This window comes from Paenibacillus sp. P36 (assembly GCF_045866505.1).
In the GTDB taxonomy this organism is placed as follows: domain Bacteria; phylum Bacillota; class Bacilli; order Paenibacillales; family NBRC-103111; genus Paenibacillus_E; species Paenibacillus_E chondroitinus.
On sequence record NZ_AP038372.1, the window covers coordinates 850,001 to 907,671 of the forward strand.

The 57,671-nt window shown below is 48.9% G+C and carries 50 protein-coding genes, 12 tRNA genes, 2 rRNA genes and 1 riboswitch (1 of these 65 cut by a window edge); of the genes, 52 read left to right on the plus strand and 12 right to left on the minus strand.

Annotation, left to right across the window (positions count from 1 at the left end; genetic code table 11):
• From ACKTT9_RS03900 to ACKTT9_RS04005, 22 genes are all read left to right on the plus strand, one after another.
• A 23S ribosomal RNA gene (locus tag ACKTT9_RS03900) occupies positions 1-2,466 on the plus strand (it extends 448 nt beyond the left edge of the window).
• Positions 2,467-2,570: 104 nt separating this feature from the next.
• Positions 2,571-2,687 (plus strand): 5S ribosomal RNA (rrf, locus tag ACKTT9_RS03905).
• Between the two features lie 5 nt (positions 2,688-2,692).
• Positions 2,693-2,768 (plus strand) — tRNA-Asn (locus ACKTT9_RS03910).
• Positions 2,769-2,796: 28 nt separating this feature from the next.
• Positions 2,797-2,888, plus strand: a tRNA-Ser gene (locus ACKTT9_RS03915).
• Between the two features lie 39 nt (positions 2,889-2,927).
• A tRNA-Glu gene (locus ACKTT9_RS03920) sits at positions 2,928-3,002 on the plus strand.
• 15 nt (positions 3,003-3,017) lie between these two features.
• Positions 3,018-3,090: transfer RNA gene (locus ACKTT9_RS03925), tRNA-Val, on the plus strand.
• Positions 3,091-3,106: 16 nt separating this feature from the next.
• Positions 3,107-3,183 (plus strand) — tRNA-Met (locus tag ACKTT9_RS03930).
• Positions 3,184-3,213: 30 nt separating this feature from the next.
• A tRNA-Asp gene (locus ACKTT9_RS03935) sits at positions 3,214-3,290 on the plus strand.
• 15 nt (positions 3,291-3,305) lie between these two features.
• Positions 3,306-3,378: transfer RNA gene (locus ACKTT9_RS03940), tRNA-Lys, on the plus strand.
• Positions 3,379-3,395: 17 nt separating this feature from the next.
• Positions 3,396-3,480, plus strand: a tRNA-Leu gene (locus ACKTT9_RS03945).
• Positions 3,481-3,627: 147 nt separating this feature from the next.
• Positions 3,628-3,879: a DUF1450 domain-containing protein gene (locus ACKTT9_RS03950; RefSeq protein WP_407870547.1), complete on the plus strand. Its 252-nt coding sequence runs from the start codon at positions 3,628-3,630 to the stop codon at positions 3,877-3,879.
• A 118-nt stretch (positions 3,880-3,997) separates the two neighbouring features.
• A complete protein-coding gene (locus ACKTT9_RS03955) occupies positions 3,998-4,507 on the plus strand; it encodes a ferritin (RefSeq protein WP_127458788.1) in 510 nt (169 codons plus the stop codon).
• Positions 4,508-4,640: 133 nt separating this feature from the next.
• The gene (locus ACKTT9_RS03960) at positions 4,641-5,267 is read left to right on the plus strand and encodes a GyrI-like domain-containing protein (RefSeq protein WP_407870548.1); all 627 of its coding nucleotides are present in this window, start codon (positions 4,641-4,643) and stop codon (positions 5,265-5,267) included.
• A 49-nt stretch (positions 5,268-5,316) separates the two neighbouring features.
• A complete protein-coding gene (locus tag ACKTT9_RS03965) occupies positions 5,317-5,772 on the plus strand; it encodes a hypothetical protein (RefSeq protein ID WP_407870549.1) in 456 nt (151 codons plus the stop codon).
• Positions 5,773-5,786: 14 nt separating this feature from the next.
• Positions 5,787-6,485, plus strand: a complete 699-nt coding sequence (locus ACKTT9_RS03970) for an AIM24 family protein (protein ID WP_407870550.1) — start codon at positions 5,787-5,789, stop codon at positions 6,483-6,485.
• 101 nt (positions 6,486-6,586) lie between these two features.
• A tRNA-Gly gene (locus ACKTT9_RS03975) sits at positions 6,587-6,661 on the plus strand.
• Positions 6,662-6,669: 8 nt separating this feature from the next.
• Positions 6,670-6,746 (plus strand) — tRNA-Arg (locus ACKTT9_RS03980).
• A gap of 23 nt (positions 6,747-6,769) precedes the next feature.
• Positions 6,770-6,843, plus strand: a tRNA-Pro gene (locus ACKTT9_RS03985).
• Positions 6,844-6,850: 7 nt separating this feature from the next.
• Positions 6,851-6,921: transfer RNA gene (locus tag ACKTT9_RS03990), tRNA-Gly, on the plus strand.
• 516 nt (positions 6,922-7,437) lie between these two features.
• Positions 7,438-8,370: an aldo/keto reductase gene (locus ACKTT9_RS03995; protein WP_407870551.1), complete on the plus strand. Its 933-nt coding sequence runs from the start codon at positions 7,438-7,440 to the stop codon at positions 8,368-8,370.
• Between the two features lie 143 nt (positions 8,371-8,513).
• Positions 8,514-8,663, plus strand: a riboswitch (cyclic di-AMP (ydaO/yuaA leader).
• Position 8,664: 1 nt separating this feature from the next.
• Entirely contained in the window at positions 8,665-9,579 is a 915-nt protein-coding gene (locus ACKTT9_RS04000) for an NlpC/P60 family protein (RefSeq protein ID WP_407870552.1), read from the plus strand.
• Positions 9,580-9,747: 168 nt separating this feature from the next.
• Entirely contained in the window at positions 9,748-10,407 is a 660-nt protein-coding gene (locus ACKTT9_RS04005; protein ID WP_407870553.1) for a hypothetical protein, read from the plus strand.
• A gap of 85 nt (positions 10,408-10,492) precedes the next feature.
• On the opposite strand, the gene ACKTT9_RS04010 is transcribed toward ACKTT9_RS04005, so the two are convergent.
• Positions 10,493-11,674, minus strand: coding sequence for a glycosyltransferase (locus ACKTT9_RS04010; RefSeq protein WP_407870554.1), 1,182 nt, complete (start codon positions 11,672-11,674; stop codon positions 10,493-10,495).
• Positions 11,675-11,776: 102 nt separating this feature from the next.
• Between ACKTT9_RS04010 and yyaC the strand changes: the two genes are divergently transcribed.
• From yyaC to ACKTT9_RS04105, 19 genes are all read left to right on the plus strand, one after another.
• Complete coding sequence (gene yyaC, locus ACKTT9_RS04015) at positions 11,777-12,310, plus strand: spore protease YyaC (RefSeq protein ID WP_407870555.1); 534 nt, start codon at positions 11,777-11,779, stop codon at positions 12,308-12,310.
• Positions 12,311-12,341: 31 nt separating this feature from the next.
• The gene (locus ACKTT9_RS04020) at positions 12,342-14,144 is read left to right on the plus strand and encodes an ABC transporter ATP-binding protein (RefSeq protein WP_407870556.1); all 1,803 of its coding nucleotides are present in this window, start codon (positions 12,342-12,344) and stop codon (positions 14,142-14,144) included.
• Between the two features lie 371 nt (positions 14,145-14,515).
• Positions 14,516-15,496 (plus strand): phosphotransferase enzyme family protein, encoded by a 981-nt coding sequence (locus tag ACKTT9_RS04025; RefSeq protein ID WP_407870557.1) that lies wholly within the window; start codon positions 14,516-14,518, stop codon positions 15,494-15,496.
• Between the two features lie 59 nt (positions 15,497-15,555).
• The gene (locus ACKTT9_RS04030) at positions 15,556-16,005 is read left to right on the plus strand and encodes a hypothetical protein (RefSeq protein WP_407870558.1); all 450 of its coding nucleotides are present in this window, start codon (positions 15,556-15,558) and stop codon (positions 16,003-16,005) included.
• Positions 16,006-16,061: 56 nt separating this feature from the next.
• Entirely contained in the window at positions 16,062-16,325 is a 264-nt protein-coding gene (locus ACKTT9_RS04035) for a hypothetical protein (protein WP_407870559.1), read from the plus strand.
• Positions 16,326-16,428: 103 nt separating this feature from the next.
• Entirely contained in the window at positions 16,429-17,319 is an 891-nt protein-coding gene (locus tag ACKTT9_RS04040; protein ID WP_407870560.1) for a LysR family transcriptional regulator, read from the plus strand.
• Positions 17,320-17,424: 105 nt separating this feature from the next.
• A complete protein-coding gene (locus ACKTT9_RS04045) occupies positions 17,425-17,862 on the plus strand; it encodes a rhodanese-like domain-containing protein (protein WP_407870561.1) in 438 nt (145 codons plus the stop codon).
• Between the two features lie 190 nt (positions 17,863-18,052).
• A complete protein-coding gene (locus ACKTT9_RS04050) occupies positions 18,053-20,059 on the plus strand; it encodes a helix-turn-helix domain-containing protein (protein WP_407870562.1) in 2,007 nt (668 codons plus the stop codon).
• 48 nt (positions 20,060-20,107) lie between these two features.
• Positions 20,108-20,572 (plus strand): helix-turn-helix transcriptional regulator, encoded by a 465-nt coding sequence (locus ACKTT9_RS04055; RefSeq protein ID WP_407870563.1) that lies wholly within the window; start codon positions 20,108-20,110, stop codon positions 20,570-20,572.
• 129 nt (positions 20,573-20,701) lie between these two features.
• Positions 20,702-22,069, plus strand: a complete 1,368-nt coding sequence (locus ACKTT9_RS04060) for an aspartate aminotransferase family protein (protein WP_407870564.1) — start codon at positions 20,702-20,704, stop codon at positions 22,067-22,069.
• Positions 22,070-22,103: 34 nt separating this feature from the next.
• Positions 22,104-23,867, plus strand: coding sequence for an IucA/IucC family protein (locus tag ACKTT9_RS04065; RefSeq protein ID WP_407870565.1), 1,764 nt, complete (start codon positions 22,104-22,106; stop codon positions 23,865-23,867).
• Positions 23,868-23,869: 2 nt separating this feature from the next.
• The gene (locus tag ACKTT9_RS04070; RefSeq protein WP_407870566.1) at positions 23,870-25,108 is read left to right on the plus strand and encodes an MFS transporter; all 1,239 of its coding nucleotides are present in this window, start codon (positions 23,870-23,872) and stop codon (positions 25,106-25,108) included.
• A 10-nt stretch (positions 25,109-25,118) separates the two neighbouring features.
• Positions 25,119-26,939 (plus strand): IucA/IucC family protein, encoded by a 1,821-nt coding sequence (locus ACKTT9_RS04075; RefSeq protein WP_407870567.1) that lies wholly within the window; start codon positions 25,119-25,121, stop codon positions 26,937-26,939.
• The gene (locus ACKTT9_RS04080) at positions 26,939-28,888 is read left to right on the plus strand and encodes an IucA/IucC family protein (protein ID WP_407870568.1); all 1,950 of its coding nucleotides are present in this window, start codon (positions 26,939-26,941) and stop codon (positions 28,886-28,888) included. Before ACKTT9_RS04075 ends, ACKTT9_RS04080 begins: the two co-directional genes overlap by 1 nt.
• A 31-nt stretch (positions 28,889-28,919) precedes the next feature.
• A complete protein-coding gene (locus tag ACKTT9_RS04085; protein ID WP_407870569.1) occupies positions 28,920-29,534 on the plus strand; it encodes an RraA family protein in 615 nt (204 codons plus the stop codon).
• A 28-nt stretch (positions 29,535-29,562) separates the two neighbouring features.
• Positions 29,563-30,897, plus strand: a complete 1,335-nt coding sequence (locus ACKTT9_RS04090) for an LLM class flavin-dependent oxidoreductase (RefSeq protein ID WP_407870570.1) — start codon at positions 29,563-29,565, stop codon at positions 30,895-30,897.
• A 140-nt stretch (positions 30,898-31,037) separates the two neighbouring features.
• Entirely contained in the window at positions 31,038-32,021 is a 984-nt protein-coding gene (locus ACKTT9_RS04095; RefSeq protein WP_407870571.1) for an ABC transporter substrate-binding protein, read from the plus strand.
• A gap of 79 nt (positions 32,022-32,100) precedes the next feature.
• A complete protein-coding gene (locus ACKTT9_RS04100; RefSeq protein WP_407870572.1) occupies positions 32,101-33,132 on the plus strand; it encodes a FecCD family ABC transporter permease in 1,032 nt (343 codons plus the stop codon).
• Positions 33,129-34,169 carry a FecCD family ABC transporter permease gene (locus ACKTT9_RS04105; RefSeq protein ID WP_407870573.1) on the plus strand — a complete coding sequence of 347 codons (1,041 nt, stop codon included), beginning with the start codon at positions 33,129-33,131 and terminating at the stop codon, positions 34,167-34,169. The genes ACKTT9_RS04100 and ACKTT9_RS04105 overlap by 4 nt, the downstream gene beginning before the upstream one ends.
• Before the next feature lie 68 nt (positions 34,170-34,237).
• On the opposite strand, the gene ACKTT9_RS04110 is transcribed toward ACKTT9_RS04105, so the two are convergent.
• The 9 genes from ACKTT9_RS04110 to ACKTT9_RS04150 all read right to left on the minus strand — a co-directional run bounded on the left by ACKTT9_RS04110 (position 34,238) and on the right by ACKTT9_RS04150 (position 43,782).
• Entirely contained in the window at positions 34,238-34,798 is a 561-nt protein-coding gene (locus ACKTT9_RS04110; RefSeq protein ID WP_407870574.1) for a PIN domain-containing protein, read from the minus strand.
• Positions 34,785-34,985 (minus strand): hypothetical protein, encoded by a 201-nt coding sequence (locus ACKTT9_RS04115; RefSeq protein WP_127457692.1) that lies wholly within the window; start codon positions 34,983-34,985, stop codon positions 34,785-34,787. Before ACKTT9_RS04115 ends, ACKTT9_RS04110 begins: the two co-directional genes overlap by 14 nt.
• Positions 34,986-35,268: 283 nt before the next feature.
• On the minus strand, positions 35,269-35,571 hold the full coding sequence (locus tag ACKTT9_RS04120; protein ID WP_407870575.1) for a hypothetical protein: 303 nt from the start codon (positions 35,569-35,571) through the stop codon (positions 35,269-35,271).
• Between the two features lie 126 nt (positions 35,572-35,697).
• Positions 35,698-37,119 (minus strand): sulfatase-like hydrolase/transferase, encoded by a 1,422-nt coding sequence (locus tag ACKTT9_RS04125; RefSeq protein ID WP_407870576.1) that lies wholly within the window; start codon positions 37,117-37,119, stop codon positions 35,698-35,700.
• Between the two features lie 23 nt (positions 37,120-37,142).
• Positions 37,143-38,681, minus strand: coding sequence for an extracellular solute-binding protein (locus ACKTT9_RS04130; RefSeq protein ID WP_407870577.1), 1,539 nt, complete (start codon positions 38,679-38,681; stop codon positions 37,143-37,145).
• A gap of 44 nt (positions 38,682-38,725) precedes the next feature.
• The gene (locus ACKTT9_RS04135) at positions 38,726-39,592 is read right to left on the minus strand and encodes a carbohydrate ABC transporter permease (RefSeq protein WP_407870578.1); all 867 of its coding nucleotides are present in this window, start codon (positions 39,590-39,592) and stop codon (positions 38,726-38,728) included.
• 11 nt (positions 39,593-39,603) lie between these two features.
• A complete protein-coding gene (locus tag ACKTT9_RS04140; RefSeq protein ID WP_407870579.1) occupies positions 39,604-40,554 on the minus strand; it encodes an ABC transporter permease in 951 nt (316 codons plus the stop codon).
• Between the two features lie 163 nt (positions 40,555-40,717).
• Positions 40,718-43,015 (minus strand): helix-turn-helix domain-containing protein, encoded by a 2,298-nt coding sequence (locus ACKTT9_RS04145; RefSeq protein WP_407870580.1) that lies wholly within the window; start codon positions 43,013-43,015, stop codon positions 40,718-40,720.
• A gap of 206 nt (positions 43,016-43,221) precedes the next feature.
• Entirely contained in the window at positions 43,222-43,782 is a 561-nt protein-coding gene (locus tag ACKTT9_RS04150; RefSeq protein WP_407870581.1) for a hypothetical protein, read from the minus strand.
• 164 nt (positions 43,783-43,946) lie between these two features.
• Here ACKTT9_RS04150 and ACKTT9_RS04155 point away from each other — a divergent pair, with 164 nt between their 5' ends.
• The 4 genes from ACKTT9_RS04155 (at position 43,947) to ACKTT9_RS04170 (ending at position 45,959) form a co-directional block, all read left to right on the plus strand.
• Positions 43,947-44,243 (plus strand): hypothetical protein, encoded by a 297-nt coding sequence (locus ACKTT9_RS04155; RefSeq protein ID WP_157323947.1) that lies wholly within the window; start codon positions 43,947-43,949, stop codon positions 44,241-44,243.
• The gene (locus ACKTT9_RS04160; protein ID WP_157323945.1) at positions 44,237-44,872 is read left to right on the plus strand and encodes an HAD hydrolase-like protein; all 636 of its coding nucleotides are present in this window, start codon (positions 44,237-44,239) and stop codon (positions 44,870-44,872) included. Before ACKTT9_RS04155 ends, ACKTT9_RS04160 begins: the two co-directional genes overlap by 7 nt.
• A gap of 188 nt (positions 44,873-45,060) precedes the next feature.
• Positions 45,061-45,531, plus strand: coding sequence for a signal peptidase II (gene lspA, locus ACKTT9_RS04165; RefSeq protein ID WP_157323943.1), 471 nt, complete (start codon positions 45,061-45,063; stop codon positions 45,529-45,531).
• 98 nt (positions 45,532-45,629) lie between these two features.
• Positions 45,630-45,959 (plus strand): hypothetical protein, encoded by a 330-nt coding sequence (locus ACKTT9_RS04170; RefSeq protein WP_407870582.1) that lies wholly within the window; start codon positions 45,630-45,632, stop codon positions 45,957-45,959.
• Between the two features lie 80 nt (positions 45,960-46,039).
• On the opposite strand, the gene ACKTT9_RS04175 is transcribed toward ACKTT9_RS04170, so the two are convergent.
• Positions 46,040-48,187: a DNA topoisomerase III gene (locus ACKTT9_RS04175; protein ID WP_407870583.1), complete on the minus strand. Its 2,148-nt coding sequence runs from the start codon at positions 48,185-48,187 to the stop codon at positions 46,040-46,042.
• A gap of 181 nt (positions 48,188-48,368) precedes the next feature.
• Between ACKTT9_RS04175 and ACKTT9_RS04180 the strand changes: the two genes are divergently transcribed.
• The 6 genes from ACKTT9_RS04180 to ACKTT9_RS04205 all read left to right on the plus strand — a co-directional run bounded on the left by ACKTT9_RS04180 (position 48,369) and on the right by ACKTT9_RS04205 (position 55,705).
• Positions 48,369-49,970 carry a diguanylate cyclase gene (locus tag ACKTT9_RS04180; protein WP_407870584.1) on the plus strand — a complete coding sequence of 534 codons (1,602 nt, stop codon included), beginning with the start codon at positions 48,369-48,371 and terminating at the stop codon, positions 49,968-49,970.
• Between the two features lie 609 nt (positions 49,971-50,579).
• Complete coding sequence (locus ACKTT9_RS04185) at positions 50,580-51,611, plus strand: hypothetical protein (protein ID WP_407870585.1); 1,032 nt, start codon at positions 50,580-50,582, stop codon at positions 51,609-51,611.
• Complete coding sequence (locus ACKTT9_RS04190; protein ID WP_407870586.1) at positions 51,601-52,254, plus strand: DUF4129 domain-containing protein; 654 nt, start codon at positions 51,601-51,603, stop codon at positions 52,252-52,254. The genes ACKTT9_RS04185 and ACKTT9_RS04190 overlap by 11 nt, the downstream gene beginning before the upstream one ends.
• The gene (locus tag ACKTT9_RS04195) at positions 52,235-53,443 is read left to right on the plus strand and encodes a DUF4350 domain-containing protein (RefSeq protein ID WP_407870587.1); all 1,209 of its coding nucleotides are present in this window, start codon (positions 52,235-52,237) and stop codon (positions 53,441-53,443) included. Before ACKTT9_RS04190 ends, ACKTT9_RS04195 begins: the two co-directional genes overlap by 20 nt.
• Before the next feature lie 5 nt (positions 53,444-53,448).
• Positions 53,449-54,369 carry an AAA family ATPase gene (locus ACKTT9_RS04200; RefSeq protein WP_407870588.1) on the plus strand — a complete coding sequence of 307 codons (921 nt, stop codon included), beginning with the start codon at positions 53,449-53,451 and terminating at the stop codon, positions 54,367-54,369.
• Positions 54,320-55,705 (plus strand): DUF58 domain-containing protein, encoded by a 1,386-nt coding sequence (locus tag ACKTT9_RS04205; protein WP_407870589.1) that lies wholly within the window; start codon positions 54,320-54,322, stop codon positions 55,703-55,705. Before ACKTT9_RS04200 ends, ACKTT9_RS04205 begins: the two co-directional genes overlap by 50 nt.
• Here the strand turns inward: ACKTT9_RS04205 and ACKTT9_RS04210 are convergent.
• The gene (locus tag ACKTT9_RS04210; RefSeq protein ID WP_407870590.1) at positions 55,700-56,674 is read right to left on the minus strand and encodes a stage II sporulation protein M; all 975 of its coding nucleotides are present in this window, start codon (positions 56,672-56,674) and stop codon (positions 55,700-55,702) included. The genes ACKTT9_RS04205 and ACKTT9_RS04210 overlap by 6 nt on opposite strands.
• Before the next feature lie 135 nt (positions 56,675-56,809).
• On the opposite strand from ACKTT9_RS04210, the gene ACKTT9_RS04215 reads away from it, so the two are divergent.
• On the plus strand, positions 56,810-57,610 hold the full coding sequence (locus tag ACKTT9_RS04215) for an RDD family protein (RefSeq protein ID WP_407870591.1): 801 nt from the start codon (positions 56,810-56,812) through the stop codon (positions 57,608-57,610).
• Positions 57,611-57,671 lie beyond the last annotated feature (61 nt).

The following is a 57,671-nucleotide window of genomic DNA, read 5'->3' on the forward strand; positions in this document are numbered from 1 at the left end:
AGGACCATCTGCCAAGGCTAAATACTCCCTAGTGACCGATAGTGAAGCAGTACCGTGAGGGAAAGGTGAAAAGCACCGCGGAAGCGGAGTGAAAAAGAACCTGAAACCGTGTGCTTACAAAAAGTCAGAGCCCTCTATATGGGTGATGGCGTGCCTTTTGTAGAATGAACCGGCGAGTTACGTTCCCGTGCGAGGTTAAGTCGAAAAGACGGAGCCGCAGCGAAAGCGAGTCTGAATAGGGCGCTTGAGTACGTGGACGTAGACCCGAAACCGTGTGATCTACCCCTGTCCAGGGTGAAGGTGAGGTAACACTCACTGGAGGCCCGAACCCACGAATGTTGAAAAATTCGGGGATGAGGTGGGGGTAGCGGAGAAATTCCAATCGAACTCGGAGATAGCTGGTTCTCCCCGAAATAGCTTTAGGGCTAGCCTCGGATGTGGAGTTGTGGAGGTAAAGCACTGATTGGGTGCGGGGCCCGCCAAGGGTTACCAAGTCCAGTCAAACTCTGAATGCCACAAACTTAAATCCGGGAGTCAGACAGTGAGTGCTAAGATCCATTGTCAAAAGGGAAACAGCCCAGACCATCAGCTAAGGTCCCCAAGTGTGTGTTAAGTGGGAAAGGATGTGGAGTTGCACAGACAACCAGGATGTTGGCTTAGAAGCAGCCACCATTGAAAGAGTGCGTAATAGCTCACTGGTCGAGTGACTCTGCGCCGAAAATGTAACGGGGCTAAACACGCCACCGAAGCTATGGCTTGCAGCAATGCATGGGTAGGGGAGCGTTGTATGTACGTTGAATTCTGACCGTAAGGACAGGTGGAGCGCATACAAGTGAGAATGCCGGTATAAGTAACGAAAAGATCAGTGAGAATCTGATCCGCCGAAAACCTAAGGGTTCCTGAGGAAGGCTCGTCCGCTCAGGGTAAGTCGGGACCTAAGGCGAGGCCGAAAGGCGTAGTCGATGGACAACAGGTGGAAATTCCTGTACCACCGTAGCCGTTATGAGCAATGGAGTGACGCAGAAGGATAGTGACGCGAGCTGATGGATGCTCGTCCAAGCAGTGAGGCTGGTTAGTAGGCAAATCCGCTAACCGTAAGGCTGGGCTGTGATGGGGAGGGAAATTTAAAGTACCGAAGGTCATGATTTCACACTGCCAAGAAAAGCTTCTAGCCAGGCGAAGGTGCCCGTACCGCAAACCGACACAGGTGGGTGAGAAGAGAATTCTAAGGCGCGCGGAAGAACTCTCGTTAAGGAACTCGGCAAAATGACCCCGTAACTTCGGGAGAAGGGGTGCCTCGGTAGGGTGAATAGCCCGAGGGGGCCGCAGTGAAAAGGCCCAAGCGACTGTTTAGCAAAAACACAGGTCTGTGCGAAGCCGCAAGGCGAAGTATACGGGCTGACGCCTGCCCGGTGCTGGAAGGTTAAGAGGAGTGGTTAGGAGCAATCCGAAGCTATGAATTGAAGCCCCAGTAAACGGCGGCCGTAACTATAACGGTCCTAAGGTAGCGAAATTCCTTGTCAGGTAAATTCTGACCCGCACGAATGGCGTAACGACTTGGGCGCTGTCTCAACGAGAGATCCGGTGAAATTTTAATACCTGTGAAGATGCAGGTTACCCGCGACAAGACGGAAAGACCCCATGGAGCTTTACTGCAGCTTGATATTGGACTTTGGTACGATCTGTACAGGATAGGTGGGAGCCTTTGAAGCCTGAGCGCCAGCTTGGGTGGAGGCGCCGTTGGGATACCACCCTGATCGTATCGGAGTTCTAACCTGGTACCGTGATCCGGTATGGGGACAGTGTCAGGTGGGCAGTTTGACTGGGGCGGTCGCCTCCTAAAATGTAACGGAGGCGTTTAAAGGTTCCCTCAGAATGGTTGGAAATCATTCGCAGAGTGCAAAGGCATAAGGGAGCTTGACTGCGAGACCTACAAGTCGAGCAGGGACGAAAGTCGGACTTAGTGATCCGGTGGTACCGAATGGAAGGGCCATCGCTCAACGGATAAAAGCTACCCTGGGGATAACAGGCTTATCTCCCCCAAGAGTCCACATCGACGGGGAGGTTTGGCACCTCGATGTCGGCTCATCGCATCCTGGGGCTGAAGTAGGTCCCAAGGGTTGGGCTGTTCGCCCATTAAAGCGGTACGCGAGCTGGGTTCAGAACGTCGTGAGACAGTTCGGTCCCTATCTGTCGCGGGCGTAGGAAATTTGAGAGGAGCTGTCCTTAGTACGAGAGGACCGGGATGGACGTACCGCTGGTGTACCAGTTGTCTCGCCAGAGGCACCGCTGGGTAGCTATGTACGGAGGGGATAAGCGCTGAAAGCATCTAAGCGCGAAGCCCCCCTCAAGATGAGATTTCCCAGTATGTAAGACCCCTTGTAGACGACGAGGTTGATAGGTTCGAGGTGGAAGTGCAGCAATGCATGCAGCTGACGAATACTAATCGGTCGAGGGCTTAACCAAAACCAGCTGACTAAGCAGTTAGTCGCTACGTCTAACGTAGATGACAAATATTCTTTACGCAAGTTTCGTATCTAGTTTTCAAGGCGCAAACCACGCTTTGACTGTTTGGTGATGATGGCGGAGGGGACCCACGCGTTCCCATCTCGAACACGACCGTTAAGCCCTCCAGCGTCGATGGTACTTGAACCGCAGGGTTCTGGGAGAGTAGAACGTTGCCAAGCAGTATTCCCTGATAGCTCAGTTGGTAGAGCACTCGACTGTTAATCGAGTTGTCACAGGTTCGAGTCCTGTTCGGGGAGCCACTTTTTTTATCCGATGCCAGGCTTTCATGGAGAGGTGTCCGAGCTGGCCGAAGGAGCACGATTGGAAATCGTGTAGGCGTCACAAGCGTCTCGAGGGTTCGAATCCCTCTCTCTCCGCCACCTTAAAGCACGATTTACTTAAGAAAAGCCTGTTTACGCGGCCCGTTGGTCAAGTGGTTAAGACACCTCCCTTTCACGGAGGTAACAGGGGTTCGAGTCCCCTACGGGTCACCATTATGTATTTCCCATGGAGGCTTAGCTCAGCTGGGAGAGCATCTGCCTTACAAGCAGAGGGTCGGCGGTTCGATCCCGTCAGCCTCCATTTTCCTTTTTAATGACGCGGGGTGGAGCAGCTCGGTAGCTCGTCGGGCTCATAACCCGAAGGCCGCAGGTTCAAATCCTGCCCCCGCAACCAACCTCTTGATGAGGTGTTATATTCTAGTGTGGAGCCGTGGTGTAGAGGCCTAACATGCCTGCCTGTCACGCAGGAGACCGCGGGTTCGAATCCCGTCGGCTCCGCCATTTTTTATGAAGTTTGAGTCATTAGCTCAGTTGGTAGAGCACCTGACTTTTAATCAGGGTGTCGTAGGTTCGAATCCTACATGACTCAGTTTTTTTTTATTTTATGCGGTCATGGCGGAATTGGCAGACGCGCACGGTTCAGGTCCGTGTGGGCTAACCCCCCGTGGAGGTTCGAGTCCTCTTGACCGCATCACCAAGAGCTTTCTTAATTCCTTTTATAGGAGCTAAGGAAGCTCTTTTTTTTGTACATCCATTTCTCAAATTTCTGTTGACATTGATTATTATTATCACTAATATCAGGGTATAGGCGGTAGATATGAGCGGTGGAGGTTATGACATGAAAACGATTAAATACTGCTGCAGAAATGAGAAATTCGGATCCAAACAAATATATAAGTCGTTGAAAAATGAATACCCCAAATTGAAGCAAAAGAAGAAGGATTGCCTGGGAAACTGTAAGCATTGCAAGAAAGAGTGCATCGCGATGATCGGCAAAAAGAACTTGGTTTGTGCGGCTTCGCCTGACTTACTATATGCTCAGCTCAAGCAGATTATTGCTGAATCAAGGGCTGAAACCGTAATGGCCTAAGTACATAACCTTTGTAAAATTTATGACTTCCGTTTGTATTTGTATATGAAGTTCTGGTAATCTTGTATGTATGGGGATTTGCAAAAAGTAACCATACAGAAAGGATGTGCAGCACATCATGTTAAAAGATGAACTAACGGAAGCGCTCAATGAGCAGATGAACTATGAATTTTACTCCGCGCACGTCTATTTGGCCATAGCCGGTTATTGTGCAGCAGAAAGCTTGGATGGGTTCTCGAACTTTTTTATCGTTCAAGCGGAAGAAGAGAAATTTCATGCAATGAAGATTTTCAAATTTATTAATGATCGCGGGAAAAAGGTTGCCTTCGCCGGTATGGATACGCCAGTGAATGAGTACGAATCGATCCTCGACGCTTTTGAGCATGCATACAAGCATGAGCAGGAAGTTACAAGACGTATTTACCATCTCTCTGATTTGGCTCTCAACGATCGTGAGCATGCGACGATGCAGTTCCTCAAATGGTTTATCGATGAGCAGGTAGAGGAAGAAGCGATGTTCGACAGCATTATTAACAAGTTGAAACGAATCGACAAAGACAGCAATGCCTTCTTCATGTTGGATGCGGAATTTGCACAGCGCACGTTCACTCCACCAACCGGGGAATAATTACATACGATACTAATGAAGACCGAAACTTACTTTTTCGCCGTTTACAGCGAAGGGTAGGTTTTTTCTATGTTTACTGACGTATAGCTGTCAGGGTTTATTTTATATACTGAAAGAAAAAAGGAAGTGCCGCATGGAAAAGTTAGATTTAGCCAAAGTCTACAAATCCTATTACACAGCTCCGACGAAACCACAGCTAATGGAATTTGGGCCTGTTTGGTATGTGACCATTGAAGGAACTGGGGACCCGAATGGAGACGTCTTCGCACAAGCGACTGAAGCGCTCTACACGCTTTCTTACAGCATTAAGGGCATTTATAAGATGGAGGAGAAAGACTTCACTGTGGCCAAGCTGGAGGGCTTGTGGTGGGTGGATGGAGATAGCCGGAACGCGCTCGAGGTGCCGAGGGAGCAGTGGCGTTGGAAACTTTTGATTAGGATGCCCGATTATGTTACAGCAGAGAAGGTAGAGGAAGCCCGAGTTAAAGCTTTAGGCAAGAAAAAGGAGCTGGATTTGCTTTCAGATATTGTATTTGAAACCTTGCATGAAGGAAGCTGTGTCCAGATGCTGCATATGGGTCCGTATGCTTCCGAGCCTGAAACGCTAACTCAAATGTACGAATTTATGGAGACAAGCCATTTAAGCATTAGCGGCCTCCATCATGAAATCTATTTATCTGACCCGAGGAAGATTGATCCTTTGAAAATGAGAACGATTTTGCGTTACCCTGTTAAGGCGGCAGAAGTGGTGAAGGGTTGATTTTTGCTGTAAAATAGAAGAAAATGTCGAGCTGTTGGGAGGGAAGGCGATGCGGACACGGCATATATCTGTTATTGGTCACGTGATCGGCGTGCTAGTCATTTGGATAGGGCTTATGTACCCTGCCTCTGCAGCCCAAGCCTCCTGGCTCGATAGGGTGAAAGATATCTATCAACTGCCTGAGAATGTGGAGCAAATTCAGAAAGATTACGAGGCAACGAAACAGCAATTAGAGGAGCAAAAGGACAAGCTCTCGGAAACGATCCGGCATTCGCAGGAAACCGAGGAAAAGCTCCTTCAACAAAACGAAGCGCTTCAGAAAGAAAATGAACGACTGCAAGAGCGCTTAAAGGCCATGGAGCAGGTTGCAATAGATAAAGAAAACCGGAGTCGGAAGATAACGAATATGGTTATCGCGGTGGTTGTGCTTGTAGTGTTGTATTTTGTACTTGGACGGGTGTTCCGGTATGTGGTCTGGCGGAGGCAGAAGCGTCAAATGAGATAGGAGGCCTGAGAGGCGTGGAAGTTACTTTCGAACATGCAAGCTCACACGCAAAAATGGCCACACTGCGCATCGAGAAGGACGAGTCGATTCATGTGCTGCATCCGAACCAAATCGTAGCTTTTCAAGGGAAGTCTGAGCAAAGAGAGGACTCTTTGATGAAGCTACCCAGTATGTACCGCAAAAAACGTCTGATTCAGTCGCGCGTGTATGGTCCTGCTCAGCTCATGCTAGGTTTGCCAGAAGGCTACAGCATGTCTGTGGTGCCTATTGGTGATGAGGATGATCTTTTGTATGAGTTCCGGCATGTTCTGTTTTATACCGGCGGTGTCAGCTTTACTTCTCACTTACAAAATGTTAAAAATACACTGATCACGCAAGATCTCGTGAAAATGCAGTTCAAAGGGCCGGGAACACTGGGGCTTTTGACCACTGGGCCCTTGTATCAGATGGCTTTGGATCCGAAGCAGCCTTTATATGTAGATATTCATTGTCTAATTGCGTATCCTCGGAATGCAGTATTGCGCCTTTGTGTTTATGGTAATACATTAGCGAGCCAGCATATGAATTATCATTGGGAGATGACAGGGCAAGGACATGTGCTGCTGCAGCCATGTAAGCCGGATCGCAAGTTGGATGAGCATATGAAAAACGATAGCTTATTGCGGCGAATTGCAAGGGAAGTGCTGCCTTTTGGCGGTATTTTTATAAAATAAGCGATTGGTAAGAAAAAACATTTGCATTTGTTCTGAAATCCTGATATATTATTCCTTGTCGCCTCTGAGAAAGAAATGAAGTGACAAGCAACACATACCGTGCGGAAGTGGCTCAGCGGTAGAGCATCGCCTTGCCAAGGCGAGGGTCGCGGGTTCGATCCCCGTCTTCCGCTCCATATTTTAAGCGCCCTTAGCTCAGCTGGATAGAGTATTTGACTACGAATCAAAAGGTCGGGAGTTCGAATCTCTCAGGGCGCGCCATTTTAATTAAGTTATAAGCGTTTCGGGATGTAGCTCAGCTTGGTAGAGCACCTGCTTTGGGAGCAGGGGGTCGCATGTTCAAATCGTGTCATCCCGATATTTACGCGGGTGTAGTTCAATGGTAGAACTTCAGCCTTCCAAGCTGGTAGCGTGGGTTCGATTCCCATCACCCGCTTCACAAGAAAAGAAAGAGCCACCTTCGGGTGGCTTTTTCTTTTGCACGGGTAAGGGAAGAGAACCCACAAAGGGTTCGACCGTCCGTGAAGGCAGCTTGAGTAAGCCCGAGTAGGACGCGCGTCCAAATCTACCGATGATTGCTTCCGAAGGAAGCATGTTCAATGAGGGCGGAAAGCGAAGGGAACTGGAGGTCGCTATTTCGAGTAAATCAGCCGAATTCCCCGGTTAGGGGAACTACAAGCCTTTATTTGCTGCCTAAAAGCGGCGTATCACCTGAAAACGGCAAAATAGAGGACCGTAGTTCCCTAGGAGGGGCGAATGCACCGTTTTCGAGCTAAATAGATGCCAGTAGTTCCGTTAACGTACAGAAAAGACATGGTACAGCTATGGAGACCATCCTCACCCGATACCCGAGCCCGCATATTTCTTGGCAAAAGTAAATGAAAGCGGTATACTTGTTTTGTTAACGTGTGCATTATCGTGGGACGATATCAATGAAATGAGGTCGGCGACTATGAAGGCGAAAAAGCTAGGACATGCAGGTTTTGACATCTCAAACATAACTTTTGGCTGTTGGGAGCTTGGAGGAGGTCCTTGGGAGTTCACGAACGACCAAAATAATATCGAGCTCATCCGTAAAGCGTTCGAGCTGGGCATCACAACGTTTGATACAGCTGAAGGCTACGGCAATGGACACTCGGAAGAGATCGTCGGCGCTGCTTTGGCGGATATACGTAAGCAATGCATCATTACGACGAAGGTGAGCCGAAGCAATCTAGCTCCTCAAGATGTAAGAAGATCGGCAGAAAACAGTTTGAACCGTTTGAAGACTGATTACATAGATGTTTATTACATTCACTGGCCAAGTTTTGAGATACCTGTGCAGGATACGCTTGGTGAATTTGTGAAGCTGAAAGAAGAAGGCTTGATTCGGGCTATCGGCGTTTCGAATTTTTCTTTGGAGCAGCTGAAAGAAGCCGTAAATTACGCGCAAATCGATGTGATTCAGCCGGAATACAGTTTGCTGCACAGAGCTATCGAGCCAGAGATTTTGCCATTCTGCCAGGAACACAACATTGGTGTGATGAGCTACAGCTCAATCGCCAAGGGGATTCTGACAGGCGCTTTCCACCTTCATGGAAAGGCATTGAAAGAGGGAGACTTCCGCAAGGAGAGAAGGCTGTTCCTACCGGAGCATCTGGAGGCGGAGAAGGAGCTTTTAGCTGTCATGAAAGAAATGGCGGATGCCAAGGACACTAACGTGACACAGATCGCAATTGCTTGGCTGCTGCACCAGGAAGCACTTACTTCGGCTATTATAGGGACACAGGATGAGCATCATCTTGAAAATAATATCAAAGCGGCCTCATTATCATTAACCGCCTCAGAGTTAGCAACTTTGAACACAGTCAGCGATCGTGCGCTATCCGTAATTGGCTACACCTAATCGCAGGAAAAACCACCCTCTAGGGTGGTTTTTTTTGCCCATTATCCCTAGTATTCCGTACGCAATATGCGACAAAATACATTGGTAAAACTTACCGTTTTGCAAAGGTTGTACCTACCAATTAAACTATGCTAGTCTAACATAGACAAAAAATGCCGAATCTTGGAGCATCGCAAGCTCTGGTACGGGGGACTTCTTTATTTGGGGTGAATGAGCGCTGCTAGCTGAGCGTACTAGGGAAAACCTCTTCCCGAACCCGTCAACTAACCTCGGAGGCGTCAAGGAGGCAAGGTTTTGAAATCTTTTTCTTCACGTCTTATTTGTTCATGCGCACTATTATGCGCCGCAGTACCGATGTTTACAGCACACTCCGCTCAGGCTGCATCCGCGCCTACGGACCGCCCTGTCAAGGTGCAAGTCAATGATGAGCTGCTGAAGTTTCCGGAAGTTCAGCCTTATATTGATGACAAGGGCATCATGCAAGTTCCACTCCGAGTGTTATCTGAGAAGCTGGGCTATCAGGTGAGCTGGGAGAAGCAAGAGGATCAAATCGAGGTCACACTGGTTAACAAGCAGCAATCCATCTTACTCATTACAGAGCAGCAACAAGCGCTTGTGAACAGTAAGAAGATCAGTTTGGAAAGCAGTCCAACCGTGTTCCAAGGGAATACATATGTCCCACTGCGTTTCATCACGGAAACCTTCGGTTCGCCAATTGAATGGAACGAAGCCAATCAGATCGCGATTGTGGATGTGGATGGAAAATCGCACAAGCCAGCCTGGATCGCGCCACCACCACCACCACCAGCTCCAGCACCTGCACCTAAGGTGGCAGCCGCTGCCGTTGTTCCGTCTGTGAGTGAGCAAATTATTCAGGCGGCGAACTCCTATATGGGCGTGCGTTATGTATGGGGTGGAACGACGCCGAGTGGTTTTGATTGCTCCGGTTTTGTGCGATTCCTGTATCAAGCGAAAGGGATCGATTTGCCCCGTACGTCAGCGGAGATGCACAGTGAAGCAGGTACGAAAGTTTCAGATTTGAAAGCCGGAGACTTGGTATTTTTTGCTTCGAAAACAGTGAATCACGTAGGCATTTATCTCGGCAATGATCAATTCATTTCAGCGACAACATCCAGAGGCGTGGCTGTGGATAGCCTTTCGAGCGCTTATTGGAGCGCAAGGTATGTCGGAGCGAGAAGAGTTCTGTAAGGATAGGACTATCGAACACTTGTTTCTATGATCTTTCGAATGAAAGGCATAGAAGGCAGGTGTTTTTTTTCGTTCGCAGAATCATGCGATTTTTATCGAAATTTTATGGTTTTTAGCCTATAATGAAGAAATGTTTGGAAGAAAGAAAGAGCAGGTGAACACGAGCGCATGCAATTAAGTGTCTGGAAGAGTTGGTTTCATAAAAAGAGACATTCGAGTGTAGCAGATAGCATGTATACCGTGGATAAGGGACCTGCAATGCCAGATGAGATCAGGGAAGTTATTCAGCAGTTTTTCCGTACATACAATCATTTCAAAGGGGCTAGAAGCCTGCAAACGGATACGTTTATCAAAGAAGTATTTTACGCAACGAAGCAGGATCCGAAAGATCAGCGAACAGTTGAAGAAATGGAAGCCTATATTCAGCATAAGAATGTTCTGAGATTGCGCTTGAAATCTTATGTAATCGATGAGTATCTGAGTCTTGGTGAAAAAATCTGTATGGTTGGTGTTACGAGGGAGTTTAGCAACAATCACAAGAATCGCGTCTTGTATTTTCTCATTAAGGAAAATGATTCCTGGAAGTTCCACCATATTGCAAGATCGCATCATGGCACCATTTTAGATAAATTTCAAATTAAAGAACAAACGGGTTTCGTCGTAGGGAACGATAAAGCCGCGCTCCTGTTCCTTACACACTCCAATTCGTTAGATGCCTCCACATTTATTACGGGAGATTATGTGCATGCAGAGGGGTATTTGGAAGTGGAACAAGAGCCGAGCAGCCATTTGTACTATAGAGTTGTACGGATGAATCGTGTTCACTAGAACGATAAGAGGATGCCACAAACCGTGAGGGTAAGCTTTGCTCTGTCGAGTAACGCTTATTTGGCGTTTGTCCAATTGTTCAAAGCTAACTTCTACTCTTTTTAAGTTCACGAAGCGAATAAAAAGTACCTCTCCAGTAAATGCCGCCTTGTTTCCAAGTAAGCCAAACGGAGCGAATCATAGTATAGACAAGCAGTGAAGCGCTGACGGGAAGCAGATAGGCGGAATCACCTCTGAGGCTCATTAATCGGGACACTAGCTTGCGATAGAGCCAGATTTGCAGGATAACAGCAACCGCATAGACGGCTCCGCGCCAATCCCAGAGGAAGAGGAGGCCAAGCCACGGGCATATAAAAAAGCCGATCTGTCCCAAACAAGCGAGCAATGCGACCATGTAGCTGTAACGAAAGCCGGAAAAAAGGTTTTTTTCCAGTCCAATTACCGCATCTTTGAGCGAACGGTACCATTCCACTTGAAGCAGGTGTTTGGCAGACAGCACTCTTTGGCGGTAACCTGCTCTTTTGAGGAAGATGCCTAACTGTAGATCATCGTCAGGTCGTAAAGCGATCGCTTTATGCATACCAATCGCTTCATAGGCGCTCCGGCTTACCATATTAAAGGCTCCGATCCCGATGCCTGTTCCTTTCGCGTTGTCGATATTTGCACGCCAAGGTCGAACGAACAAAGAAAATGAGAACAGAAAGAAATGAACGAATCCCTTGAGTAAAGCGCCTCGCGCAAACATATTGGGGGTCAGGGTGAGATGGTGCACATCCTGTTCCTTCATATAGGTGACCGCGTCGGTGATCGTACCGGGAGCAAACAGAATATCCGCATCTGTAAAAAGCAAATACTGCCCTCTGGCCTGAAGATACCCTTGGTATAGCGCATGGTTTTTGCCAAGCCAACCATCTGGAAGATGTGTGATGTGAATGATTTGCAGTTTGGTACGGATGTCCTGCTTACCTTCCGACCACTTGTGCAGCTCCTCCAACCGGACACCAGTAGCATCCCGGGATCGATCATTCACGGCAATGATCTCGAGGCGCGGGTAATTTTGGGAAAGGAGATGCTTGACGGTTTCGCGGATTGTCGATTCCTCTTCTTTGGCGGCGATGATGACGGATACGAGCGGTGGCTTGTCCGAGAAAGAAGTGAGCGGAGACTTAGGCAGCGTTCGCAGGTTGGGCAAACCTTTTAACACATCCACAGTGACGTATAACCAATACAGGAGGGTCAGAAGAGCGATGATGCCGAGAGTGGACACAGGATACCTCCTTATGGAAGAATAGAAGTTGATCGCATTATATCATTCATCCTTGGTAGGGGGAAATTTTTGCTGGAAGCTTGTAAGAGGAGGTAATGATCGATGGGGGAAACGGTAGACAAACGGGAGCAATTTTGGAAAAAAATGAATGGTGAGCAGTTGGCTTCCTTTCTTGCAACCATTGGAAAATCATCTGAGTTGGAGCCAAGCGCGCTCTTTTTTGTATGTATCGGGACGGATCGATCAAGCGGCGATGCTTTGGGGCCGTTAGTAGGCAGCAAGCTCGTTCAATTTGGATATCCCCATGTTATAGGGACGTTGGAAGCACCTTGCGATGCCAGTAATATCGCGGCTCGTCTGCAGGAAATCCCGCAGGGCCGTGTCGTTATTGCGATAGATGCTTGTTTGGGTCAAAAGCTGTCGGTGGGCATGTACCAAGTATCGAATCAGCCCTTGGCGCCAGGGAAGTCGGTTGGCAAAGATTTACCGCAGGTCGGCGATTATACAATTGCCGCTATTGTCAATGTGGATGGCCCTAGGCAGTATAACATTTTACAAACGACGTCGCTTTACAGGGTTATGAATATGGCGGATGAAGTCGTGGAAGCGATTCGGCATGCATTTCCCATTGCATAAACAGTTTAAGTAAAAGAATGGAGGGACGAAAATGGCACCAGGCGATATGAGGCGTCTATCCGATAGGGACCGGCCTAAAGCGAAATTGAAGGATGTGTCGGTTAAAAGAATTCTGACCTTGTTCCGAGGATACTGGGGACAACTGTTAGGCATTATCGGATTGGCGCTGCTTGCAGCTGTGGTCGGATTAATCCCGCCTTTGGTCATGAAGGAGATCATTGACCAGGCGATTCCGCAAGGAAGTATGAAGCTGCTGGCCGAGATGGCAATGCTCATGCTGCTGCTTCCAGTCGTGAGCGGTGTGCTGGGCGTATGGCAAAATCATCTCAATACCAAAGTAACGCAAGGGGTAATCCGGGATTTGGGGCTGTCTTTGTTTCAAAATTTGCAGCGCCAGTCCATGGCGTTCTACACGGATGCCAGATCGGGTGAAATCGTGCAGCGGATTACGGGGGATGTGCAGGCTGTTCAAGGGGTGGTGACCTCGCTTGTGGTGTCTTCCATCACCCAGCTTGTCATTGTTGCGACAACGATTGGGATTTTGTTTGCCCTGGACTGGAAATTGGCTATTATCGCTGTGCTGATTCTTCCTCTTTTCATGATGCCGGTTAAAAAGGTTTCCAAGCTGCGCAAGGCGCTTCGCATCGAAACGCAAAAGGTGAGGTCTGATATTACCTCGCAGCTGAGTGAAAACTTCGGCATCTCCGGTGCTTTGTTGACCCGTATTTTCGGCAGGGAGCGTCAGCAGGAGGCTGAATTCAAGGCGATGAACCAGAAGGTGATGGATCTGGAGCTGCGGCTCAATCTGGTCGGCCGATGGTTCGGGATGGCGACGAGTACGCTCGGGCCTCTTGGGACAGCCATTATTTACTTGTATGGCGGGTATTCGGTTATTTCCGGCACCATGTCACTTGGGGCCATTGTTGCTTTCTCGGCCTATCTCGGCCGATTGTATATGCCTGTAGGCACACTGTTGAACCTACAAGTGGAAGTTGGGACGGCGCTGGGCGTATTTCAGCGGATTTTTGAATACCAGGACATGGTACCCGATGTCATGGATGCTCCTGATGCGCGGCCGCTGAGCCAGGTGGCGGGGCGAGTGGCTTATAAGCAGGTTTCCTTCGCTTATAAGCCAGGGCAGTACGCGCTGCGCGACGTCACGTTCGAGGCGCAGCCGGGCGAGATGATCGCGCTCGTCGGGCCGAGCGGCGCCGGCAAATCGACGCTGATCGGCATGATCGCGCGGCTGTACGACCCGACGGAGGGGATCGTCGAGGTCGACGGCGTGAACGTCCGCGGCGTAGGGCTTGCCTCGCTGCGCGCGCAAATCGCGTACGTGACGCAGGAATCGTTTCTGTTCCACGCGACGATTGGCGACAACCTGCGCTTCGCGCGAGAGGACGCTACGCGTGAGGAGATGGAGGCCGCGTGCCGCCAGGCCTACATCCACGATTTCATCGTGTCGCTCCCCGAAGGGTACGACACGATGGTCGGAGAGCGCGGGCACCGGCTCTCCGGCGGCGAGCGCCAACGGATCGCGATTGCTCGCGCGATCCTGAAGCGCCCGCGCATCCTCATCCTCGATGAGGCGACGTCGCACCTGGACTCGGAATCCGAGTCCTATGTGCAGGCGGCGCTCGAGGAGCTGATGCAAGGGCGCACGACGCTCGTGATCGCGCACCGGCTCTCCACGGTGCTGGCCGCCGATCACATTCTGGTGATCGAAGCGGGCAGCGTCGTGGAGCGGGGCACGCACCGCGAGCTGTTGGCTCTTGACGGGCTGTACGCGCGGCTGTACAGCACGCAGTTCGCCAAGACGGAAGAAGAGGCGTAGGATAGCCCTGGAAGGTCTGGAAAGACCTTTCGGGGCTTTTTGTGCGTTCCGAAGGGAAGGGGAGCGCGAGGTAGGGGAACTACAGTCTTCTATTTTGGCAGAAACCAGCGATTTGGCTGTGGGGTGGGAACTACGGTCCCCTATTTTGTCGTTTTTGAGCTGGAAAGGCCTCCCTGGGCGAGAATAGGGTCCTGTAGTTCCGTTTATAGGGGAAGCATGCTGACTTTGCCCAAATAACGGCCTGTAGTTCCCACTCGCGATCCATCGACTGCTCAAAAGAGATACTTCTTGTGGAGATTGCAGGATTTGGTGCATAAACCGCCAACTATAGGATATTCCCACATGTCGGTGAGAGACAAGGAGTAGTTACGATGGTCGAGATCAACCAGGTGCTGGAAGAGATCGTTAGCGATATGCATGAGAAGTTTGGTAGGAGCGTTATGGATGCTTACCAGCTTAATAGAGGTTGGTTGAATGTGAAATGGCGGATGGTGACAGATCAGGGTCCTGTTTTCGTTAAGTTTTATCATCCGGATCGGTATAAGCTGCATGTACCGGAGAAAAGGAAAAAGATAGAGTTGACTCTATCTTTACAGCAGCGGCTGCATGAATCGGGTTTGGCTTGTCCAGAGGTATATGCCTCCACGGAGGGAGTGTTCATGCAAGAAACCCTGGCTGGCCACCACTATGTAGTCATGAGCTGGGTCGAGGGGAATGTTCCTGTTCCCGGCCGCATGAGCCATTCCCATATGGTTGATTTGGGCAAAACAACAGCTCATATGCATCAACTGCTTCAACAGGTTCCGCTAGCCAAACAAGCATGGAAACCGGATCAAGCAGCATGCCTGAAGGAGCTTCAGGCTAACCTTGAGCAAGCGATCCAGAGCAATAACCTGCGACTCACTGCTTTGCTGGAAAAGGCAATCAGGAACATCCTGACGCTGGATTTTAAACAGTTTTCAGAGTGCGCGGTCGGCTGGCTGCACTGGGATCTATGGGCGGATAATCTGCTGCTGGATGCGGAGGGGATAGCGGCGATTGTCGATTTTGACCGGATGGATGTGGCATATCCTGAAATTGATATCGCTCGAGCTGTGTTGTCTGGCGCATGGGAGCTGGGTGGGATTCGAGTGGATACGGTTCATGCATTTTTACAAGGGTATCGGGAGCATGCTGAAGCACCTAATGGAATGCTTCTGAGAGCTATTCAAATGCTGTATTTAATTGAATCCATTTGGTGGCTTCGTACGGAGATTTATGAGGAGACTGGCGTCCCGGCGCGGTTTTTGCAGGAAATGGAGTGGCTGACTGAGCATTGGGACAGGCTGCCGGAATTAATTGAGCACTTGTAGTAAACTTCCATGATCTGCACAAGCTAACTGCAAATAAGCAGCAAGGTGAGGTCATTATTTTGAAAATATTTATGTGCATTTGGACGGTTGTCCTCCTGTTGAGCGCCAGTTGCCTGCCAGTTTCAGCTGCTGACGGGGCAGAAGCGTTTGATATTCAAAAGGGTGAGGTCGTGAAGATTATTCCCCACTCGGCCCAACTGCAGAGCGAAGTAGAGAAGTGGCTGGCAGCAATTGAAGGTCCTATAGGCTCTATGAACATTGAACCAGATAGTGGAATAGCGATTAAAATTGAGCTTGCTCCCCCTTTGAAAATCAGCAATCCATGGCTGAAGGGAACGGTCACGCAAGTTGTTTTATTTGTAAGTCAGTCGGATACGTACACCCCAAAGCTTTTAGTTTTTACACAAGAAAATAATATGATCGCAATGACGCTTAAGTATGATTTACACACATTCTTCATTAGGAATAATCTTTACCACCCACAGCTAAACCTGTCCATGCCAAACTAGAACTCTTGCATACGATATATGGAATCGTATTTCTAGTAGGAAGCGGGTGAGGTTTCATGAAAAAGACACAGGCAGCTAGAATGGAAAATCAGGTGTATTCGAATCGGGTTGCGAGATCGGAGTTCGATAAAAACTGGCGGACGGTGATAGGCAGAGGCGGGTATATCATCTATATTGCGACGGCCAATCAGGCCAAGGTAACCGTTTTGCTGAATAACGGATCGAGCAAATTAATCACCTTCAATAAAGGCGGCAGGGTGTTGGTTGGTTCCGGGGGCGTTAGTCATTATAGTAAACCCCATTTTGCCAAAGACCTTTAAATAGAATCAGGAAGATGAAGGCTGCCGAGGTTCGGTGGCTTTTTTAGTGCCCAGTTATGGTACGATGTAGATAATATGTTTGCAGGAAGAGAGGTCATCCATAGTGGAATTAACGTATTTAAAAACCTTTCGAGAAGTAGCCAAATGGGGAAGCTACACACGCGCCGCGGAAGTGCTCGGGTATGCGCAGTCGAGTATTACGACTCAAATTCAAAAGCTGGAGGAAGCATACGGTGCCGTTCTTGTAGAGCGATTCGGAAGAAGTATGAAGCTGACGCTTGCCGGCGAGGCGCTACTTCAGTATGCCAACGACATTTACAGGCTCCATGAGGAGTCTAAAGAGGTCGTTTCCCGGCAGTCCAAAGGGATACTTTCCATTGGAACGATAGAAACGTTGGCCGCTTTTTTCCTTCCGCCGCATCTTCAGACGTACCGCCAGCATTTCCCGGAAATCAATGTGACGATTCAACCGGGTAACGAGCCTTTTATTATTGAAGCTGTCAAAGAGGGGACCCTTGATTTGGGCATCATTTTGGATCCGCCTTTTAGCGATCCTGAGCTGTATTGCCATATTTTAAGGGAGGAAGAGCTGGTGATCATCGCTAGTCCTTCGCACAAATTTGCCGACGGTATCGATGGTTTGCAGATCGGAGATTTGGAAAAAGAATCGTTAATTTTAACGGAAGAGGGCTGCACGTACAGGGCCATGCTGCTTAGGACGCTCAAAAGCAATCAAATTCCCTATTCCTTGTCTTACGAGTTCGGAAACCTGGAAGCAATCAAGCAGTGCGTCATGTACGGTCTTGGTATTGCGTTATTGCCGCGCATTGTTGTTGCAGAGGATATTCAAAAAGGTCGGCTGGCCGCGGTTCCGCTTGTTCATCCGGATTTTAAATTTTATACGCAGCTTATTTATTCGAAGAAAAAATGGCAGTCCAAAGCATTTACCGGCTTCTTAGATGTTCTCGGTGCATCCAATTATCAAAATGAATGAAGTATAGTATCGAATTCTATCGATAACTCCATGGTTTAGGAACGTGTTATAGTCAATTCAAGTCATTCAGCGATTGAAAATAACACTCAAATGGAGGTCTTCATTATGAACAATCAACCTGTAATTTCGCTAGTCCTGGAAACGCCTGCTGCTTCACCGGAGGCTGTGCATCGCCATTTTATGAATAAATTAGCGGTCGAAACGGATGTAGCGGATGTGCGCTATGACATGCAGCATGGGGTCAATGATTTCCTGCTGATTGATGTGAGGAGCAATAAGGCGTATACGGAATGTCATATCCCCGGTGCAATTAATGTGCCGTCCAACCAGATCAATGAAGAGACGACGGCTGCATTTTCCAAAGACCAAGTGATTGTTGTCTACTGCTGGGGCCCAGCATGCAATGGAGGTACGAAAGGCGCAGCCCGTTTATCTGGACTGGGATTTAGAGTGAAGGAAATGTTAGGCGGAATTGAGTATTGGCGCAAAGAAGGAAACGAGGTAGAGGGCACATTGGGGCAAGCAGCTCCGTTAATTGGATAGTATTATAGCTGAAAAAAGGCACTACTTCGGTCATTCGATGACTTGGGGGAGGTCTTTTTCTTTTTTGGATTGGAGAGGAATGGATATTAAGGGTTTTTTAGATAAAACAATTGATATTGATTATCAGTATCAATATAATAAAGCTAGTGAATAGGTAATCACCCAACAAATACCAGGAGGTGAACGAATATTGTCTTTTCAGGAGCAAATCTTGCTTTGGAATCATGCGGCGCTGAAAGTGTTGGACGTGCGTCGTACGATTTTGCAGCCAGGTGAAAGTATACATGGTTATCAGCTTCCAGCGAGTGTATTTCTGTATGCATCTCGGGGGAGAGCACAGTTGCTGCTTGATCATACGGTGTATTCAGCGGATAAATGTCATGTTTGTCATGCGGGCAAAGGCACTTTTCTTGATATTGTCAATGTTATGGAAACTTTTGAGTATTTTATGGTGTTCTATAAAGCCGTTCTGGCGCTTCCTGCCAGGAAAGATCTGCTGCGGCTGCAGGAGAAAAATAATCCATTTAAATGGCAGTTTGGATTTATGCCGCAACGTTCGCTCTCCTTGTTTCTGCAGATGGAAGAAATGCACCAACAATGGACACAGCTTGGCGCATTGGAAAAGTTCCACGTCAAAGCGTTATTCCATCAGTTTGTCTATGTGATGCTGCAGCAGTTGCAGGAGCAGGGCGGCGAAATGACAAGCCCAGAGCCTGTCGGCCAAGCAATTCGCTATATGCAGGAACGTTATGCGGAGCAAATTACACTGCAGGGATTGGCGGAGCTGCTAGACTGCAACGGACGACAACTGCAGCGGCTATTCAAAGCGAAGGTAAGCATGGGGCCGATGGAATATTTGATGCAGGTCCGGCTGGGGAAAGCGAAATCGCTTCTGCAACACACGGACGTACCGATTACCGAAATCGCAGAGGACGTTGGATATACGGACAGTTACTATTTTAGCCGAATATTTAAAAAGCATGTTGGCGTCTCACCAGGCCGATTTAGGGAGAAGTCGGGTCAGGCTGATTTCGGTCGTCAAAATCCATTGGTTTTGTCGCGATTGCCCATTGTTCCCAGTAAATTGCAAAAGTATAGTGGGTTAGGTGAGGATGAATATCATTATCAAGATTTGGGTAGAGGTATGGCAGCCTATGCCGACTCAAGTCCAAAGTCTTCTATTGCCGTTGGCTTCATGCTGACGCTTGCCTTGCTCCTTAGTGTATGTTCAGGACCAGCCGCTGTAAGTGCTCAGGCAGACGGGAGTTCAGCTTATACGAAAAGAGCTTTGGTACAATCTTCGGCAGTAGTCGGAGGGACGTCAGAGTCGACTGCTATAACTGCTGTACATACAACTCGAACGATCACACATCTTAAAGGCGAACTGCCTCTGGACAAAATACCTGAGAATATTGTTGTACTTGATGCACAATATATCGACCAGCTGTTGACGCTTGGTAAACAGCCCGTTGGCACGGTGATTGCTACATCGGATGTTTCGGAATTTCCTGCCTATCTCTCACATCAGCTGAGTGGCATCCAATTGATGGGGACTAAAGAGAAGCCTGATCTCGAAGCGATTAAGCTGGCAGAGCCCGATCTTATTATTTGCACGGAGTTTCAGGCACATAAATATGATGAGCTTGCTCAGATCGCGCCGACGCTGCTGCTGGATCGGAATGCGGATTGGCGTTCCACGCTTCAAACATTCGCGCAAATTTTGGACAAAGAGCAAGAGGTGCCTGACGTATTGGTCTCCTATGAGCATAAGATCGCAACTCTGCAAGCTGCGCTGGCAAGCAAGTTGGGCGGCGAGACTGTTGCTCTGATCAGGCCGCGCGATCATCAGATTCGGCTTCATACGATTGCACATCGCACAGCAGATATCCTGTATGGAGATCTAGGGATTCAAGCCCCGGATTGCGCTAAGGATAAGGAGAGTTCCAGCAAGTGGATTTCCTTAGAGTCGCTTCAACATGTAGATCGCTTACTAGTTTTAACTGACGATTCCAACAAAGAACTGATTAGTGAATATCAGAAATCCGAAGAGTGGCAGCGTCTAAGAGCTGTGCAAGCCAATCAAGTGTACTCGGTTAATACAACAATGTGGATCGGTTATTACGGTCCTATTGCCATCGATCTTATCTTGGATGAGATAGCAGAAGCTTTCCTGCAAGAAAATTTGCTGACGGTATAGAGATGCTAGTGTGAGAGTCACCTACTATATACGGATGGAGAAGAGAATATGACCTTAACCAAAGTGCGTTTGACGATCGATTCCAGTGCGGAGGATGAATTGGCGCGTGCGAAGCTGATCGATTTGCATCAAATTGTCGTTGATCAGGTGATGCGGCTCAAAATAAATGAATCGGTGAAAGTCACGATTGAATATGGGGGAGCCGATCTGGAAGATCGGCTTTCTTCGCCAGCGGTGGCGAGTGGTGAGAATGATGGGGATGATCTGCAAAGCGGGAAAATGGATAGCTTAAGTGAGAGGCAGCGGCAAATTGCCGAGATGCTCTGCAATCATTATTCAATCAAACGAATTGCAGAAGAGCTTTATGTGAGTGTGAATACCGTCAAGAAACATATTCAGAATATGAAAAAAGTGCTCAATATCGATGTTTCGGGCGCAGATTTTATTTATACGGTGAAGAAAATACTGCAATATGGGGGCAGTGAGAGTAAGGTAATGCTTCAATCGGAGTAGTGATATTATCTGATTGGAGAATTTACGGTATTCGGACTTGTTTGGTATGCTGATGATGTTAACTGATAATGATTATCATTATCAGAAAGACAATATCAAATAAACAAGATCTGAAGGAGTGAAGCAATAATGGTTAATCTTACTGTCACGGAACAGTCCCAAAATACGCGCTATCTCGAAAGCCAATCGCAGCGGGAATCCAATGCGAGATCGTATCCTAGAAGGCTTCCGATTGCGATACAAGAAGCGGAGGGAATTTACGTAAAAGATATGGACGGCAAGGTGTATTACGATTGCCTTGCAGGAGCCGGGACGCTTGCGCTCGGTCACAATCATCCTGTGGTCGTTGACGCGATCAAGCAAATGCTGGAAAGCAAGCGACCGCTGCACACGCTGGATTTGACGACTCCGCTGAAGGAGCAATTCGTGGATGAGTTGTTTGCCAGCTTGCCGGAGGAATTCGCCAAGAACGCACGCTTCCAGTTCTGCGGTCCGACAGGCGGAGACGCCATCGAAGCGGCGATCAAGCTTGTCAAAACGGCTACGGGCAACCGCAGCATCCTGTCCTTCCAAGGCGGATACCACGGATCAACCCATGCGGCTATGAGCCTTAGCGGAACGCTTGGACAAAAAGAAAAGGTGAACGGTCTGATTCCGGACGTACACTTCATGCCATACCCCTATGCCTATCGCTGCCCATTTGGCGTCGGCGGAGAACAAACGCATGAGCTTTCCTCCCGTTATATCGAAAATTTACTCGACGATCCCGAAAGCGGCATTGTTTCTCCAGCCGGCATGATTTTTGAAGTCGTGCAAGGCGAAGGCGGGTCTATCCCTGCACCTGTGGAATGGCTTCGCGAAATGCGGAGAATTACGCAAGAGCGGAATATTCCACTCATTATTGATGAGGTGCAAACAGGGCTTGGCCGGACCGGTAAGCTGTTTGCTTTCGAGCATGCCGGCATCATTCCGGATGTGCTGGTGCTGTCCAAAGCGATTGGCGGAAGCTTGCCGCTTTCAGTCGTCATTTATAACAGCAAATTGGATGTATGGAAGCCAGGTGCGCATATTGGCACGTTCCGGGGCAATCAGATGGCCATGGCGGCAGGTCTGGCTACACTGAAGTTCATTAAGGAGCATGATGTACCAAGCAAAGTAGAGAAACTCGGTCAACATCTGCGCAATCATTTAAATGAGCTGAAACTTGATGTGAACTGCATCGGAGATGTGCGTGGAAGAGGCTTAATGGTCGGCGTAGAAATCGTCAACGCGAAAGCAGCGTTGGACCGGCTTGGCCATTATCCCCAGTATCCCGAGTTGGCTAGAAGGATACAGCAGGAGTGCTTCAACAGGGGGCTAATCCTGGAAGTCGGAGGCAGACATTCTTCCGTCATGCGCTTCTTGCCACCGCTCATCGTCACGCAGCAGCAATTGGATGAAATTTCGCGTCTGTTCAGTGAAGCTGTACATGCGGCCTGCGCTGCTTTGGATGCGTGAGCGGAGCGGCAGAGAGAGGAGAGATCGACCACGGATGTTACAACAGCAAACGGACGCAGCCACGAAAAGTACGGAGCTGGCGGAAATGGCGACCATACGCGCATTGCTAAACAGTTATTTGAGAGAAACCGGGGAAAGTGACCCTAGGGCAGCCATCCCCGGATTACGATATTTTATTGATTCTTTTCCTAAGCAAGGCGATCCGTTTATGCTTCATCTTCCCATGATCGGCAAAACGATCACCGGGGCCATAACGTATTACTCGGCTATTGGCCAGCATACGTACGGATCGTTCTTTTATGAAGCCATATCCGGTGGTGTATTTCGTGAGCTGAACATGGAGCGGTTGCTTACGCTGCTGCTCGCAGAGCTGGGAAAAAGTGATAAGGCTGAAAATGGTCTTAATGACGAACAGCGGGTTAGATCCCGAATCGACAATAGCTACCGGAAAATGAGCCTGTATATGGAGCATTTCCTTAATCAAACCCAGGCGGAACTCGCCTGGAAGCCGGAATATGTCCGCTCGGAGCAGTCGCTCTATATCGGTCATTCGTTCCATCCTTATCCGAAAAGCACCGAAGGTTTTGACTTTAGTGAGCTTGCCGCTTACAGCCCTGAGATGGGCGCTTCCTTTCAACTGCATTATTTTGCAGTCCGCAAGGAGCTGGTGCATGAAGAGTGGCTGGATGGAGAAGAAGCCGTGGCGCTTCGGCCTTTCGCTACCTTGCATGCGCGTCAGCAGTTAGGTGATGCAGCAGGAAACTACAAATTGCTGCCTATGCATCCTTGGCAGGCGGTTCATGTCCTGCGCCAGCCGCAAATTCAGGAAAGGATGAAGAAATCGGATATCATCAGCCTTGGTTTATGCGGTCCTGTCGTATATCCGACTTCATCGGTAAGAACAGTGTGGGAACCGGCCGGAGGCTACGGCTTCAAGCTGCCGCTGCATGTTCGCATCACGAATCTGCTGCGCGAGAATACACAGGAGCAAGCAGAACGGACGATGGATGCGGCACGCGTGCTGCATCATCTTAAGGATGCGTGCAACAATGATCATTTTCAGATTCTTTCCGAAACGGGTTACAGCAGCGTTCGGTTGACGGAGATGCCAGAGGAATGGTCAGCCTGCTTCACGGTCATTTACCGTCCAATGAAGCTTCCTAACCCATTCACGTACGTGCTGGCTTCGGTGTTAGAAAGCTTGCCAGGGCAAACGGAGCCTAAACTGATCCAGGCAATTAGACAAAGCGGGCAAGGAATACTGCCTGACTTGCGGGAGTGGTTGGCTGCATACTTGCGAATCTCGATGGTATCGCTGCTGCGTCTTCTATCCGAGCAGGGTATTTCCTTTGAGGCTCATTTGCAGAACTCGCTTGTGTCTTTGAAGAATGGCATGCCCGATTGTTTCTATGTCCGCGATCTCGAAGGCGTAAGCATCGACCGCCGTAAGGCAGTAGAAGCTGGCTGGACTCAAACGCTACTGGCAGAGAACAGTCCTGTGCTCTACGAAGAGTTTGAAGCTTGGATGAGAACAAAATATTATTTCTTCGTGAATCACTTAGGTTCACTAGTCCATACGATTGCGGCCTATAGCCGTGAAGCTGAAGAACCGTACTGGCGCATCGTCCAGGACGTGCTCCAACAAGAGCGTTCGAGAGCGGACGAAAGGATGCTTCCTTATCTTGACGATTTGCTGCATAGCCAAAGCTTGCCTGCGAAAGCCAACTTTACAAGCTGCTTTTTATCTAGGGGAGAAAAACCGCTGTTTGTCGACATCCCAAATCCGATGAAGGTGTAACTGTGGAGAAGTGGAAACGGAATCTTTACATTTTATACGTCGGTCAATTTCTGGCTATGGCCTCAACGAGCAGCATTACCCCCTTTTTACCGCTGTACTTACAAGAACTTGGACTTACGGATCCGAAAAAGGTGCTTTTCTGGTCCGGCATGATCTACGGAGCGAATCTGCTGACAGCCTTTCTGTTCTCCCCGATCTGGGGAAAGCTGGCTGACCGCTATGGGCGCAAAGTGATGCTCGTCCGATCCGGTATCGGCATGGCGATCACGATTACCTTGATGGGCGTTGCCACCAGCCCGGTGCATTTGCTGCTGCTGCGTCTCGTCAACGGCGTGCTTTCCGGGTTTGGCCCGGCGGCCATCGCCCTTACCGCCACGAATACGCCGAAAGAGCGCAGCGGGTATGCGCTGGGTATTTTACACTCTGGGGCGGTAGCCGGAACGATTTGCGGGCCGCTGCTGGGGGGCTTGATGGCCGACCATTTTGGCCTGAGAGAGGTATTTTTTTATACCGGCATCAGCATTTTTGTAGCCGCCCTGATCGTTATTTTCGGCGTTAAGGAAAAGTTCGAGAAGAAAGTGAAAACGGAAAAGAAAACGGATCTGATTCAGGATTTTAAACTCATTGTGGCTAGAAAGCCAATTGCCTCGCTTTTCGTCTCCTCCGCAATATTAAGGGCGGCAATGATCGGCACCCTGCCGCTCATTCCGCTATATGTACAGCATTTGGCGGCCGGATCCGATAATCTGGTCGTTCTGGCAGGGATCACCTCGGCATCTATGGGGATAGCCAATATGATTACAGCTCCGTATCTGGGCAAGCTCGGTGACAAATACGGTTCGCATCGCATTTTTGTCTATGCGGTACTTGGCGCGATTGTGTTTTCGATCCCGCAGGCATTTGTCCACCAGTTGTGGCAGTTAATTGTCTTAAGGTTTTGCACCGGCGCTTGCATTGGCGGCATGATGCCATCGATGAATGTGCTGATTCGGCAGTATGCGCCGGCAGGCATGGAGAGCCGCACATACAGTTATGTCAACTGCGCAGTGCTGCTTGGCGGCTTGGCAGGCTCACTCGGTATGGGTGCCATCGCATCGAACTTTGGCTTGCCGATGATCTTTCTGTGTGCAGCTGGACTGCTGATTATGAGTAACATTTGGATGAGAGTGAACGTGTTTCCCCACATCACGCAGCGCAAGGAATCGGCTGCTCTGGCCGTCGGCCAGGAAATAATCAAATGAGGTGTAGCGAATGAATACGACACAATGGGTATCTGCAAGCCAGGTTGATTTGGATAAAAAAGTAGAGGAACGGGTACTTGGTCAGTTAATTGAAGCTGTTCTTTATGAGCAAATTGTCATCCCCTTAAGCGGAGTGCCGGCTTCCGGATTTGATGGGGAGCTTGTTCTGCAAGGGAAAGCGGCTGACGGGGAGACGGTAACTTATCGTTTTCAAGCAAAAAGAAAAATGACCTTTGACCGCATCCGTTTGGCCAGAGATACAATCAAGCGCCAGAAGGGGGAGGAAGAATGGGCGACTGCGCAAGTGTCCCAGTTCGTCATGGAAGTGCTTGGCCAGATTCAGCCGGACAAAGAACGGCTGGGTATGCTGCTTCAAGAGCTGCAAAGCACGTTCGTGAACGATGTCCAGGCTCAGGCATACCGGACATCTTTGCCACAAACAGGGCAGCAGCGCAGCTATGATGAGTTGGAAAGCTTGCTGGACGGCCATCCGTATCACCCGTGTTATAAATCTCGAATCGGCTTTAGCTTAGAGGAGAATGCACGTTACGGCCCTGAGTTTAATCAAGATCTGCAGCCTGTATGGTTGGCCGTTGCCAAGGCTCAAAGTCAGCTTTCCCTTTTGGAAGGTGAAGATTATCGAAAGATGATTCAGGATGAACTTGGCAGTGGCATTGTTAGCCGATTCGAGGCGATTTTGACCGAAAAAGGGTTGAATGCGGCTGATTATCTGTTCATGCCTGTTCATCCTTGGCAGTGGGAACACATGATTACCTCTGCCTTTCAGCAGCAATTAACGGATTCTACAATCGTGAAGCTTGGGTATGGTGATGATGTCTACCGTGCACAGCAATCCATTCGCAGTTGGGCGAATCAGTCGAACCCAGAGAGAGCTTATTTGAAAATGGCGCTGAATATTACGAATACATCGACCAGACGCATGCTCGCGAAGCATACGATTCTGAACGCGCCGCTTGTTTCGCGCTGGTTGTTGTCGCTGACGGAGAAAGATGAGACGGCTCAGAAGCTTGATTTTGTTTTTCTGGCTGAATTTGCAGGCATCACCTATGAGTATGATCAGCTTCCAGCTGACTTGCAGCCGCAGGCTTACGGGAACTTGGGGGTCGTGTGGAGGCAAAGCGTACACCGCTTCTTGAAAGACGGCGAAGCCGCTATTCCGCTGAGCTCCGTCACGTATGTAGACGGTCAGCTGCCATTTATTGAGCCGTGGGTACAGCAATATGGCCTCCAAGCCTGGACGCGCCAACTGCTTGATACAGCCATAACCCCGCTTATTCACATGCTGTATGCGCACGGATTGGCGATGGAGTCGCATGCTCAAAATATCGTGCTCATCCATAAAGACGGCCTGCCTGTTCGACTGGCGTTGAAGGATTTCCACGATGGCTTGCGGTTCTCCAAAGCGCAGCTTCCACAGCCGGAGCTTTGTCCGGATCTGAACTTGGAACCTGCAGCGCACCGGGCAATCAACCGGCATTCCTATATGCAAACGGATGACTTGGAAGCCGTAAAAGATTTTCTGCATAGCGCCTTTTTCTTCGTGTGTTTAGGCGATATCGGGATATTTTTGAACGAGCGATATGGGCTGGAAGAGTCGGAGTTTTGGCAAATGGTCGCCGATGTCATTCAGCAGTATCAACAGGAGCACCCCGAGCATGAGGCTAATTTTAAAAAATATGACCTCTTCTCCGATACAATTCGGATCGAACAATTAGCGCGTAGAAGGCTGTGGAAGGACATGGAAGTCGATCCAAAGCATGTTCCGAACCCGTTAGCCCATTATCGTTTCTCACAAGGAGGCCGTGTATAATGCCAAACAAACATGCAGGTAATAAGGCTGAACAACGGGTATTGGAAGATCTGGTGAATGCTTTACTGGCGGAACAATTTCTAGAAGGTCACGCTTCTGTCGAATTGCTAGCCAAAGAAGAATGGACTTCAATTGCCTCGCAGGACGATCAGTTGAAAATGGTTCAGCAGCAACTAGGAGCTGAGGTAGAAGCGCAGGCAACTCATGTATACCGGTGGAAGCTGGAGGATGCCGTCATTGTGTTTCCAGTGAGCACGTCGATCACGCAGCCATATCGGTTCGAAGCTTCCTACGGTGTGTATAAAGTAAGCCAAGGAAATCTGTCCAGGCTCGGCTCGCTAGAGCTTATGGGGCATGTTGTGACGCTGTACGCTAATGACCCGGTGGCGGTAGATCCATATGGCGCAGTAAAGTTCCTGCATATGATCGAACAAACGCTGCTGCAAACCTCATTTTCGCTGGAAAATGAGCAACCAAGCGCACCTATTCTCGGATTGCCGCAGGCGGCTTCCCTGCTGGAGGCAGAGCGCAAAGCGGCTTACCGTGACCGGCCTTTCCATCCGGTGTCCAAAGTGAAGCAAGGATGGGTTTATGACGAGTGCAGCAGCTACACGGCTGAATTTGGCCGTCCGATCAAGCTGAACTGGATGGCAGTGAAGCAGGATTATGTCGTATCCGGGCTTGAGGAAGGGCGCGAGTTGTTTCCGGTAGACCTGCTGCTTTCGGAGGAAGAACGAAACCAAATCAACGCAGAGCTGGACCGACGCGGTCTAGGTGAAGGCGCGTATACAGCGATCCCTGTGCATCCGTGGCAGATGTCAGCGATTTTGCCGGAGCAGATCAAAAGAGAGCTCGAAGAGAAGATCTGTATTCCTTTGGAGACGGAAACGGGCACCTTCTACGCAACATCGTCCGTGCGTTCCCTAATGCCGGAAAACGAGATTCCTTATCATGTGAAACTGCCGTTAGGCATTTATTCACTTGGCGGGCTGCGTTATTTGTCGGCAATTAAGCTGATGAACGGCCAGCAAGCGGAGTCCTTGATGAGACAAGCCGTGGAGCGGGATACCGTGCTGAAGCAAAAGCTGTTTTTATGCGATGAAACAAAATGGTGGGCGTATTTGCCGGAAGACCGGGATTTGTTCGCAGACTATCCAAGACATTTATCTACGATGATTCGGGAATATCCGGCAGAGCTTGTGCAAGATCCTGATATTCGTCTGCTGCCGATGTCGGCGCTGTCGGTTCATGAGTCTGTGGAAAACGGGCATCTATTTGATGAGTGGTTAAAATGGATTGGATCCGATCAAAGTGCCGATGCCGTCGTGCAGTTGTTTCGTGAAGTGCTGGTGTCCTACTTCGAGATCTGTTTCCGTTTGTTCCGACTCGGGATGATGCCGGAAGTGCATGGCCAGAACTGCGTGCTCGTTTGGAAGCATGGCAAAATCGAAGGGCTGCTGCTTCGCGATCATGATGCGCTGCGCGTGCATGTGCCTTGGTTAAAAGCGAATGGTCTCGAAGACCCGGCATACACGCTCCGTGCGGGATATCCGAACTCGCTGTATCACGATCAGCCGCAAAAGCTGCTGACTTTTTTCCAAATGCTCGGCATCCAAGTGAACAGCTACGCCATACTGAAAAGCGTTGCTGACTACTACGGCTTGAAAGAAGCGTTCTTGTGGAAAGAGCTTCAGTCATGTTTGGAGGAGGCAATCCAAAAAGCAGAAGTGCCGGAGGAAGTAGCGGAAGTTCTGAACGACGCGCTTTTCGTTAAGGCTGCTTGGCCATGGAAGCAGATCGTGCGTCCACTTCTTAAAAAACAGGCCTTGCGCGTTCCGGGCAGCATGCCTTATGGCCAAGGCGAAGTGGCGAATCCCTTTCATGTTTTGAGTGAGGCACATCAGACAAAAGACTTGAGCAGAGAAGCTCAGCTGACGAGTCGCGCATAATTAACGATGTTAACGATAGGAGAGATCACGTATGTTTCGTATTCAACCAAGGGTACAAGGCGTAACGCCTGAACTTCTGGAGCTGTATAAAGACATTAGCCCCTCTACGATCGGTCATATGACAGACTTCGGCTTTCTGCACGGCGCTCAGCCGCTGTTCAGGCCGATTCGGCTGCTGGGGAACGCTGTAACCATACGTACACCGCATATTGACTCCAGTGCCATTACTAAGGCGATGGAGTTGGTGCAGCCTGGGGATGTGCTCGTGATTGACATGTCCGGTGATGAGCAGCGTGCTTGTTGGGGAGAATTCAGAACCTATGCGGCGATAGCCAAAAAGGTTGCCGGTGTCATTGTTTCCGGCTGCGCTGCGGATGTTCGCGCGATTACGGGACTCGGCTTTCCCGTGTATTCCAAGGGAATCAGCGCGCTCACCACGCGGACGCTGAAGCTGGAGGGCGAGGTCAATACGCCTGTTAGCGTATTTGGGGTAAGCATCCAGCCGGGCGATTTGATCGTGGGGGATGATGACGGTGTTTTCGTTATCAATCCGAGCGAAGCGACGGAAATCGGCTTGAAGGCTTTGGAGAAACAGCAAAAGGAAGAGCAGAGAAGAAAAGAATACGGCTACGTCCTGCCGATCTAGATAAATTCCAGTATATGAGGTGATAGGAGTGAAAGAACCGAAGAAACAGCTGCATTTGAACTTGTTTATTTTGAGCACAGGCCATCATGAAGCCTCATGGCGGCATCCGGACGCGCAGCCGCAGCTTGCGACAAGTCTGGACTACTACCAGCAGCTGGCCAAAACCGCCGAGCGCGGCAAAATGGATTCTATCTTTTTAGCTGAAAAATACAGGTTAACCCCGTTAATTAAATATCGGGTCATTCCCCAGCTTGAAGCGTTCACGCTGCTATCGGCGATAGCGGCCGTGACCGAGCATATCGGACTGACGGCAACAGCCTCGACCACTTACAATGAGCCGTACCATATTGCGAGGAAATTCGCTTCTCTCGATCACATTAGCAGAGGTCGGACGGGATGGAATATCGTGACTTCGACAGGAGATGCAACGGCGCATAATTTTAGCAAAGAGCACCATTTGGATCATAAAGTCCGCTATGAACGAGGCAAGGAATTCGTGGAGGTTGTTAAACGGTTGTGGGCTGGTTGGTCGGAAAACTCGCTGTTGGTTGATAAGCAGTCAGGCATCTATGCCGATGTCAGTCGGATTAAGGGCGCTGAATTTGCCGGTGAATTTTTCTCTGTAAAAGGGGCCTTGAATATCCCGCGTTCTCCGCAAACGCACCCTGTGTTAGTGCAGGCAGGTTCATCCGAAGATGGCAAGCAGTTTGCTGCCGAGTTGGCGGAAGTGATTTTTACGGCGCAGAACACGATGGAGGAAGCGATTTCCTTTTATACGGATGTGAAAAGCAGATTGAAGCAGTTTGGGCGTTCCGAGGATCAATTGAAAATCCTGCCTGGGTTTATCCCATTTGTCGGGGACACGGAAGCGGAAGCCAAGGCGAAAGAAAGAGAGCTGAATGAGCTGGCCGTTTCGGAATATGGCATTCGGAGCTTATCGGATCTGCTCAAAATCAATTTGTTTCAATATCCGCTGGACGGTCCCGTGCCGCTCGAGGATCTTCCATCCATAGACGAAATACAAGGGCAGAAAGCACGGTTCCAACTATACGTCGACCTGGCGCGCCGGGAAAACCTGACGATTCGAGAGCTGATTATCCGGACGGCTGGGGGCAGAGGGCATTTTACTTTTGCCGGAACTGCTGTGCAGATTGCAGACGAGATGGAGCGTTGGTTAGTGAACGGAGCGGCAGATGGGTTTAATTTGATGCCTGCGCTCTTGCCTGGAGGTTTGGATGATTTTGTGAATAAAGTCATTCCCGAGCTTCAGAAAAGGGGTATTTATCGCACGGAATATACAGGTTCCACGTTGAGAGAGCATTTAGGTTTAACCCTTGAACATGAACTGGTAACACGCAGTTAGGTTTGGAAGTGTGGGGATGATTGTCAGAAAAGTCCAAAAAAGTGGTCGCGAATGTCCATTTTCATTACCAGGTACTTCCGTATAATAAGAATGAGAATCAATATCATTGATCGAATATATATGTAGGGGGATCAACAAAAATGGTAAGGCAAAAAAAAGCAACACTAGTACTGGCTGCAATGCTTTCAATGGCAGCTATATTTACAGGCTGTCAGCCTAAACAGGAAGCGGCTCCGGCAGCCGCACAGACGCAAGCGCCGGCACAGGCGACTGCGGATGCGAATAGCGTCAGAGTGATCAAGCACGCGATGGGTACGACAGAAATCAAAGGTACGCCTAAAAAAGTCGTAACTTTGTTCCAAGGGGCGACAGACGCTGCTTTGGCTTTAGGCGTGAAGCCGGTTGGAGCGGTTGAGGCGTGGATCGAGCAGCCTTGGTACAACTACATCAAGGACAAAATGGATGGCGTTACGAACCTGGGGTCGGAAAATCAGCCGAACCTGGAGAAATTGGTTGCTTTGCAGCCAGACCTTATTATCGGAAGTAAATTCCGTGATGAAAAAATTTATGAGCAATTAAAAGCTATTGCACCAACGGTAATGACGGAAGACGTGTATTTCTGGAAAGACTCGTTGAAATTGACAGCTGAAGCGACGAATACGAAGGATGCCGAAACTAAATTTTTGGCGGACTGGAATAAAAAAGTAACGGATTTTAAAGCAAAAATGGGAGATAAGTTGAAACTGGAAGCCGGTATCGTTGACTTCCGTGTGGATCATGCCCGTATCGTGTACACAGGGTTCTCGGCATCTGTCTTAGAGGAACTTGGCATCACCCGTCCAGCCAGCCAACGGGGCAAAGATTGGGGCATTCAGCTGCAATCCAAAGAGAATATCACACAGATGGATGCAGACATCATTTTTGACCAAACGGCAAATCGTACGGATGGACGCTTGGAGTTAAGAAAAACTTGGAGTGACTCCCCGCTGTGGAAAAACTTGAGAGCTGTTAAAGCAAATAAAGTATTCGAAGTGAATGCAGCGACGTGGAATAACGGTTCCGGCCCGTTAGCAGCAACTCTAATGATTGATGATCTTTATAAATTCTATGGTGTGACGAAATAATTGGAATTTCGAGGCTGTTGACCTTTATGTCAACGGCCTTCCCTTAATTTTACAGTAAAATTAGATGAGGAGGATCCCTGTGAGACCATTATTGCACCAGACACCCTATAAAGCGATGGGTTTGGTGTTTGGGATAATTATTTTTGTACTATCCTTTGTGCTAAGTGTTGTGCTTGGTTCATCGCATACAAGCGTTGCATCGGTTGTGCAGTCATTGATTCATTACGATGTGAATTCGAACGAGCAAGTGATTATTCGAACGACCCGGATTCCCCGGGCGCTATTCGCCACAATGGTTGGAGGGAACCTTGCCATTGCCGGTGCGCTCATGCAGGCGCTGACACGGAATCCGTTAGCGTCCCCGAGTATTTTTGGCATCAATGCAGGGGCCGTATCTTTTGTCGTCATCGCGATTACATTTCTCCCGCTTACGTCAATTGACCAATTGATATGGGTAGCCTTCGCTGGTGCAGGTATCGCTGCTTTCGCTGTATATTTTCTCGGCTCTCTAGGGCGAGAGGGGCTGACGCCGATTAAAATTGTATTGGCCGGTTCTGCCATGACCGCACTCTTCAGTTCGTTTACGCAAGGGATGTTGGTCGTTCGTGAGGCTACCTTGCAGAATGTCATGTTTTGGTTAGCGGGGGCTGTGGCGGGCAAAAACCTGGATACGCTGATTCCGGTGCTGCCTTATATGTTAGTTGCCGCCGTTACAGCGCTTGTGATGGCCCATCCTGTTAACATTCTTGCTTCGGGTGATGATGTTGCCAAAGGTTTGGGCCAGAAGCTTGGATTAGTTAAAGTGACGGTAGCCATAACCGTAATCCTGTTAGCAGGCAGCTCGGTGGCTGTCGCCGGTTCGATTGGTTTCGTCGGTCTTGTGATTCCGCATATTGCCCGGTTTGTTGTTGGCCTCGATTATCGTTGGGTGATTCCATATTGTGCTGTTTTGGGGGCTATCTTGCTTCTTTTAGCTGATCTTGTTGCCCGGTTTGTTATTATGCCGGGAGAGATACCGCTTGGTGTTATGACCGCTTTGATCGGCGTGCCTTTTTTCATCTATACCGCTAGAAAAGGGCTGCGTTCGAAAGGAGGGACGTCATCGTCATGAGTCGATTAATCGTGTACCGAAGTAAGGCGTGCAGGTTTTCTTTTCTTTTTCATAGGAGGACACTCCTTGTTATATCAGGTCTGACATTGCTGACAATCGTGATATTCTTCATTAGTACGGGGCTTGGCAGCAATTTCATTGCACCGCAGGATGTGATGAAAACGATCTTTGGACAAAGTACTCCGCAGCACGAACTGGTGATCGGAACGCTGAGGCTTCCACGGATTATTGTGGCCATCCTCGTGGGCGCTTCGCTGGGTGTTGCTGGATCGATTCTTCAGGGAATGATCCGTAATCCACTTGCCTCGCCTGATATTATTGGCGTAACCGGCGGGGGCACGCTAGCGGCAGTTACGTTCATTACTTATTTTGCAGGCACTGTCAGCATTCATTGGCTGCCTGTAGCTGCTTTTGTGGGGGCTGGCTTCGTGTCCCTGATCATTTATTTATTGGCGTGGCATAAAGGGATTACACCCACGAGGCTGGTCCTGATCGGGATCGGAATTTCGGCGGCGACTAGTTCCTTAACGATGTTAATGATCGTGCTCAGCCCGATGAATTCAGCGAGCAAAGCGTATACATGGCTGACTGGGAGCGTCTACGGCACATCTTGGGACAACGTGTATACCTTGCTGCCTTGGGTCATTGTGTTCATTCCATTGGCGCTCTATTTTGCCAGGCATATTAACTTGCAGGAGATGGGAGACGACCTGGCTGCAGGGCTGGGAGCCACCGTTCAGCTGCATCGCTTCTTCTTGTTGTTTATCAGCGTGGCGCTGGCGGGTTCGGCCGTGGCGGTTGCCGGCGCGATTGGCTTTGTAGGATTAATTGCGCCGCATATAGCGAAAAAGCTGGTCGCTCCCTCATATGGGGGATTAATTCCCGTGTCAGCGCTGATTGGAAGCCTGATGGTCTTGATCTCCGATACCGTGGCACGAACGGCGTTTCCTCCGCTGGATATTCCAGCCGGCGTGTTTACCGCAGCTATTGGCGCTCCGTTTTTTATTTTTCTGCTGTATCGGAATCGGAATCGATGAGGAGGTAGGTGGGAGTTGTTTGAAGAAAAAATAGACCAAACTTTATTGTTTGGTCTACGTTTTTTTACTTATCTATAGCTCATATGTAATGGAGTTGTGTAATAAATTTTTTTTATATTTGGAAGAAAATTTTCTGCTTTTACCATATTATTTTTTAGAATGTTATCTAGAGTAAGGAAATTAGTCCCATAAAGATTTGCAAGGCTAACGTTGGCGGCATCCGCTGAACCCAGATGCTTCTTGAGTTTTATTTGGTGTAAAACGGAATCTTTATCACCTTCGAGTACTTTCAATATGCCCTCTTCGATAAAAATAGTTAGCATATTTTCAATAAACGCCTCTAGGTCATGGCGATCAGCATCAGAAAACATAATGCCGAAGCGTTCAGTGAAATTCTTAAGCGATCTGGTGGATAAATGCAACACTTCATTTACAACAAGCGGATTCGTATATAATAAAATGAGTTCGCCCTCAGGGAAAATATAATTGTCGAACAGTTCTTTGACCGTCTCATGCCATGGGTCATGGCTTGAGGCTAGAGCCAACAGAATCCCTGTATCAACTAAAATATCTTCCCCTTGATCGAACCCTTGAAATTCATGTGGATTATTAAAATCAACGATCACCATACTTTTCCCAATCCCTCACTTGATTCAAGTTTACGGGGGTTGTGGGAGCTTTGCCGATAAATTGCTTCATAATATCCTTTTGTCTTGTTGTTAGACCCAGGTTAGTTTTTGGAATTGGCTTTGCCTCTTTATGAGCAGCTTCAGTAAATGGCATGTCCTTACCCTCCTTGCCGCTACCTTCACTCATAGCCAAAACCTCCTAAAAGAAATTTAGGACTATTATATGCTAGAATGGTAGGAAATATACTTCTGCTTCTGAAGTACCTATTGTTCTAGTAATTATATCATTTGTTATGTAACACATTCAATATAGATGGAAATATTTTCATCTACTAGAAACTGATCGAGGGCCTTGGGCATTTGCCAGACTCGAAGAGACCGAACAAAAGGGAACGGACACAGAGGATTCCCTGTATCCATTCCCTTTTTAGGCGATAAGATGCTGCGCTCCACGCGTCCTCGGCATGTTTTCAGCACGCAGGTGGCTGCGCTTGAAGAGTGTTCCGGCTGCAATCTATATACATCGGGTAAACAACTTCTCTTTTTTGGACGGAAGATAAAGACAGTGGCAATGTCTCCTCATAGGCTCCGAAATCTGCAAGCCCTTCAAATACCTCAATGACTTTCGAGGACTTTTCACTGCTTTCATTTTCAAGTTGACTCTGATAGGAGAACCTCATCGCTTTGTCCTTTATGAGCACATCTACAAACATGCAGAACATGATACCTACAACGAACACACCCATTATAATGAATTCCAAATCTCTCATCATGGTTGTCCTCCTATGAATCATTTTTCATAGGTTAACGTACTTTGGATAAAATGTCGCTCGAATGTCGGTGTCGTATTCTAGCTTATTTTAACGACAAGGCTCAATTGCCCTCATTTGCCCTGTTCCTTACTCAAAATAGGCTTTTTTCCCTTTACCATGAACGCCGGCCAACCCAATTTGCCCGAATCCGGTTACACCTTCACGGGCGCCGTCAATCATGGGATCGACGTAGCGGGCAAACCAGGCTTCCAATTCGCCTCTCATCGCGACGCTCTGCTCTTGCGTCTCCGGCAGGTCGATCAGATTATGTCTTTCATCGGGATCCTCGGCCAAATGGTACAGCTCATGCGGACCATAAGGGTAGCGGTGCACATATTTCCAGTCGGTCGTCCGAATCATGCGCACAGGACCGTACTCGTCATAAATGACAACCTGCTCACGCATAGGAGCCGATTCGCCCACGAGGAGGGAGTGGAAGCTTGATCCAGGAAGTTTGATGGTGTTCGGTTGCTCACAGCCCACATAAGCAAGCAGCGTAGGCATGAAATCGTATCCGCTTACGAGATTATCGCAAACTTGCCCTTGGGGAATAAGGCCTGGCTGGCTAAAAATGGCCGGTACTTTGACAGAAGTATCGAACATGTTCTGCGGGAACGTCCCGTTTCCTTTTCCCCATATGCCGTGATGGCCGCAGTTGAAGCCGTTGTCGCCCATATAAATAATCAGGGTATCTTTGCGAATGTCCATGCTGTCCAGCTTATCTACGATCCGGCCAATATTCGTATCCATCGCGGTTACAGCAGCAAAGTAACCTTTTAAATTCTCCCGTTGGTCGTCCGACCATGGTGCTGTTTTGATCGACCATGGATGCTTGGGCTCCTGCGGACAAGTTTCGAATTTGCAGTTATCGTAAGAATCAACAATGTCCTGAGGATGATTATCGATCCATGGACTGTGAGGCGCCGTGTAGTGGACGCTTAAGTAAAACGGCTTGCTGCCGTCCTGCCGATCCAAGAAGGAGAGCGCATCGTCCGTGATGACGTCGGTCAGATAGCCAGGCTCATTCACCAGCTCGCCGTCGCGAATCATCGGGGCATCGTAATAATTGCTGCCGCCGCTTTGGTGCGCATACCAGTGCGTGAAGCCTTTTTGAGGTGTGATGCTGTCTCCCAAATGCCATTTGCCGCTTAGTCCGCAAACGTAACCGGCACCGGCCAACACATCCGTGTACGCCATCTGCCCCTGCAAATATTGAATAGCGGAGTTACCTACATTGCCATCCCGGATCCAATCGTGTACACCGTGCTGGGACGGAATGCGCCCAGTCATCAGCGAAGCACGTGCCGGCGAGCAGACTGGTGAGGTGCAGAAAAAGCTGGAGAACCTCATCCCTTGGTCTGCAAGGCGATCCAAATTAGGTGTGCGAATCTCGTGATTGCCTGCACATCCCATAGCCCACGCCCCGTGATCGTCCGATAAGATGACTATAATGTTAGGCTGCTCATTTCGGTTTGCATGCATCAATTCCTGCTTTTGATCGGTACTCATCGTCGTTCATTCGCCTCCATCACTTATTTTTTTTGTGCCAAATAAGCTTTATTGACAGCTTCCAGCACTTTGTCGCCGCCTTGTTCCCGCCACTTCTTGGACAGTTCGGCCAGCCCGCTGTCAATATCCTTCTTGCCCGTAATCATATCCAAATAATATTGATTGGCCAGTTCATTAATGACACTGCCTCGTTCAATTTCTTCCGGCGTTGTCGTGCTGACCAAATTCGGAACCATATATTTGGAGGCAATCTCTACGGATTGTTTAGCCCTGTCCGCTTGAGGTTCGTTTTGCGGCAAGTAGGTTTCCGTCAGCGGCCAAACAACACTACCCCAAGCAAGCGGATGAGACCATCCATTCGACGCGAAGTTATCTTTTGCACGCTCTTCTTCATTGTAAGTAATTTTATCGCCTTGTTTGGAATAATGGACGCCTTCGATCCCTAGCTCCAGTAAATCACGGCCTTCTTTGGAAAGCATGAACTCAATGAATTTAGCCGCTTTTTCTGGATTTTTCGCACTTTTCGTAATCGCCGTGAATAAGCCGCTCTTCGGAGCCTGCGCCAAACCCCGTTTCCCATCCGGACCAGCAGGCGGAGCCATGAACCCAAGCTTGCCGTTAGGATTCACTTTTTGCAAACTTGTTTCCAGTCGACTCACATGCCGGTAAAGAGCAGGGGCCATGAATCCGACTTTGCTTTGATAAAACTTCTGTTCGCGCTGCTGCGTGTCGTTGAGCAAAAATTCGGGATCGATCAGCTTCTCGCTCCACAATTTGTGAATATATTGAACGCCTTGCTTAAATGCGGGATGCTCAAAAATGGGAATGACTTTCCCGCCGTTATCTAGCGCCCAGTCGGAGTAAGGCAAACCATAGGCATAAAACACGAAGTTGAAGGAACTGTTAAACCCGGTACTTTTAACTCCCGTTAGGCCATAGGTGTCCGCTTTGCCGTTTTTGTCCGGATCTTGCGTAGCAATGGCTTTCATGGTTTGATAAAAGTCATCCAGCGTCTCAGGCGGTTTCAGCCCAAGCGTTTCCAGCCAGTCGGCTCGGTAGGCAAGCGCTTGATTGGAGCGATCGAGTTCGACAAATGGATAACCGTAATACTTTCCGTCATCAGCCGTTCCCTTGAAATTGGCTTCAATTTTCGCTTTCGCAGTCGGCATAACGGGGAAATAGTCGTTAAGCGGGATTAGCAACCCCTCACTAATCCATTGGCTCACGGAAGCCGAAGGATAGTTAATCGTTACGACATCCGGCATATCGCCCGAAGCCATGGCTACGCTGATTTTCTCATATCCGCCCTCTGGAACGGTTCTGACCTCAAGATCAATGCCTAGTCGCTTATTAATTTCAGCAATAATCCGGTCTCCGGGTTGAATCGACTTAGCGGCCGCATCGCCCGATGTCAGAAACACCAGCTTCGTGGGCTGCCCGTTTTTTGCGCTGCCCTCGGTCAGGTTCGCATTGTCCGTTTTATTGGAACAACCTGCCGTTGTTAATGCAAGTATTGAAGCTAATGCAAAACTGACCCATTTTGTCTGGAATCGCATTCTCATGTTCGTTCCTCCTCTTTTTCCTATACTTTAAATTACGATTCTTGCTACTCCTTAACGGCTCCAAGCGTAACCCCTTGCACGAAATAACGTTGAAAGAAGGGGTAGATAAGAATAACAGGAATGACGGATATCATAATCGTCGCCATTTTGACGGATGGACCGAGCAGGAAAGGGCTGTCCCCTCCCGATTGGAAAGCGGCCTCGTTATCAATCAGCATGGAGCGCAGGAAGAGCTGTAGAGGCCATATCTTTTTATCCGTAATGTACATGACTGCCGTGAAAAATTCGTTCCATCTGGATACTGAATAGAAGAGGGCGATCGTTGCCAGCGCCGGCATGGAAAGGGGGACGACCACCCTTAGCAAAATGCCGAAATCATTACATCCGTCCAACTTGGCGGACTCTTCCAAGCTCTCCGGTATGGAGCTGAAAAAGCTGCGCATAATGATCAGGTTATAGGTTGTAATGGCTGTCGGAACCATCATGGCCCATACGGTGTTCATCATGCCAAGCTGTTTAATGACCAAGTAAGTCGGAATAATACCACCGCTGAACATCATCGTAAAAATGATCAGGAACATGACCGTTCTGCCGCCGGGAAGCTGTTTTTTGGAGAGGGCATAGGCGGCCATTGTCGTTGCGATCATGCTGATGACTGTACCCAGGACGGTTATGAAAATGCTAATCCCGTAAGAAGTCCATAGTTGCTCCAGACTGAGCATGTATTGATAAGCCTCGAATGTCACGCTCTTTGGAATTAGATGCAAACTTGAAGTCAGGCTCTCTTGCATCGGTGTAATCGAGACAATCAGCGAATCCCAGAACGGATATACCGTCAGTAACGCCAATAGAGCAAGGAGCGCGTAATTGAGCGAGTCGAAGATTTTGCTTCCTAAGCTGCTGTTAGGCATAGCTGTCCCTCCTAATACACACCCTGCTCGCCGAGCGCTCTGGACAACCAGTTGGCGACGATAAGCAGCGTGAAGTTGATAGCGGATTTGAACAGGCCGACTGCGGCAGCCAGGCTGTAGCGCCCTTCGGTGAGCCCGATTCGGTAAACGTAAGTGTCGATGATATCGGCTACGCGATAGACGCCAGGATGATACAAAACGAATATTTGCTCAAATCCTGCCTCCATTAAGCTGCCGATCCGCAGGATGAACAAGATGATAATCGTACTGCGGATGCCCGGCAGCGTAATGTGCCAGATTCGCCGCCACCGATTCGCTCCGTCCATCACGGCGGCTTCATACAGCTGCGGATTTAGACCCGCCAAGGCAGCCATGTAAATGATCGTATTCCAGCCGAACTCCTTCCAAATCATCGAACCTACCAATGTACTGCGAAAAATATTCTCATCGGTTAAGAATCCGATCGGTTCCCCGGATAACGATCGGACGGCATTGTTAACGGCGCCCTGATCTGTAGAAAGTAAGCTGATCAAGAGTCCGCCCATAATGACCCAAGAAATGAAGTGAGGCAAATAGATGATGGTTTGAATCGTCCGCTTGAACATGATTTTACGGGCTTCATTTAATAGAATAGCGACGATAAGCGGCAGCGGAAACCCAAAGACAAGTCTGTACAAGCTAATTACAATCGTATTCCAGAAGACTTGCCAAAACTTTTCCAACTCGAATAAATACGTGAAGTGCTGGAATCCGACCCATGGGCTGCCCATAATGCCTTTGGTGATGCTGAACTGCTTGAAAGCAATAAGCGCTCCGTACATCGGTACGTAATGAAACACCGTATAATAGATAAGCGCAGGTACCAACATGGCATACAAATAACGGTTGGCTAGAAAACGTTTCCAAAAAGTCGGTTTACGAAGCTGCCGTTTGCGTGCAATTGTCGTTATTGGCACTGACATAGCTTTCTTCCCCCTCTCTTCTCATGCATTTGTGTCTGCACTTTCATCATAAAAAGGAGGGGGAGGTCGGGCAAGAATCAATACCGTTGAATGGATTCAATTTTCGTTTTTGATGAAGTATCAGATTTTCATTTTAGTATCAATTGTTGCCTTTTATCTCATTTTACCCCTTAATCCGCTGCACGGATCGCTGATTCCGATATTCGGATGGCGTTAAACCGCAGTATTTTTTAAAGGTACGAATCAAATTTTGCTTCTGCCCGAATCCGGTTGCTTCTGCAATTTCGTTTATTGTTAAATACGTTTGTTCAAGCAAACGGCAAGCTTCGTTGTAACGCGTTTCGGTCAAGTAATCGAGGAAATTTTTCCCGGTCACTTCTTTGAACAATTTGGACACGTACTGGCTGTTCATCAACGCCATATCCGCGAGCGTCTGCAAGCTGATCGGCTCCCGGTAATTGTGCTTGGTATACTCGACCAGCTTCTCGACGACGTCTTGATGCTTGACTTCGCGTTTTCCTTCCAACCTTCCAGCGATATCGCGTATCACGAGATCAAGGTCGACGCGAACTTGCTCCAAGCTGTTCTTTTTGCTAAATGCCAAAATCAAGTCCGGACTGCCGTCTTCTTCATCTCCACAAAGCTCGATACGAACAGTCATGAGCGCATGAAGAAGCTGCGTCAACATAATGTCCTTGTAGGGGAAGCCCACGAGCTCATCGCTCGCAAGCCGCTCGATCAGCTCGTCCTTGAGCTGCAGCGCCTTATCCGTGTTCCACGTTTTGAGCTCATGAATCAGCTTGTCCACGAGCTGCCTGCAGGCGGTGAAGCGACTGCGGTCCACATGGTTGGTCTGATAGTCTGAAATGCTAAGAATGCTGCCTTTGCCGGCAATCCGCTCGTACAGCAAAGCATCCAAAGCCTCGTTATACGATAGGGAGATCTCGCTTAACTTTTCATACTTCCCGCCGATGCCTACGGTAACTGCCGTTCCATGCAGCTCGTCAGCCACTCGGTTCCGCAACCGAATCGCCAGCTCCTTGGCATGATGGTAGGCGGATTGAGGGCCTCCCCAATGACCGGCGTTCATAATCAGCACATCACGGCTGTGGAACTGGCTGACGTACAACCCTTTCCCACAAGCTGCGATGAGCTCTTCACTGATGGCGCGCACCTGAAAATGCAGTAAATTTAGCGCCTGCTCCTCAGGCCCTGCCGGAATATCGGCATCCACATGGATGCGAAGCACAAGCACAATGAAATGAGTGTGATCTAAATCGAGCTCATAGTACTGCATTTGGCGCATCAACTCGTCGTCATTCGTCTTGCCCGACAGCAGGCTGAGTACAACGTGATCCCGAATGACGAGTTCTTGACCGCGAAATTTTTCTTTAAATGCTTCTTTTTCGACATAAAGCCGGTTGACTGAATCGCCGATATAGCTGAACTCATCTCGGTCGTGCATTTTGGAGAAGGGCTTGTCCAGCAGCGTTGAAATCATGTGAACCGTTCTTCTTACAGGCTTGTAATATCGGATGGATACGATAATCATCATCAGCATCCCCAGCGAGAAAGCGATATAGGAAATCAGGAGTGTCACGCGGATGACTTCGTGGGATCTCTTAAATACTTCGGCTGACGGATTCAGAGTCAAATAAATCCAGCCGTTGGCATCCGAGGTCAGAAAGGAAACAAGGGTATCCTGCCCATTGATCTTCTCCGTGAACGACCCTTCTTTCTCGCGCTGAATCCGCTGGATGTCCGCTTGATTAAACCGGCTAAGCAGCATGCTTTTATCCTTATACGAGAGCACTTCACCCTCCTGGTTCAAAATGGCTACATTCCCGAGCTTGCGGTTATTCGAATTAACGACGGCGCTGTACAGCACATCCTCTTTCAAATTCATAAGGATCGCGCCTTTCTTCTGGATGCCCCAGATGGGGACGGAGAAAAGGAACGTCATGACGTTCACGGAATGATCGCCTTCCTCCAGATGTACAGCTTGCCAATCGTAAATATGTTTGCTTTCCATAAATTGCTGCACCCCTTGCTTGTATGAAAACTGCTGCAAGTCGGTGATGCCGGAGGAGGAGATCAACTTTTGATTTTGGGCGCTGTACAAATAGATGGAGTCCAGGTACGTGGAGGAATTAATCCGTTCGGTGAGGAGATCTTCGGTGTTTTTCAGAAATCGGTACTCCTCCTCCAAATCCCATGAAAGCCATACTGTTTTCTGCAGATCGGAGTGCAAGGCAAGCGAAGCCGCTGATTGCTTTACTTCTCCAAGTGCCTGCTCGACCATTTTCTTCGATTGCCCGAGCAATTCCTGATTATGGAGGAGCACTTCTTCTCTCAGCATCGAATCTGTATATCGGTATACGAGCGTACCGACCAAGAGCGTAATCAACACGACGGCAATGGTTAAATGCAGCAAAAGACGTATAAAGATAGTACGTTTCATAGTTTCCCCCTAGAACGCCGGAAATCCGACCCTTTATATGTAAGCGCTTTATAAAAAAGTAACTCGAAATGACTCAACCAATAAGAAGCAGTATATCTATGAAGGATACCACAAAATTCATCGGTATAGATGTTTAGCGGCATTAAAAATAAGAAAACCCTCAGGAAATCTGAGTAATTTCAGACCTTGAGGGTTGTTATGTCTTCTTATTTGACAGTATGGGCGGAGCTTTCACTGTTAGAAGTATTGGAAAGCGTTGCGTCTGGATCCAATTTGGTCTCTTCCCGCAGCAGATAGCCGAAAAACAGAATGTAGTAGGAGACAATAATGAAGAATACGCCGGCTGTGACGGGATCTTTTGTAAATTGTGTCGGATCAGCGGGATTCAGGCTGGATGGGTTCGGAGAAAGCGCGATGAAAGCCACGCGATAAATAATCCGGCCAAGAAATAGCACCAGAACAGCAATCTCAATCCATAGATGAGTGCGGTAATACCAGCCGTCGGCCCGGTGCTCGAAGCGGGTGTGGCGAATGGCGGTAAGCCCTAATCCCACGCCGGCAGCAAGTCCGATCAAATAGCCGATGAAATGGATCGGATGAACGAAGCCCAGCAGGAAAATGGCGATTCCGAGGATGCTGAACAGCGTGAGACGAAATTTGAGCCGGCCCTTGGCAAGCTTTTGAAAACCAATGGTGCGTTTGGTTCGGCGATAAATGAAAAAACAGATCAAAACAGCAGGGATGGCGTAGTGCATCCAATCTTGCATGGGTGTTCCTCCAATCGATTTTGTAACATTTCCTCATTGTAGCAAATTTAGGCAGCTTGTCATGAGAAATCTTATTCCGTTTACAAAAAACTGTCATACACTTAATAGTAGTGCTATAAACTTACTATTACACACAAAATGCGCCGCAAGGAGTTGACATGCATATGGCTCTAATCACTCACGTTAATGTATGTAATGCAGATGATGAAATTTACTGCTGTCTAAGGAATAAAATTGTTAAGCTAGATGCCAATCAACAGAAACACTTCTGTCAGGGATGTAAAATGTTTGCTGGAAATGCAGACGACTATGGGCGTGGGGTATCCTGTGTGTGGGAAGATCTTCGCATCGTCAGCAATCCGCATATCGCAAAAGATCCGCTTGAAGAGTTCGCGAATAATCAAATCAAAGAAGTGCCGACTGAGGGGCCGGCCCTGTTTCTATATACAACCGAATGGTAAAACATATCCTATTTGATTTTGATGGGACACTTGTCGATTCCAGGGCTTTGCTTGTTAAGTTGTACAATGAAATAGCGGGACAGCATCAGTTTCGCAAGATTCGCGAACAGGATCTTGCGCTTCTCCGGACACTTTCGATTGCGGAGCGGGTTGATCGGTTGGGCGTGCCGGCCCTGCAGATACCTAAGCTTATCGTCGCCGGAAGACAGATGTATCAAGAGAACATTCGCACGCTTCACGTGGTGCCGGGCATGAAGGAGATTATAGCGAGGTTATCCTCTCATGGGCTGAAAAGCTCCATTCTCTCCTCCAATTCGGAGGCAAACATTCGTACGTTTCTGAAAAATAACAAGATGGAAGGCTCCTTTAAGGAAGTGATTTCGGCTAAACTTCTTTTTGGCAAGCACCATGCCATACGCAAAGTCATGAAGCAGTGGGGCACAACGCCTGGGCGAATGATTTATGTTGGAGACGAATTAAGGGATATCGAGGCTTGTAAAAAGTTGGGTGTGCCGATCGTCGCCGTTACATGGGGGTATGACGCCCCGCGACTGCTGCTTCGAGGCCAACCGGATTATTTGGTAAACACCCCCGGGGAACTGTTGAGAACACTTTTGACATTAGCATGATGGAGAGCATGAAGATTACATGTAGAATGCTCCGTGTGTAGCTGCCTAAGCGTGACTGAGGCGGCTATTTGCGTTGCTAATGGAAGACCATGGGACAGAAGGGAGACTGGGGTCGTAAGATTCGCAGTAGAGGCCATTCATCATGTAAAATGGTGAGGAGGTTGTATTTTCAAAATAGGGGGAGTGTTATGCTATTTTATATCGTCTTTTTTGTCGTAACGGCTATTGATCAGATTTCAAAGGTTTGGATTCGTACGATGCTGAAAGTGGGAGAATCCATGCCATTCTATAAGGACATTATTTCATTTACGCATTATCAAAATACGGGAGCGGCAGGCAGTTCGCTGCAGGGTTGGGCGCGTTATCTTGGTATTTTTGCTGTCATTATTGTCATAGCGATCTTCTACTACAGGAAGAAAGGACGTCTTCAAGGCGTTCTGCTGCAATGCGGAGCAGCGTTGTTTGCAGGCGGAGCGATAGGCAATGCGATTGAACGTTTGCTGTTCGGAAAAGTGACGGATTTCATCGTCTTCCGTTCGGGGAACGGTATCATGAATGTGGCGGACTTAGCCATTAATTTGGGCGTCGTATGTTTTGCGTTGGATATGTTTTTCTCACTCCGGCGAAAAGGTTTCCGCAAAGAAAAAACTGCGTCATAAGTTAGGTCTAATATACTATAATATATAGATCAAAAGAACTATTTGTGGTATCCTATTCTACGACAGTGTGGATTGATGTTAGACTGGGAGATGGTCGTATGAGTCTGGAGAGACAAGCTTTGATCGATGATTTTTTTGTGATGATCCGTAAATTGAACAAAACGGGCGCTGACATTATACATGTGCGGGATTTCTTCTGGAAATCTTCCGAAATGCGCGGCTTTATTCCTCCGACAGTTGAATTTATGACAGTGCTCAAAACATATAATGCTGTTTTATTTCATGAATTCCGCAAATCACTTGTCCCTAATACAAGTATGCATATATTGGCGAATGTACACATGGAAGCAGGAGAGGCACTGATTAGTCTAGGCATTACGAGCTTAGAGGAACTGCAGTTGGCGGTAAAAGGAAAAATATTGAGTTAGTCTTCAGAAAAAAACAGCCAGCAGCAAAAAAACCAAGCAAGGACGAAAGTCTCTGCTTGGTTTTTTCATGCTTGTCTAGGCTATTCTTCCTTATTCTGCTGAAGTGCCGCAAGCAGCTTGTCAGCGAGCGAGTTCCCGACGCTCGTTTGATCGGAATATTTCTCGATAAGCTGACGATTGGCTTTGGCTGAGGCACGACGGCCGCCGCCGGAAGCTTCGTTATCAATCTTCTCGACCACGTTGCAGGGACGGCATTGGAAATACTTGCCGGATTTCCCTGTGTGGATCTCCATTTTTTTATGGCACTGCGGACAACGGTGGTTCGTCAGCTGGCCGTCCGCTTCCCGCTTGTAAGAGCATTCCCGGCTGGAGCAAACGAGATAACGCCCGCGTTTCCCCTTAACTTCCTGAAGGAATTCTCCGCAGTCCGGACATTTGCTGCCTGTTAAATTATGCGGTTTATACGCTGCGTCGCTTTTCTTAACCTCATTAACTAATTCCACAGCTTTGATCCGAATGCCGCTTAGAAATTGCTCCATGCTTCCTTTGCCCTTGGCAATACGCTCGAGCTCAAGCTCCCAGCGTGCTGTCAGCTCAGGAGAACGCAGCTCTTCCGAAGCGAGCTCAATGAGCTGTTTGCCCTTGCCCGTCGGAATGAGCTGGGAGCCTTGGCGCTCGATGGTATCGGACGACACGAGCTTCTCGATAATATCCGCGCGGGTTGCCGGCGTGCCGAGACCCCATTTTTCCATCTGCGACAGCAAAGAAGCTTCATTATATCGGCCAGGCGGTTTGGTGTGGCGGTTCAGCTGATGAGCCTGTTTAACCGTCACGGCGTCTTTCTCTTTGGCTTGCGGCAGCAGCTGAGACGCATCGTCATCCGTGTCGGACTCTTCCCGTTCAGGATCGGTGAAATCGTTTGCGCCGTAAACTTCTTTCCAACCGGCTTGTTTGACGACTTTCCCCGAGGCATACAGCTTCTCGCCGGCAATTTCGACGGTCAGTTTCGTTTCATCATAGCGGCAAGGGCCATAGAACAAGGCTATGAATCTGCGTACGATCAGATCATAGAGTCGGCGCTCATCTGCGCTTAGCGTTGCGAGTGAGATGGCTTCGCCTGTCGGTATGATCGCATGGTGATCGGATACCTTGCTGTCGTCAATGATGCGCTTTGTGATGGCTAGCGGCTTGCGCAGTAATGGAGCGGCAAGCGGTGCATAGGGACCAATCGCTGCGCCTTTGAGTCTGCCTGCTAACGTCGGAGCCATATCGGAAGTCAGATATCGTGAATCTGTCCGCGGATAGGTCACAATTTTGTATTGTTCATACAAACGTTGCAGCACGTTGGACGTCTGTTTCGCCGAAAAGCCGAATTTGCGGTTGGCATCTCGCTGAAGCTCCGTCAAATCGTAAGCAAGCGGATGAGGAATTTGCTTTTCGGTTTGTTGAATCTGCACGATGCGGCCATTTTGGCCTTGCAGCTTCGCCTTCAAAGCGTCCGCGCGCTCTTTATCGAAGATGCGCGAGTCGCCTGTTTTGGGGTCTCGCCACGCCGCGCGGAAAGAGCCCATATCGGCTTCGATCAACCAATAGTCGACAGACCGGAAATCCCGGATTTCCGTCTCGCGGTTGATCATCATGGCGAGCGTGGGCGTCTGCACACGCCCGGCGGACAAGGACGCGCCGAACTTGCTGGTCAGCGCGCGCGTCACATTCAGGCCGATCAGCCAATCGGCCTCGGAACGGCAGACGGCTGCTTGATACAGCCGGTTGTAGTCCGTGCCAGGCTTCAGCTGCGCGAAGCCTTCGCGAATCGCCTGATCCGTCTGCGACGAGATCCAAAGCCGTTTGAACGGCTTCTTCCAGCGGATCAGTTCCATAATCCAACGGGCGACGAGTTCCCCTTCGCGCCCGGCGTCGGTTGCGATCACCAGCTCGGCGAGATCGCCGCGTCGGCTTAACTGCTCGATGCCACGAAACTGGTGCGACGTTTCTTTCATGACCTTAAGCTTCATGCGCTCGGGGAGGATAGGCAGATCTTCCAGGTTCCAGGTTTTGTACTTGGGATCGTAATCGTCAGGCTCAGCAAGGGTTACCAGGTGGCCTAAGGCCCAGGTGACAACGTATTTGGGGCCTTCATAATGATGTTTTTGCTTCTGATTGCAGCCGAGAACGCGGGCAATTTCTTTGGCGACGCTCGGTTTTTCGGTGAGCACAAGAATTTTCATAGAATAATAACCTCATTTCGTATTACAAATTAGCATAAGCGATTGAAGTTTTCTTTTCAAACATGAACGGATATGGAGAAAAGCCCCTGGTGAAAAATGTCGAATTATCATATATTCTGCCTGTTTTTGTCTTGATTTCAAGGTATAATAGACTTATTGAACGAAAGGGGCTGAGACCAGAATGGGACGCAAATTTGCTTATTTCTCCAGTCAATCCTTGAAAATGAGGTTTCAAATGTGGATTGGCGTCGCTATTCTGGCTTTAGCTTTTTCCATTATTGTGCCATTTTATTGGATAGAAAAGAAGAACCGGATCGGCGAAGCGGAAAATCAGCTCAAACAGATGATTACGCTGCAAAGCTTATATATTGAAAAATGGAATCAGGAGAAACTGGATGCCGTCCAGCGGTTTGCCCTTTCGGATTACGCCAAATTTCATCAGTTGGAACCATTAAAACGGGAATTTCATAACTATACACGCCTTAATTCGGAATTTGATACTCTGAATTTCGTAGAGCCGAACGGGATTATCTACACGAGCAGCGACACAGCTATTTATGTAGGGGACAGGCCGTTTTTTAAAAATGCGCTTGAGAATAGGAGCTTTATATCGGGGGTCGACATCTCGCGAGAGACCGGTAAACCGATGATTACCTTTTCAGCCCCGGTGCTTGGTGATCTGAATGAATTTAAAGGCGTTGTGATGGGGGTTGTGACCCTGGACATGCTGAATAAGCTAATGAAGCAGCTGCGTTTTGGCGAAACAGGAGAGGTCTATGTTTTAGATAACAAAGGCCAAGTTGTGACGGCGTCAGGTCATTCAAGCATGAGTGAGGCCGACAACAATGTCTTCATGTCCTCCGAAATCATTCAAAGAGCGAAGAGCGGCACTACATCAAGCAAGGTCTATACCGGCTTTCATGGCGAAAAGGTCTTCGGTCAATACCAGTGGTCGACGGGGAAAAATTGGATTGTCGTCGGTGAAATCACGCAAAAAGAGGTTTTTCAGAAATTAAATCAGCTTAGTTTGACGATTATTATCATTTCCCTCATTGCTTTAATCCTTAGTGTCCTTGCAGCGCTCACGATAGCGTCCCGCATCGAGCGACCTATTCGCTATTTGCTCCGAGCCACCCAACACATTCGTAATGGAACTTACCATTATCAGATTGATGCAGACGAAATCAGAAACGCTCCAATTGAGCTCAAAACGCTCGTTAACACGTTTAATCTGATGTCGGACAAGCTGAATACGACCATTTCGCTGCTTGAGAAATCCGCGTTGGTCGATCAACTGACCGATATTCCTAATCGCCGATATGTCATGTCGGAAGGGAATGAGGAATTAAAGGCATGTATCGCAGCGGGATATACGTGCTCAGTTATGATGATGGATATCGACCATTTCAAAAAAGTGAACGATACCTACGGGCATTTGGTAGGCGACCGCGTTCTTCAACAGGTAGCTTCTTTGTTGAAACAGCTGGCAAGCAGCCAAATCATCGTAGCGCGTTATGGCGGCGAGGAATTTATTCTAGTGTGCCTGCGCCAAAATGCACAGGACAGTGAACTATTAGCCGAGCGCATTCGGCAATGCATTGCAGCGAAGCCGTACTCCGATGAGCAGGTGACGGTACAGTTAACGGCGAGTATTGGCGTAGCCGAGTTTTCACCAAAACTGGAGTTTGGCACGATGGTGCTTGAAGATATGATCTCAAGGGCAGATCATGCGCTATATCGCGCAAAATCGGCGGGACGAAACCGCGTGGAGCTAGATCGATGAGAAATCATGGATCTGGCTTTTTTGTTTTGGGGGGAGTGAGCAAAAGCAAAGACAGGTGGCGCTAGGCAGAGAGGGGCCAGGGATAGGGGAACTACAGGGCGCTATTGCGGCTGAAACAACCGATTTAGCTGAGGAAGGGAACTGTGGTCCGCTATTTCGTCACTATGACCGCAAATCAGGGGGATTCGGGTGAAATAAGGTCCTGTAGATCCTCTTCGCTATTTAAAAGGCTGCATTTCGTCGAAATAAGACCCCTGTAGTTCTCTAAAATGAAGCCGCTAAGCGGTTTGTCTCTAAGGAACTAGCCGGAGAACTGAAAAGAGAGATCGCATGTAAGTAACGCCGATAATTCCCGCTATTTCCCGCTATTGATGCACATATGACCAAGTAATTATGCGAGTAGTTGCGTGCAACGCCAACGAACGGAAACTAGTATGGCAACTACAGGATCAGGGGAAAGCGGTGCTTTATTCTTTTGTGTCCGTGGTCCCCGCGCAATCTTGGGCGAACTGCTTTTTCATACAATTTAGTGGTCAGAAACTTGCAGGATTAGTGTATAATAGTCAGGGAGTTAAAGAATTACCAACATTTGGGGGGTTATGGTTAACCATGCAAAATGCAAGCGCACGACCGATGGGAATTGGAAGATTGTTAGATCGCAGTTTCCAGTTGTATCGAAAACACTTCATTGTATTAACATTCATCATGCTAATTTTATACGGCCCTTTTTATCTGCTTCAGCACTTGCTGACTTTTCAAGAAACAGCGGCAACTTCTGGGTCCTTTATTGAACAAATTCGTAATGGCGGTTCGCTGCAGGATATGTTCGGACCGAACTCTGCGTTGCTGCAAAACGATCCTGCTTTACGTGACGAGGGGTACCTGTGGAAAATGCTCGTATTCGTGCTGGTGTTAGTCCCGATTATGTTTTTAGGTCTTATGCCAGCTTCAATCGCATCGGTTGTTCATCTGGTAAAGGCTAGTTTCGATGGGGAAGAGACGCCGCGGTTAGGGCAATTATTAAAAAAATCATTCACTCGTTTTTGGCCGATGGCAGGCAGTACGTTTTTATTTGGACTCATTATGTTTGGCTTTTATTTAGGAATAGCTCTTATTATGATTGTTTTTGCTGTCATTTTTGCCGTTGGCGGCAGCTTCTCAAGCTCGGTAGGCGGGTTTGGTGGCGGTGCGCTAGCGTTTACCATTGTGTTTTTTGCTATTCTTGGGCTGGGTGCGCTGTTCACGTTTGCTTATTTTATGATTCGCTGGAGTTACTACTTACCTTATGTAGCTTTGGGAGAAGAATCGATTGGCATTGGCCGAAGCTGGAGCTTATCACGTAAAAGTTTTTGGCGTTTATTTGGCATGTACATCGTGCTCAGTATTATTTTGTACTTGTTTCTAGCCGTTGTTCAGCTCGTTATTGCCGCTATTTTCGGGTTGGGGCTAGGGGCGCAGCTGCTGCAAAGTTTGATTTCCATTCTGGTTATGTCACTGTGGTTCCTGCCGTATGTGGTCAGTTTCTTTGACCAACGGGTACGGAATGAGGGTTTGGGCTTAGAGTCTATGATCGATAGTACAATCTCAGGCGCTTCGACCCATTATCTGCCTATTGATTTGGATAAAAAGAATGAGTTATAGGTTCGTAATTTCTTTGCAGGAAGACAAAGAACAATTGCTGCAAATCCTGAAACAGGATGAATACACAGCCTATGAAGCCAAAAAGAATGGTTCGCTGTTGACATGGCTGGAACCCGTTCTTCAGAAAATACGGAGCTGGCTGCCTCATTTTGAGGTATCTGCAGCGGTGTCAGACTGGTTGACTGTAGTAGTAGCTATTCTGTTGCTGGGGATTACAGCTTTTGCGATTTACTGGTTCCTGAAACAAATTATGTGGCAAAAGCGGGTTCGCTCGGAAACGTTTTTGCCGCAAGGTGAAGTAAGCCGGTCGTACCGCTATTACTGGCAGCAAGCATCGGAGCTTAAGGGAGTAGGCGATTGGAGAGAGGGAGTGCGCTCCGTCTTTCTGTCGTTTCTGTTTTATATGGAAGATGCGCGTCTGATTCGTGTGGAAAAATGGAAAACAAACTGGGAATATGCGGAGGAGCTAAGAGGCACAGCCTCATCGTTGGTTCCTTTGTTCCAGGAGAGCTCGCTGCTTTTTGAACGAGTTTGGTACGGAAAAGAAGCCGTAACTGAGCAGCAGTTCTCATGGTTGTATGAACAGGTAGCTAGGGTTATCGCCCGGAAGGGGGTAACCGTGGATGACGAAAGGGCTGAATAAGCTCCATGTGGGACTAGCTGTCAGCATCTTGCTGTTTTTTGCACTGGGGTACTGGCTCGCGAAGCCGAAGCTGCCGGATTTACCTCCTTATCTATCCTTTTCTGCAGATGTAGATGGTACCAAAGCTTGGAAAGAACTGCTTACCAGTAAGCAATCTGCGGTTAAGGAGTGGAGGCTGGATTGGAAGCATTTGCCTGGGGGAACCTCCATGCTCCTAGTCGTTATACAGCCGTCCGCCGTGACGAAATCGGATCGGGAGCATCTGTTAAAGTGGGTGCAGGCGGGGAATGATGCGATTATTTTTGATCGCGAGCCTCAAGGCTGGGCGTCTTGGGGGACGGTTCGTGTGGACGGTGGGGCGCAGGAGACACGGGGGAAGCTGGGTGAGCAAGAGGAGCAAGTGAAACAAGTGCAACAAGTGCAACAAGCGAAACAAGTGAAGGATGCCTCAACGATTCGTGTTTCGGCGGATTATATGTCAGCGGAAGGGACGCTGACAGGCAAAGTCGAAACCTCTTTTCGGCTCCAGCCTGGGGGCAGCGGGCTGGCGCTGTTTGAAGATGAGCGCGGCGTGCTCGCCAGTCGCGTGCAGGAAGGGGCGGGCAGCATCACGATGGTGCTGACCCCGACGTGGTTGCAGAATGGGACGATTGATGAAGCGTCCCATTTCGAATTAATCTGGCCGCTGTTCGCGAAGTCCTGGGACGCCGTGTGGGTCGATGAGACCCATCACGGCTACGGGACGAAGCCCGGACTGCTGGCCGTGTATCCCGCGTGGCTCGTGCTGGCAAGCGCGCAGCTTGGTCTTGCGCTGCTGCTGTGGCTCTGGCTGCGCGGCAAGCGCTTCGGCCCCGTCCACACGCCTCGGGCGTGGACGGTCCGTCGCGGCGACGAAGGCGTGCACGCCGTCGCCGCTTGGTACGAGCGCCTCGGCTACAGGCGCGAGGCGCTGGCGCAGCAGCAGCTGTTCCTGCGGCAGCTGCTGTATCAGCGCTGGGGGCTCAGCCCCAGCGCTAGCGCTTTGCAGGCCGCGGAAGCTGCGCGCGGCCGGATGCCTGAGGCGCAGGCGGCGCAGCTTGTGCGCCTGCTGGCGGAGCCGCCGGCAGAGAGCGGCGGCGTTAGCACCACAGCGTTCGTGCAGCGAACGCGGGAGATGGGCGAAATGATCGCCTACTTGGAGAAGGAGTGAGCGTAATGAATGAACTGATACAAGCTTTGGAGCAGCGCGTGTTCGGTCAAAAGCTGAACACCAGACTGTTTGCAACCGCCCTGTTAGCAGGAGGGCATGTCCTCCTGGAGGGCGTGCCGGGTCTCGGAAAAACGAAGATGGCGCGCACCCTCGCGGAATTAACCGGCGGGGAATACCGCCGTATTCAATTTACGCCGGACTTGATGCCTGCAGATATTACAGGCAGTGTGATCTACCAAATGCAGGACCATTCGTTTACAACGATTCAAGGTCCTATTTTCACGAATGTGTTATTGGCTGATGAAATTAACCGTTCTGGGCCGAAAACACAGGCAGCGCTGCTCGAAGCCATGGAGGAGCGGCAGGTCACGATTCAAGGTAATACGTACAAGCTGCCTAATCCTTTTTTTGTCGTAGCGACCCAAAATCCCGTCGAATATGAAGGCACATACCCGCTGCCGGAAGCACAGCTCGACCGATTCATGTTTAAGCTGGTGCTTGATTACCCGGGTGAAGAAGCGGAGATTGCCATTCTTCGGGGACATGTGCCTTTTCACCAGCAGCAAGAGGAGCCGCTTCAAGCGTTAATGACCCCAGAGCGGATCGTTGAACTGCAACGGAAATTGACCGATGTCGTGGTGGAGGACTCTTTATACGCTTATATCACAACGCTTATTCGCAAAACCCGCGAGTCCAAGAAGATTCAACTGGGCGCTAGTCCCCGAGCGGGAATCGCTGTGCTGATGGCGAGCAAAGCCTGGGCTCTTATGGATGGCCGGACCTATGTCACGCCGGATGATATCAAGCTTGTCGCGCGGCCTGCGCTGCGGCACAGACTGCTGCTGACACCGCAAGCGGAACTGGAGGGCGGAACGAGTGACCAAATCATTCAAGAAACGCTCGGCTCTATTCCGGTTCCTAGATAAAACCTTCTTCCACGACTTCATTTTGCCCACACGAAGACTCATTGTTCTGGTGCTTATTGGCGCAGCCGGGATGCTGATCGCAGCTCCTTTTGATGCGGTTCTGCCTGTTTTTTGGAGCTTCAATGCGCTATTACTGGTACTAAGTGCAATCGACCTTCTTTTGCTTCCCAAACGCAGCAGTTGGAAAATACGGCGAACACTCCCTGAACAAGCGGATGTGAGGAGCACTTTTGAGGTGAGTCTAGAGCTAGAGAGTTTGGGTTTGGAGCAATCTTCTGTCGTGCACGTTGAGCTAATGGATCATATGCCCTACACCTTTCAACTGGAAAGCAGCCAATTAAGCGGCTCCATTTCGTGGAAATCAACTGCTTCTTTTGGTTATACGGTGATGGCCACTGAAAGAGGCCGGTATGTTTTTGAAAACGTAGTTCTGCGCTATTTCGGAGGCATGGTGCTTTGGAAGAAGCAGGTGTTACTGAGCTCCCAAAACATCATCGAGATTTACCCGGATTTGTCACAGGTGCGGGGTGTGCTTAACGCCGTTCAGGACGTTTTAATTTTGGAGGGCCATCGTGTCTTCAAAAAGCAGCGCAGCGGCTCCGAATTCCACTATATTCGGGATTATGTGCAGGGGGACGACGTCCGGCTTATCAATTGGAAAGCGTCGGCGCGTACGACGAAGCTCATGACGAACCTTTTTCAACCGGAAAAAGGGAAGATTGTCACCATCGTGCTGGACTGCGGCAGGCAAATGGCGATTGAGCTGGAAGGGCAAGTGAAACTGGATCGGACCTTGGAAGCTGCGTTGACTTTAGCTGCAGTAGCGCTTAAGCAAGGAGATCAAGTAGCGTTAATCGCTTACTCCAACAAGGTTAAAGTATATGTGCCGGCAGGAAAAGGACTGCCTCATCTGCAAGCCTTAACGAAGGCGGTGTATGATTTAAGCACGGATTTTGTGGAATCCAGCACGCAGATCGCCTTCACACACATCCTGCGTTTTCTGAAAAAACGCTCGCTTGTCGTCCTATTTTCCGATATGGAGAGCTATCTATATAATCAAGAAATGCTGCCGTATGTGCAGCGGCTCCGCAGAAGCCATCAGGCGCTGCTCTTATCGCTCCAGGATCCACTGATTCATCAATGGGCGCGTGTTCGGGCTGAGGATAGCCGGCAAGCTTATAAGATGAGTATGGCCCATAAGTTTACGACGGACCGCTACGCCTATGTAAACGAAATGGCCGGCAGAGGCATTCCCGTGATGGATGTCCCCGCCGACCAACTGACGCTTAGCGCCGTTAATGCTTATTTGGATTTGAAAGCTAATGATCGTTTATAGCGTTAATAATTGCCTGCTGCTTGTGCGTTTGCGGATGCCATAAACGAAATACAATGCGAGGAGCAGCAAAGTAACGCCAGCGATGATGTATTTTATTTCAAGTGGCAGCGTGGAAGGGGTAATGTAACCTTCGATGAGCCCTGCGATAATGAACAGCGGAATCGTGCCGATCAGGAGCTGGGCGGATTCCTTGGCCGACTCCAGAAACCGCAGCTTGCGCGGATAAGGCCCCGGCACGAAAAAGCGATAGCCCATATATAAACCGGCACCACCCGCTATGAAAATAGCGGTAAGTTCAATAATACCGTGCGGCAAAATGTACGCCCAGAATACATAACTTTTTCCGGATTGCATGTAAATGGCAGCTAAGGCGCCAACGAGAAGGCCATTGCTAATCATCAGGTAGACAGTTCCGATGCCAAGCGTGATGCCGCTGATGAAGGCGAGGACGGCGACTCGGATATTGTTTGTCATGATTGCCGTTGAGATTAGCGGCGAATGCAGGTCCCCTCGGGGATCTGCTGTTTTGGATGGATCGATGTTATCGGCCATGCCACCTGGCATAATGAAGGCTAGATTCAGCGGATCATGCCAAACCGAGAGGAAGCCGAGCAAACCTCCAAGCAGAAACAGAACGAAAGCAAAACCGACGAACAGGCTTCTTACTTGGATCAGCGAAGGGAAATAATGGAGGAAAAACTCCTTCATTTGGGCGCTGCTTGTAAGGCTGTCTTTGTACATTGTATTGTGCGCTTGTGAGACAAGATGATTTAGATAAACGGTTGTTTCATCTGCGGGCGAGTGGGTTTGGAGTGTGGCTAAATGCGCCGAAGCTGTTTTGTAAAGCTCCGTAAACCTGTTCACTTGACTGGCCTGCAGGCTGCGTTTTCTCTTACCAAGATGAAGCAGCAATTGCTCTAGCTCCGTCCATTGGGATTTGTGTTCTCGGATAAATCGCGAGATGTCCATAAAAGCCTCCTAAGCGTTCAACTAGCTCTAGCGAAACCTATCCGGGTTGTAGGCTGAGGTTTGCTGTAATCTGTTCATTTTATCATAGGAAAGTCATAAATTACCATAATTATGCAACAACGTTAAGGAGATGTTATGGAAGAGCCTTTGGATAGAGAAGTAACGGTCGTCACCCCTGAGCAGGTGCAATTGCAATTTCAAACTGCCGGAATTGGCAGCAGGGCGGCAGCGCATCTGTTGGATAGCCTTATTTTAATATTTGTAAATGTCTTGTTGTTCGTGTTCGTTATTTTGGTGAGCAGGTTATATTCGGGCAGTTGGCTGCCTGACCTTGCGGATTATCTTTTGGCAATTACTATCGTTTTATGGATTGTATTAAACCTGGGTTATTTCGTATGTTTGGAAGCTTTTATGGGTGGTCAAACGTTAGGAAAACGCTGGTTAGGCTTACGTGTCATCCAAAATAACGGCCAATCGGCAACGCTTTTATCCATTATCATTCGCAACTTGTTTCGTTTGCTGGATGTGATGCCTTTATTCTATTTTGTAGGAATGCTTAGCATTTTTTTAAGCTCGAAGGATAAGCGGATCGGTGATATGGTTGCTGGCACCCTTGTTGTGGTTGAAGCGAGATTTGAACGGATAAAACGGCGAAAACAACTTGAAAAAGCGATCGCTCGCAAGAACTATCCGGAGATTGCCATGGGGCAAATCGAGGAGGCTTCAAGGCAGGGGATTACGGCCAAGGATTGGCAGCTGTTGCAGGCTTGGATCGAAAGAGTGCCTACCATGTCTGACGCGAGGTTAGCCGAGCTGGCTGCGCCTATTGCGCACTATTTTGCGGAAAAATTAGAGCAGGATTCGGCGATTGCTGATGATGCGTCTGCGTTCTTGGTTAAGCTGTATGAGACTCTGCGTGAGGATTGGGAAGTTTGAGACAGGTAGCATGGACATGGGCACGGGCGCGGGTGTGAGGGTGAACGTGAAGTATTGACTT

Excerpts from the sequence above, each read along its gene's own strand:
- ACKTT9_RS03950 (WP_407870547.1), top strand. The coding sequence starts at position 3,628 with ATGAAAACGATTAAATACTGCTGCAGAAATGAGAAATTCGGATCCAAA.
- ACKTT9_RS03955 (WP_127458788.1), top strand. The coding sequence starts at position 3,998 with ATGTTAAAAGATGAACTAACGGAAGCGCTCAATGAGCAGATGAACTAT.
- ACKTT9_RS03960 (WP_407870548.1), top strand. The coding sequence starts at position 4,641 with ATGGAAAAGTTAGATTTAGCCAAAGTCTACAAATCCTATTACACAGCT.
- ACKTT9_RS03965 (WP_407870549.1), top strand. The coding sequence starts at position 5,317 with ATGCGGACACGGCATATATCTGTTATTGGTCACGTGATCGGCGTGCTA.
- ACKTT9_RS03995 (WP_407870551.1), top strand. The coding sequence starts at position 7,438 with ATGAAGGCGAAAAAGCTAGGACATGCAGGTTTTGACATCTCAAACATA.
- ACKTT9_RS04005 (WP_407870553.1), top strand. The coding sequence starts at position 9,748 with ATGCAATTAAGTGTCTGGAAGAGTTGGTTTCATAAAAAGAGACATTCG.
- yyaC (WP_407870555.1), top strand. The coding sequence starts at position 11,777 with ATGGGGGAAACGGTAGACAAACGGGAGCAATTTTGGAAAAAAATGAAT.
- ACKTT9_RS04020 (WP_407870556.1), top strand. The coding sequence starts at position 12,342 with ATGGCACCAGGCGATATGAGGCGTCTATCCGATAGGGACCGGCCTAAA.
- ACKTT9_RS04025 (WP_407870557.1), top strand. The coding sequence starts at position 14,516 with ATGGTCGAGATCAACCAGGTGCTGGAAGAGATCGTTAGCGATATGCAT.
- ACKTT9_RS04035 (WP_407870559.1), top strand. The coding sequence starts at position 16,062 with ATGAAAAAGACACAGGCAGCTAGAATGGAAAATCAGGTGTATTCGAAT.
- ACKTT9_RS04045 (WP_407870561.1), top strand. The coding sequence starts at position 17,425 with ATGAACAATCAACCTGTAATTTCGCTAGTCCTGGAAACGCCTGCTGCT.
- ACKTT9_RS04055 (WP_407870563.1), top strand. The coding sequence starts at position 20,108 with ATGACCTTAACCAAAGTGCGTTTGACGATCGATTCCAGTGCGGAGGAT.
- ACKTT9_RS04060 (WP_407870564.1), top strand. The coding sequence starts at position 20,702 with ATGGTTAATCTTACTGTCACGGAACAGTCCCAAAATACGCGCTATCTC.
- ACKTT9_RS04065 (WP_407870565.1), top strand. The coding sequence starts at position 22,104 with ATGTTACAACAGCAAACGGACGCAGCCACGAAAAGTACGGAGCTGGCG.
- ACKTT9_RS04075 (WP_407870567.1), top strand. The coding sequence starts at position 25,119 with ATGAATACGACACAATGGGTATCTGCAAGCCAGGTTGATTTGGATAAA.
- ACKTT9_RS04080 (WP_407870568.1), top strand. The coding sequence starts at position 26,939 with ATGCCAAACAAACATGCAGGTAATAAGGCTGAACAACGGGTATTGGAA.
- ACKTT9_RS04085 (WP_407870569.1), top strand. The coding sequence starts at position 28,920 with ATGTTTCGTATTCAACCAAGGGTACAAGGCGTAACGCCTGAACTTCTG.
- ACKTT9_RS04095 (WP_407870571.1), top strand. The coding sequence starts at position 31,038 with ATGGTAAGGCAAAAAAAAGCAACACTAGTACTGGCTGCAATGCTTTCA.
- ACKTT9_RS04105 (WP_407870573.1), top strand. The coding sequence starts at position 33,129 with ATGAGTCGATTAATCGTGTACCGAAGTAAGGCGTGCAGGTTTTCTTTT.
- ACKTT9_RS04110 (WP_407870574.1), bottom strand. The coding sequence starts at position 34,798 with ATGGTGATCGTTGATTTTAATAATCCACATGAATTTCAAGGGTTCGAT.
- ACKTT9_RS04115 (WP_127457692.1), bottom strand. The coding sequence starts at position 34,985 with ATGAGTGAAGGTAGCGGCAAGGAGGGTAAGGACATGCCATTTACTGAA.
- ACKTT9_RS04120 (WP_407870575.1), bottom strand. The coding sequence starts at position 35,571 with ATGATGAGAGATTTGGAATTCATTATAATGGGTGTGTTCGTTGTAGGT.
- ACKTT9_RS04125 (WP_407870576.1), bottom strand. The coding sequence starts at position 37,119 with ATGAGTACCGATCAAAAGCAGGAATTGATGCATGCAAACCGAAATGAG.
- ACKTT9_RS04130 (WP_407870577.1), bottom strand. The coding sequence starts at position 38,681 with ATGAGAATGCGATTCCAGACAAAATGGGTCAGTTTTGCATTAGCTTCA.
- ACKTT9_RS04135 (WP_407870578.1), bottom strand. The coding sequence starts at position 39,592 with ATGCCTAACAGCAGCTTAGGAAGCAAAATCTTCGACTCGCTCAATTAC.
- ACKTT9_RS04140 (WP_407870579.1), bottom strand. The coding sequence starts at position 40,554 with ATGTCAGTGCCAATAACGACAATTGCACGCAAACGGCAGCTTCGTAAA.
- ACKTT9_RS04145 (WP_407870580.1), bottom strand. The coding sequence starts at position 43,015 with ATGAAACGTACTATCTTTATACGTCTTTTGCTGCATTTAACCATTGCC.
- ACKTT9_RS04150 (WP_407870581.1), bottom strand. The coding sequence starts at position 43,782 with ATGCAAGATTGGATGCACTACGCCATCCCTGCTGTTTTGATCTGTTTT.
- ACKTT9_RS04155 (WP_157323947.1), top strand. The coding sequence starts at position 43,947 with ATGGCTCTAATCACTCACGTTAATGTATGTAATGCAGATGATGAAATT.
- ACKTT9_RS04160 (WP_157323945.1), top strand. The coding sequence starts at position 44,237 with ATGGTAAAACATATCCTATTTGATTTTGATGGGACACTTGTCGATTCC.
- lspA (WP_157323943.1), top strand. The coding sequence starts at position 45,061 with ATGCTATTTTATATCGTCTTTTTTGTCGTAACGGCTATTGATCAGATT.
- ACKTT9_RS04170 (WP_407870582.1), top strand. The coding sequence starts at position 45,630 with ATGAGTCTGGAGAGACAAGCTTTGATCGATGATTTTTTTGTGATGATC.
- ACKTT9_RS04175 (WP_407870583.1), bottom strand. The coding sequence starts at position 48,187 with ATGAAAATTCTTGTGCTCACCGAAAAACCGAGCGTCGCCAAAGAAATT.
- ACKTT9_RS04180 (WP_407870584.1), top strand. The coding sequence starts at position 48,369 with ATGGGACGCAAATTTGCTTATTTCTCCAGTCAATCCTTGAAAATGAGG.
- ACKTT9_RS04185 (WP_407870585.1), top strand. The coding sequence starts at position 50,580 with ATGCAAAATGCAAGCGCACGACCGATGGGAATTGGAAGATTGTTAGAT.
- ACKTT9_RS04190 (WP_407870586.1), top strand. The coding sequence starts at position 51,601 with ATGAGTTATAGGTTCGTAATTTCTTTGCAGGAAGACAAAGAACAATTG.
- ACKTT9_RS04195 (WP_407870587.1), top strand. The coding sequence starts at position 52,235 with ATGACGAAAGGGCTGAATAAGCTCCATGTGGGACTAGCTGTCAGCATC.
- ACKTT9_RS04200 (WP_407870588.1), top strand. The coding sequence starts at position 53,449 with ATGAATGAACTGATACAAGCTTTGGAGCAGCGCGTGTTCGGTCAAAAG.
- ACKTT9_RS04210 (WP_407870590.1), bottom strand. The coding sequence starts at position 56,674 with ATGGACATCTCGCGATTTATCCGAGAACACAAATCCCAATGGACGGAG.
- ACKTT9_RS04215 (WP_407870591.1), top strand. The coding sequence starts at position 56,810 with ATGGAAGAGCCTTTGGATAGAGAAGTAACGGTCGTCACCCCTGAGCAG.